Origin of the sequence: Pseudoxanthobacter sp. M-2, assembly GCF_046156265.1 — a bacterium.
Lineage (GTDB): Bacteria > Pseudomonadota > Alphaproteobacteria > Rhizobiales > Segnochrobactraceae > CAMDHY01.
The window spans coordinates 55,781-112,384 of the sequence record NZ_JAWDIR010000004.1 but is presented as its reverse complement, the minus strand read 5'-3'; the positions used below and the strand labels follow the sequence as shown (position 1 = coordinate 112,384).

At 70.0% G+C, this 56,604-nt stretch carries 50 protein-coding genes, 1 tRNA gene and 1 pseudogene (2 of these 52 only partly in view); 32 read left to right on the top strand and 20 right to left on the bottom strand.

Annotation, left to right across the window (positions count from 1 at the left end; genetic code table 11):
• The 3 genes from RUR49_RS03205 to dprA form a co-directional block, all read left to right on the top strand.
• Positions 1–613, top strand: the end of a protein-coding gene (locus tag RUR49_RS03205; protein WP_409144841.1) for a dihydroorotase. The gene continues 719 nt to the left of window position 1, outside the view; the window shows 613 of its 1,332 coding nt (coding positions 720–1,332); its start codon lies off the left edge, out of view; its stop codon occupies positions 611–613.
• 76 nt (positions 614–689) lie between these two features.
• On the top strand, positions 690–1,295 hold the full coding sequence (gene plsY / locus RUR49_RS03200) for a glycerol-3-phosphate 1-O-acyltransferase PlsY (RefSeq protein ID WP_409144840.1): 606 nt from the start codon (positions 690–692) through the stop codon (positions 1,293–1,295).
• Positions 1,296–1,305: 10 nt separating this feature from the next.
• Complete coding sequence (dprA, locus tag RUR49_RS03195) at positions 1,306–2,442, top strand: DNA-processing protein DprA (RefSeq protein ID WP_409144839.1); 1,137 nt, start codon at positions 1,306–1,308, stop codon at positions 2,440–2,442.
• 22 nt (positions 2,443–2,464) lie between these two features.
• Here the strand turns inward: dprA and RUR49_RS03190 are convergent, their stop codons facing one another.
• Positions 2,465–2,644, bottom strand: a complete 180-nt coding sequence (locus RUR49_RS03190) for a hypothetical protein (protein WP_409144838.1) — start codon at positions 2,642–2,644, stop codon at positions 2,465–2,467.
• A gap of 214 nt (positions 2,645–2,858) precedes the next feature.
• Between RUR49_RS03190 and topA the strand changes: the two genes are divergently transcribed.
• The 7 genes from topA (at position 2,859) to RUR49_RS03155 (ending at position 12,153) form a co-directional block, all read left to right on the top strand.
• Complete coding sequence (gene topA, locus RUR49_RS03185) at positions 2,859–5,543, top strand: type I DNA topoisomerase (protein ID WP_409144837.1); 2,685 nt, start codon at positions 2,859–2,861, stop codon at positions 5,541–5,543.
• A gap of 32 nt (positions 5,544–5,575) precedes the next feature.
• Positions 5,576–7,855: a ribonuclease R gene (rnr, locus tag RUR49_RS03180; RefSeq protein WP_409144836.1), complete on the top strand. Its 2,280-nt coding sequence runs from the start codon at positions 5,576–5,578 to the stop codon at positions 7,853–7,855.
• The gene (locus RUR49_RS03175) at positions 7,852–8,316 is read left to right on the top strand and encodes a DUF983 domain-containing protein (RefSeq protein WP_409144835.1); all 465 of its coding nucleotides are present in this window, start codon (positions 7,852–7,854) and stop codon (positions 8,314–8,316) included. Before rnr ends, RUR49_RS03175 begins: the two co-directional genes overlap by 4 nt.
• Positions 8,313–9,050: an NUDIX domain-containing protein gene (locus tag RUR49_RS03170; protein WP_409144834.1), complete on the top strand. Its 738-nt coding sequence runs from the start codon at positions 8,313–8,315 to the stop codon at positions 9,048–9,050. Before RUR49_RS03175 ends, RUR49_RS03170 begins: the two co-directional genes overlap by 4 nt.
• A 111-nt stretch (positions 9,051–9,161) precedes the next feature.
• The gene (locus RUR49_RS03165; protein WP_409144833.1) at positions 9,162–11,177 is read left to right on the top strand and encodes an acetyl-CoA carboxylase biotin carboxylase subunit; all 2,016 of its coding nucleotides are present in this window, start codon (positions 9,162–9,164) and stop codon (positions 11,175–11,177) included.
• 45 nt (positions 11,178–11,222) lie between these two features.
• The gene (locus tag RUR49_RS03160; protein WP_409144832.1) at positions 11,223–11,858 is read left to right on the top strand and encodes a 2-hydroxychromene-2-carboxylate isomerase; all 636 of its coding nucleotides are present in this window, start codon (positions 11,223–11,225) and stop codon (positions 11,856–11,858) included.
• 16 nt (positions 11,859–11,874) lie between these two features.
• Positions 11,875–12,153, top strand: coding sequence for an acylphosphatase (locus RUR49_RS03155; RefSeq protein ID WP_409144831.1), 279 nt, complete (start codon positions 11,875–11,877; stop codon positions 12,151–12,153).
• A gap of 75 nt (positions 12,154–12,228) precedes the next feature.
• Here RUR49_RS03155 and lipB read toward each other — a convergent pair whose 3' ends face one another.
• Positions 12,229–13,002: a lipoyl(octanoyl) transferase LipB gene (gene lipB, locus RUR49_RS03150; RefSeq protein ID WP_409144830.1), complete on the bottom strand. Its 774-nt coding sequence runs from the start codon at positions 13,000–13,002 to the stop codon at positions 12,229–12,231.
• 219 nt (positions 13,003–13,221) lie between these two features.
• On the opposite strand from lipB, the gene RUR49_RS03145 reads away from it, so the two are divergent.
• A tRNA-Leu gene (locus RUR49_RS03145) sits at positions 13,222–13,306 on the top strand.
• A gap of 117 nt (positions 13,307–13,423) precedes the next feature.
• Positions 13,424–13,720 carry a TM2 domain-containing protein gene (locus RUR49_RS03140; RefSeq protein WP_409144829.1) on the top strand — a complete coding sequence of 99 codons (297 nt, stop codon included), beginning with the start codon at positions 13,424–13,426 and terminating at the stop codon, positions 13,718–13,720.
• Between the two features lie 22 nt (positions 13,721–13,742).
• Here RUR49_RS03140 and RUR49_RS03135 read toward each other — a convergent pair whose 3' ends face one another.
• Positions 13,743–14,789 (bottom strand): alginate O-acetyltransferase AlgX-related protein, encoded by a 1,047-nt coding sequence (locus RUR49_RS03135; protein ID WP_409144828.1) that lies wholly within the window; start codon positions 14,787–14,789, stop codon positions 13,743–13,745.
• A 161-nt stretch (positions 14,790–14,950) separates the two neighbouring features.
• On the opposite strand from RUR49_RS03135, the gene RUR49_RS03130 reads away from it, so the two are divergent.
• Together RUR49_RS03130 and mgtE are read left to right on the top strand one after the other, a co-directional pair.
• Positions 14,951–15,919 (top strand): hypothetical protein, encoded by a 969-nt coding sequence (locus tag RUR49_RS03130; RefSeq protein WP_409144827.1) that lies wholly within the window; start codon positions 14,951–14,953, stop codon positions 15,917–15,919.
• Positions 15,920–16,001: 82 nt separating this feature from the next.
• Positions 16,002–17,408, top strand: coding sequence for a magnesium transporter (gene mgtE / locus RUR49_RS03125; protein ID WP_409144826.1), 1,407 nt, complete (start codon positions 16,002–16,004; stop codon positions 17,406–17,408).
• A gap of 4 nt (positions 17,409–17,412) precedes the next feature.
• Here the strand turns inward: mgtE and RUR49_RS03120 are convergent, their stop codons facing one another.
• The 4 genes from RUR49_RS03120 to RUR49_RS03105 form a co-directional block, all read right to left on the bottom strand.
• Positions 17,413–17,850, bottom strand: coding sequence for an acyl-CoA thioesterase (locus tag RUR49_RS03120; protein ID WP_409144825.1), 438 nt, complete (start codon positions 17,848–17,850; stop codon positions 17,413–17,415).
• Entirely contained in the window at positions 17,847–18,296 is a 450-nt protein-coding gene (locus RUR49_RS03115) for a DNA polymerase III subunit chi (protein ID WP_409144824.1), read from the bottom strand. The genes RUR49_RS03120 and RUR49_RS03115 overlap by 4 nt, the downstream gene beginning before the upstream one ends.
• Positions 18,297–18,316: 20 nt before the next feature.
• Positions 18,317–20,128 (bottom strand): NHL repeat-containing protein, encoded by a 1,812-nt coding sequence (locus RUR49_RS03110; RefSeq protein WP_409144823.1) that lies wholly within the window; start codon positions 20,126–20,128, stop codon positions 18,317–18,319.
• 88 nt (positions 20,129–20,216) lie between these two features.
• Entirely contained in the window at positions 20,217–21,713 is a 1,497-nt protein-coding gene (locus RUR49_RS03105) for a leucyl aminopeptidase (protein ID WP_409144822.1), read from the bottom strand.
• Positions 21,714–21,953: 240 nt separating this feature from the next.
• Between RUR49_RS03105 and lptF the strand changes: the two genes are divergently transcribed.
• The 5 genes from lptF (at position 21,954) to rsmA (ending at position 28,653) form a co-directional block, all read left to right on the top strand.
• Positions 21,954–23,135, top strand: a complete 1,182-nt coding sequence (gene lptF / locus RUR49_RS03100; RefSeq protein WP_409144821.1) for an LPS export ABC transporter permease LptF — start codon at positions 21,954–21,956, stop codon at positions 23,133–23,135.
• A gap of 2 nt (positions 23,136–23,137) precedes the next feature.
• Positions 23,138–24,229, top strand: coding sequence for an LPS export ABC transporter permease LptG (gene lptG, locus RUR49_RS03095; RefSeq protein ID WP_409144873.1), 1,092 nt, complete (start codon positions 23,138–23,140; stop codon positions 24,227–24,229).
• Positions 24,226–26,697: an LPS-assembly protein LptD gene (locus tag RUR49_RS03090; RefSeq protein WP_409144820.1), complete on the top strand. Its 2,472-nt coding sequence runs from the start codon at positions 24,226–24,228 to the stop codon at positions 26,695–26,697. Before lptG ends, RUR49_RS03090 begins: the two co-directional genes overlap by 4 nt.
• A gap of 99 nt (positions 26,698–26,796) precedes the next feature.
• The gene (locus tag RUR49_RS03085; RefSeq protein ID WP_409144819.1) at positions 26,797–27,720 is read left to right on the top strand and encodes a SurA N-terminal domain-containing protein; all 924 of its coding nucleotides are present in this window, start codon (positions 26,797–26,799) and stop codon (positions 27,718–27,720) included.
• Between the two features lie 66 nt (positions 27,721–27,786).
• Entirely contained in the window at positions 27,787–28,653 is an 867-nt protein-coding gene (rsmA, locus tag RUR49_RS03080; protein ID WP_409144818.1) for a 16S rRNA (adenine(1518)-N(6)/adenine(1519)-N(6))-dimethyltransferase RsmA, read from the top strand.
• 21 nt (positions 28,654–28,674) lie between these two features.
• Here the strand turns inward: rsmA and gmk are convergent, their stop codons facing one another.
• From gmk to fabD, 7 genes are all read right to left on the bottom strand, one after another.
• On the bottom strand, positions 28,675–29,292 hold the full coding sequence (gene gmk, locus RUR49_RS03075; RefSeq protein ID WP_409144872.1) for a guanylate kinase: 618 nt from the start codon (positions 29,290–29,292) through the stop codon (positions 28,675–28,677).
• Between the two features lie 82 nt (positions 29,293–29,374).
• Positions 29,375–30,274, bottom strand: a complete 900-nt coding sequence (locus RUR49_RS03070; protein ID WP_409144817.1) for a YicC/YloC family endoribonuclease — start codon at positions 30,272–30,274, stop codon at positions 29,375–29,377.
• 70 nt (positions 30,275–30,344) lie between these two features.
• Positions 30,345–31,493, bottom strand: a complete 1,149-nt coding sequence (gene mltG, locus RUR49_RS03065) for an endolytic transglycosylase MltG (RefSeq protein WP_409144816.1) — start codon at positions 31,491–31,493, stop codon at positions 30,345–30,347.
• Between the two features lie 143 nt (positions 31,494–31,636).
• Positions 31,637–32,899 (bottom strand): beta-ketoacyl-ACP synthase II, encoded by a 1,263-nt coding sequence (fabF, locus tag RUR49_RS03060; RefSeq protein ID WP_409144815.1) that lies wholly within the window; start codon positions 32,897–32,899, stop codon positions 31,637–31,639.
• 80 nt (positions 32,900–32,979) lie between these two features.
• Positions 32,980–33,216, bottom strand: coding sequence for an acyl carrier protein (locus tag RUR49_RS03055; RefSeq protein WP_409144814.1), 237 nt, complete (start codon positions 33,214–33,216; stop codon positions 32,980–32,982).
• 249 nt (positions 33,217–33,465) lie between these two features.
• Positions 33,466–34,203, bottom strand: a complete 738-nt coding sequence (gene fabG / locus RUR49_RS03050) for a 3-oxoacyl-[acyl-carrier-protein] reductase (protein WP_409144813.1) — start codon at positions 34,201–34,203, stop codon at positions 33,466–33,468.
• A gap of 13 nt (positions 34,204–34,216) precedes the next feature.
• Positions 34,217–35,161, bottom strand: coding sequence for an ACP S-malonyltransferase (gene fabD, locus RUR49_RS03045; RefSeq protein ID WP_409144812.1), 945 nt, complete (start codon positions 35,159–35,161; stop codon positions 34,217–34,219).
• 426 nt (positions 35,162–35,587) lie between these two features.
• Here fabD and rpsF point away from each other — a divergent pair, with 426 nt between their 5' ends.
• The 10 genes and pseudogenes from rpsF to RUR49_RS02995 all read left to right on the top strand — a co-directional run bounded on the left by rpsF (position 35,588) and on the right by RUR49_RS02995 (position 45,836).
• Positions 35,588–36,043: a 30S ribosomal protein S6 gene (gene rpsF / locus RUR49_RS03040; RefSeq protein WP_409144811.1), complete on the top strand. Its 456-nt coding sequence runs from the start codon at positions 35,588–35,590 to the stop codon at positions 36,041–36,043.
• A gap of 6 nt (positions 36,044–36,049) precedes the next feature.
• Positions 36,050–36,301 (top strand): 30S ribosomal protein S18, encoded by a 252-nt coding sequence (gene rpsR / locus RUR49_RS03035; RefSeq protein WP_409144810.1) that lies wholly within the window; start codon positions 36,050–36,052, stop codon positions 36,299–36,301.
• A gap of 125 nt (positions 36,302–36,426) precedes the next feature.
• Entirely contained in the window at positions 36,427–36,996 is a 570-nt protein-coding gene (gene rplI, locus RUR49_RS03030; RefSeq protein ID WP_409144809.1) for a 50S ribosomal protein L9, read from the top strand.
• Positions 36,997–37,173: 177 nt separating this feature from the next.
• Complete coding sequence (locus tag RUR49_RS03025) at positions 37,174–38,430, top strand: class I SAM-dependent methyltransferase (RefSeq protein WP_409144808.1); 1,257 nt, start codon at positions 37,174–37,176, stop codon at positions 38,428–38,430.
• Between the two features lie 163 nt (positions 38,431–38,593).
• Entirely contained in the window at positions 38,594–40,072 is a 1,479-nt protein-coding gene (locus RUR49_RS03020) for a replicative DNA helicase (RefSeq protein ID WP_409144807.1), read from the top strand.
• Complete coding sequence (gene alr, locus RUR49_RS03015; RefSeq protein WP_409144806.1) at positions 40,069–41,265, top strand: alanine racemase; 1,197 nt, start codon at positions 40,069–40,071, stop codon at positions 41,263–41,265. The genes RUR49_RS03020 and alr overlap by 4 nt, the downstream gene beginning before the upstream one ends.
• Positions 41,265–42,707 (top strand): DNA repair protein RadA, encoded by a 1,443-nt coding sequence (gene radA / locus RUR49_RS03010; RefSeq protein WP_409144805.1) that lies wholly within the window; start codon positions 41,265–41,267, stop codon positions 42,705–42,707. Before alr ends, radA begins: the two co-directional genes overlap by 1 nt.
• A gap of 48 nt (positions 42,708–42,755) precedes the next feature.
• A pseudogene (locus RUR49_RS03005) lies at positions 42,756–43,340 on the top strand (CvpA family protein); the annotation flags it as partial.
• A 181-nt stretch (positions 43,341–43,521) separates the two neighbouring features.
• A complete protein-coding gene (gene purF, locus RUR49_RS03000; RefSeq protein WP_409144804.1) occupies positions 43,522–45,060 on the top strand; it encodes an amidophosphoribosyltransferase in 1,539 nt (512 codons plus the stop codon).
• Between the two features lie 23 nt (positions 45,061–45,083).
• The gene (locus RUR49_RS02995; protein WP_409144803.1) at positions 45,084–45,836 is read left to right on the top strand and encodes an SDR family NAD(P)-dependent oxidoreductase; all 753 of its coding nucleotides are present in this window, start codon (positions 45,084–45,086) and stop codon (positions 45,834–45,836) included.
• Position 45,837: 1 nt separating this feature from the next.
• Here RUR49_RS02995 and der read toward each other — a convergent pair whose 3' ends face one another.
• The 4 genes from der to RUR49_RS02975 form a co-directional block, all read right to left on the bottom strand.
• A complete protein-coding gene (gene der / locus RUR49_RS02990; RefSeq protein ID WP_409144802.1) occupies positions 45,838–47,232 on the bottom strand; it encodes a ribosome biogenesis GTPase Der in 1,395 nt (464 codons plus the stop codon).
• Positions 47,233–47,248: 16 nt separating this feature from the next.
• On the bottom strand, positions 47,249–48,634 hold the full coding sequence (locus tag RUR49_RS02985; RefSeq protein WP_409144801.1) for a PQQ-binding-like beta-propeller repeat protein: 1,386 nt from the start codon (positions 48,632–48,634) through the stop codon (positions 47,249–47,251).
• Positions 48,631–49,314, bottom strand: coding sequence for a tetratricopeptide repeat protein (locus tag RUR49_RS02980; protein ID WP_409144800.1), 684 nt, complete (start codon positions 49,312–49,314; stop codon positions 48,631–48,633). Before RUR49_RS02980 ends, RUR49_RS02985 begins: the two co-directional genes overlap by 4 nt.
• Positions 49,315–49,461: 147 nt before the next feature.
• Positions 49,462–50,034, bottom strand: coding sequence for an NnrU family protein (locus RUR49_RS02975; RefSeq protein WP_409144799.1), 573 nt, complete (start codon positions 50,032–50,034; stop codon positions 49,462–49,464).
• Between the two features lie 245 nt (positions 50,035–50,279).
• Here RUR49_RS02975 and RUR49_RS02970 point away from each other — a divergent pair, with 245 nt between their 5' ends.
• Together RUR49_RS02970 and RUR49_RS02965 are read left to right on the top strand one after the other, a co-directional pair.
• A complete protein-coding gene (locus RUR49_RS02970; RefSeq protein ID WP_409144798.1) occupies positions 50,280–50,714 on the top strand; it encodes a L,D-transpeptidase in 435 nt (144 codons plus the stop codon).
• Positions 50,715–50,836: 122 nt separating this feature from the next.
• On the top strand, positions 50,837–51,283 hold the full coding sequence (locus tag RUR49_RS02965; RefSeq protein ID WP_409144797.1) for a hypothetical protein: 447 nt from the start codon (positions 50,837–50,839) through the stop codon (positions 51,281–51,283).
• A 39-nt stretch (positions 51,284–51,322) separates the two neighbouring features.
• Here RUR49_RS02965 and araD read toward each other — a convergent pair whose 3' ends face one another.
• Positions 51,323–53,065, bottom strand: a complete 1,743-nt coding sequence (araD, locus tag RUR49_RS02960; RefSeq protein ID WP_409144796.1) for an L-arabinonate dehydratase — start codon at positions 53,063–53,065, stop codon at positions 51,323–51,325.
• Positions 53,066–53,493: 428 nt separating this feature from the next.
• Between araD and RUR49_RS02955 the strand changes: the two genes are divergently transcribed.
• Positions 53,494–56,277: a cation-transporting P-type ATPase gene (locus RUR49_RS02955; protein WP_409144795.1), complete on the top strand. Its 2,784-nt coding sequence runs from the start codon at positions 53,494–53,496 to the stop codon at positions 56,275–56,277.
• On the opposite strand, the gene RUR49_RS02950 is transcribed toward RUR49_RS02955, so the two are convergent.
• Positions 56,239–56,604 carry the 3' end of a LysR family transcriptional regulator gene (locus RUR49_RS02950; protein WP_409144794.1) on the bottom strand. 546 nt of this gene lie beyond the right edge of the window, so the window shows 366 of its 912 coding nt (coding positions 547–912); its start codon lies beyond the right edge, outside the window; its stop codon occupies positions 56,239–56,241. The genes RUR49_RS02955 and RUR49_RS02950 overlap by 39 nt on opposite strands.

The following is a 56,604-nucleotide window of genomic DNA, read 5'->3' as shown; positions in this document are numbered from 1 at the left end:
GACCGGCGGGCGCTACCACGCGGCCCAGGTGAGCTGTGCGGAATCGGTCGCCGTGCTGCGCGCCGCCAAGGCGCGCGGCCTCGACGTGACGGCCGGCGTGGCGGCGACGCATCTGACGCTGAACGAGCTCGACATCGGCGCCTACCGCACCTTCTTCAAGCTGTCGCCGCCGCTGCGCTCCGAGGACGACCGCCGCGCCATGGTGGAGGCGGTCGCCGAGGGCATCGTCGACATCGTCGTCTCCAGCCACGACCCGCAGGACGTCGAGACCAAGCGCCACCCCTTCGCCGACGCCGCCGACGGCGCGATCGGCCTCGAGACGCTGCTGGCGGCCGGGCTGAGGCTCGTCCACGCCGGCGATCTCGGTCTGCTGCGCCTCGTCGAGGCGATGTCGACGGCACCCGCCCGCCGTCTGCGGCTGGAGGCCGGCACGCTCGCGCCGGGCGCCCCGGCCGATCTCGCGGTGGTCGACCTCGGCGCACCGTGGATCGTGCGCGAGGCCGACATCATCTCGCGCGCCAAGAACACGCCCTACGAGGGCGCCCGCTTCCAGGGCCGCGTCGTCCGGACCGTGGTTGCGGGCCGGACCGTGCACACCTACGCTCACGGCTGACCGCGCTCACGGCTGAACGCCCGCGAGCGGTCGAACCATCCCGGCAGGCCGTCCGGCGGAGACAGGAGATCAAGCCTTGCCGCCTGCAGAATGGTCGCTCGCCGCGCCGCTCGTCGCGCTCGCCCTCGGCTACCTGCTCGGCTCGATCCCGTTCGGGCTGATCCTGACGCGCCTCGCCGGGCTCGGCGACATCCGCGAAATCGGCTCCGGGAACATCGGCGCGACCAACGTGCTGCGCACCGGCAACAAGGCGGTGGCGGCGGCGACACTCGCCGGCGACATGCTGAAGGGGACGGCGGCGGTGCTGCTCGCCGACCAGTTCGACATGCCGGCGATGGTCGCCGGCGTCGGCGCCTTCCTCGGCCATCTGTGGCCGGTTTGGCTCGGCTTCCGTGGCGGCAAGGGTGTCGCCACCTATCTCGGCGTCCTGCTCGGCCTCGCCTGGCCGTTCGCGCTGGCGTTCGCCGGCATCTGGATCGTCGTTGCCTTCCTGTCGCGCTATTCCTCGCTGTCGGCGCTGGTGGCGAGCGCGGCGATCCCGGTGCTCCTCGGGCTGCTCGGGCGTTCGGATCTCGCCGGTGTGTTCGGCCTGCTCGGGGTGCTGCTCTGGTTCCGCCACGCCGCCAACCTCAGGCGGCTGATGGCGGGCACCGAGGGGCGCATCGGCGGCGACAAGAGCTGAGGCAACGGCCATGAGCGACGGTGCGATCCGGACCCGGCTCACCGACGCTCAACGCACCGCCTGGCTGCGGCTGATCCGCACCGACAATGTCGGGCCGGTGACGTTCCGCTCCCTCCTAAACCACTACGGATCGGCGGAGGCGGCGCTGGAGGCCCTGCCCGAGCTCGCGCGGCGCGGCGGCGGGGCACGGCTGCGCGTCGTCGGTGCCGCCGAGGCCGAGGACGAGATCGCGGCGACGCGGCGGATCGGCGGCGACGTGGTGGCGCTCGGCGAAGCCGGCTACCCGCGCGAGTTGCGCACCATCGAGGCGCCACCGCCGATGATCTCGGTGCTAGCGCGCACGGACGTTCTCACGCGCGCAGCGGTTGCCGTGGTCGGCTCGCGCAACGCCTCCGCCGCGGGCCGGACGATGGCGGAGCGCATCGCCCGCGGCCTCGGCGAGCACGGGCTCGTCATCGCTTCCGGCCTCGCCCGCGGGATCGACGCGGCCGCCCACGCCGCCTCGCTCACGACCGGCACCGTCGCCGTGCTGGCCGGTGGGCTCGACCACATCTATCCGCCGGAGCACGGCCCGCTGCTCGAGCGCATCGTCGACGAAGGCGGTGCGGCGATCAGCGAGATGAAGCTCGGCTGGTCACCGCGGGCGCAGGACTTTCCGCGCCGCAACCGGCTGATCTCCGGCATGAGTGTCGCCGTGGTGATCATCGAGGCGGCGCGACGCTCGGGGTCGCTGCACACCGCCCGCTTCGGCGCCGAGCAGGGCCGCGAGGTACTGGCGGTGCCCGGCTCGCCGCTGGATCCGCGCGCGGAAGGGTGCAACCACCTGATCCGCGAGGGGGCGACGCTGATCACCTGCACCGACGACGTGCTGGCGGCGATCCGGCCCCTGCTCGACCGGCTGCCGGACAGCCAGACGCCGCTCGAGGAGCCGCGCGGCGACGACGAGGGCTCGGCGGGCGATCCCGGCGAAAGCGGACGGGCGGCGGTGCTGACCGCGCTTGGACCGACGCCGGTGGCGGTCGACCTGATCATCCGCCATTCCGGCCAGCCGGCCGCCGCGGTGATGATCGTGCTGGTCGAGCTCGAACTCGCCGGCCGGCTGGAGCGCCATCCGGGTGGCCTCGTCTCGCTGCTGCCGGGGCGCTAGGGCGCCCCCCCCCGCTAGAAAGTCAGCGGCGAACCGCGACGCGGGCGTCGGCGGCGCGGGCGCTTGCCTCCTCCCTGGCGATGTCGAGGAGATAGGCGAGCATCTCGAGCCGGCTCGCCCGTGCCAGCAGGGCGAGCTCGGCCACCATCCTCTCGATGTAGGTCGCAATCTCGGTCGTGGTCGGCTCGTGGGTTTCGGACATCACAACCGCGCACCGCAGTCGAATGACGCGCACCAGGCGCGAACACGTTGACGATACTACAGATAGCGCGAATGATGCAACACAACCATACCGAGCGCCCTCTGCTTGCATTCCTCGCCGGCGGGGCCATTTGACAGGGCCCCGCCGATCCCCGATGGTCCGCGCGGCCCGCTCCTCCGAGCCCCCTTCCGCCTTCCGACCGACATAGGATCCGATGCGCGTCGTCATCGTGGAATCGCCCGCCAAGGCGCAGACGATCAATAAATATCTCGGTAGCGACTACCGGGTGCTGGCGTCCTATGGCCACGTCCGCGACCTCCCCGCCAAGGACGGCTCCGTCGACCCGACGGACGACTTCGCCATGCAGTGGGAAGTCGATGCGAAGGCGCAGAAGCGCCTCTCCGAGATCGCCAAGGCGGTGAAGGAGTCGGACGGGGTCATCCTCGCCACCGACCCCGATCGCGAGGGCGAGGCGATCTCCTGGCACGTCCTGCAGGTGCTGAAGGAGAAGCGCGCGCTGAAGGACCAGCCGGTCGAGCGCGTCGTCTTCAACGCCATCACCAAGTCGTCGGTGCTGGAGGCGATGCGCCACCCGCGCCAGATCGACGGGCCGCTCGTCGACGCCTACCTCGCCCGCCGCGCGCTCGACTACCTCGTCGGCTTCACGCTCTCGCCGGTGCTCTGGCGCAAGCTGCCCGGGGCCCGCTCGGCCGGCCGCGTGCAGTCGGTATCGCTGCGGCTGGTCTGCGACCGCGAGGCGGAGATCGAGGCGTTCGTCACCGAGGAATACTGGTCGATCATCGCCCAGCTCGATACGCCGCGCGGCGACGCCTTCGAGGCGCGCCTGACGGCGCTCAACGGCAAGAAGCTCGGCAAGCTGACGATCGGCAACCGCGGCGACGCGGACGCGGCGAAGGCGCTGCTGGAGGCGGCCACCTTCACCATCGCCTCGGTGGAGTCGAAGCCGCAGAAGCGCAACCCGCCGCCCCCCTTCACCACCTCGACGCTGCAGCAGGAGGCCTCGCGCAAGCTCGGCCTGCCGCCGGCCCGCACCATGCAGATCGCCCAGCGGCTCTACGAGGGCATCGACATCGGCGGCGAGACCGTCGGTCTCATCACCTATATGCGAACCGACGGCGTCGACATGGCGCCGGAGGCGGTCCAGCAGATCCGCAAGGCCATCCAGGAAAACCACGGCGGCCGCTATCTGCCCGACGCGCCGCGCCGCTACACCACGAAGCAGAAGAACGCCCAGGAGGCGCACGAGGCGATCCGCCCCACCGACGCCGCCCGTCATCCGAGCAAGGTCGCCCGCATGCTCGATGCCGAGCAGGCCCGCCTCTACGAGCTGATCTGGAAGCGCGCCGTCGCCTCGCAGATGGAATCGGCCGACTTCGAGCGCACCACCGTCGAGATCGTCGCCGAGGACGGCCCCCGCGGCGCCGAGCTGCGCGCCACCGGCACCGTCGTGCGGTTTGACGGCTTCCTGACGCTCTACCAGGAGGGGCGCGACGACGAGGAGGACGAGGAGGCCCGCCGTCTGCCGCCGATGAGCACCGGCGAGCGCCCGAGCCGCCGCGGCATCGTTGCCAACCAGCACTTCACCGAGCCGCCGCCCCGCTACACCGAGGCGACGCTCATCAAGAAGATGGAAGAGCTCGGCATCGGCCGGCCGTCGACCTATTCGGCGACCCTGACGGTGCTGCGCGACCGCGAATACGTCCGCCTCGACAAGAAGCGCCTGCACCCCGAGGACAAGGGCCGCCTCGTCACGGCGTTCCTCGAGTCCTTCTTCGATCGCTACGTCGAGTACGACTTCACGGCGAGCCTCGAGGAAAAGCTCGACAAGATCTCCAACGGCGACCTCGACTGGCGCGACGTGCTGCGCGACTTCTGGCGCGACTTCTCCGGCGCCGTCGAGGGCATCAAGGAGTTGCGCGTCTCCGAGGTGCTGACGGCGCTCGACGGGATGCTCGGCGACCACATCTTCCCGCCGAAGGCCGACGGCGGCGATCCGCGCGTCTGCCCGACGTGCGCGAGCGGACGGCTGTCGCTGAAGCTCGGCAAGTTCGGCGCCTTCGTCGGCTGCTCCAACTACCCCGAGTGCCGCTACACCCGCCAGCTCGCCCAGGCCGGCGACGGCGAGGGCAGCGCGGAGGCGAGCGGACCGCGTGAGCTCGGCACCGATCCGGCGAGCGGCCAGATGGTGACGCTGCGCGTCGGTCGCTTCGGCCCCTACATCCAGCTCGGCGACGGCGAGAAGCCGAAGCGCTCGAGCCTGCCGAAGGGCTGGGACGCCGCGACGCTCGACTTCGAGCGGGCGCTGGCGCTGCTGTCGCTGCCGCGCGAGATCGGCACCCACCCGGAATCCGGCAAGCCGATCACGGCCGGCCTCGGACGCTTCGGGCCGTTCGTGCAGCATGACGGCAAGTATGCAAACCTGCCGACGATCGAGGAGGTCTTCGAGGTCGGCATCAACCGCGCGGTGTCGCTGATCGCCGAGAAGGCCGCCGGTGGCGGGCGCGGGCGCGCCGGATCGACGCCGGGCCGCTCGCTCGGCGACCACCCGACGCTCGGCGGCCCTGTGACGGTGCGCGAGGGCCGCTATGGTCCCTACGTCAACCACGGCAAGGTCAATGCGACCCTGCCGAAGGGGACGGATCCCGCGACGCTCGCCATGGACGCTGCGGTGGTGCTGCTGGCGGAACGTGCCGCCAAGGATGGCGTTTCGACCAAGCCGGCGCGCGCGGCACGCACGAAGACTGCGGCGAAGCCGAAGGCCGCCGCCAAGCCGAAGGCCGCCGCGGCGGCTGGGAAGGCCCCCGCCAAGGCGAAAGCCCCGGCGAAGGCGAAGGCGCCCGCGAAATCGAAGACCGCCGGAGCGAAAGCCACCGGCTGACGCCACCCCAGAGAAGAGGACGCCCGGCTCCCTTGGCTCCATCCGACAGAGACGGCCGCAGGTCCGGCGAGTTCCCGAGCCGCGAGCAGATCCTCGCCTTCCTGGCGGAGCATCCGGGCGAGGCCGGCAAGCGCGAGATCGCCCGTGCCTTCGGCATCAAGGGCAGCGCGCGCATTCCGCTGAAGCGCATCCTGAAGGAGATCGAGGCTGAGGGCCTTGTCGTCCGGCGCGGAAAGCGGCTCGGCACGCCCGGCGCCCTGCCCCCGGTGGCGGTGCTGCTGGTCACCGGTCGCGATGCCGACGGAGAGCTCGTCGGCGAGCCCGTGAACTGGGAGCCGGAGGACGGCCCCGCCCCGCAGATCCCGATCATGCCGGAGCGCCACCGCTCGCCGGGGCCGACGCCCGGCGTCGGCGACAAGGTGCTGGCGCGCATCGCCGACGGTCCGCCCGGGACTGAGACGGGGCGCGTCGGCCGCGTCATCAAGGTGATCGCCCGCAAGCCGACCGCGGTGCTCGGCGTCGTCCGCCGTGTTGCCGGCGTGCCGGGCGGTCGCATCCTGCCGGTCGACAAGAAGCAGCGCACCGAGCTGATGGCCGACGACGAGGCGCTCGGCGACGCCGAGGACGGCGATCTCGTCGAGGTTTCGGTGCAGAAGGCCGGTCGATACGGCCTGCCGCAGGCCCGCGTCGCCGAACGCATCGGCTCGATCAAGTCCGAGCGGGCGGTATCGCTGATCGCCATCCACGCCCACGGCATCCCGCACCGCTTCCCCGAGGCCGTGCTGGAGGAAGCGGAGGCGGCGAAGCCCGCCCGCCTGACCGGGCGCGAGGACTGGCGCAAGCTGCCGCTCGTCACCATCGACCCGCCCGACGCCAAGGACCACGACGACGCCGTCCACGCCGAGCCGGACGCCGACCCGGACAATTCCGGCGGCTTCATCGCCACCGTCGCCATCGCCGACGTCGCCTACTACGTCAGGACCGGCTCGGCCCTCGACCGCGAGGGGCTCCTGCGCGGCAACTCGGTCTACTTCCCCGACCGCGTCGTGCCGATGCTGCCGGAGCGCATCTCCAACGACCTCTGCTCGCTGAAGGAGGGCGTCGACCGCCCAGCGCTCGCAGTGCGCATGGTGTTCGACGGCAGTGGCCGCCAGATCCGCCACACCTTCCATCGCGTGATGATGCGATCCGCCGCCAAGCTCTCCTACCAGCAGGCGCAGGCGGCGATCGACGGGCAGCTGGACGACCAGACGCTGCCGCTGCTGGAGCCGGTGCTGCGGCCGTTGTGGGAGGCGTACGCCTGCCTGAAGCGTGGCCGCGACGCCCGCGAGCCGCTCGACCTCGATTTGCCCGAGCGCAAGATCGTGCTGACCCCGGAGGGCCGGGTCGACCGCGTGATCGTGCCGGAGCGCCTCGATGCCCACAAGCTGATCGAGGAGTTCATGATCCAGGCGAACGTCGCCGCGGCGACCGAGCTCGAGAAGCACAAGACGCCGCTGCTCTACCGCATCCACGACAACCCGTCGGTGGAGAAGCTCGAGGGCCTGCGCGAGTTCCTGCAGACGCTCGACATCTCGCTGCCGCGAACCGGCAACATGCGGCCGTCGCAGTTCAACAAGATCCTCGCCCGCGTCGCCGGCACCGGCAACGCGCACCTCGTCAACGAGGTGGTGCTGCGCAGCCAGGCGCAGGCGGAGTACTCGCCGGCCAACATCGGCCACTTCGGCCTCAATCTGCGCCGCTACGCCCATTTCACCTCGCCGATCCGCCGCTATGCCGACCTCGTCGTCCACCGCGCGCTGATCCGGGCCCTCGGGCTCGGCAAGGACGGCATGCCGGAGGGCTTCGAGGCGCGGCTCGAGGCGATCGGCAGCGACATCTCGGCGACCGAGCGGCGCGCCATGGCGGCCGAGCGAGACACCGTCGACCGGCTGATCGCGCTCTGGCTCGCCGACCGCGTCGGCGCGCGCTTCACCGGGCGCATCTCCGGCGTCACCAAAGCGGGGCTGTTCATCGCGCTCGACGAGACCGGCGCCGACGGCTTCATCCCGGCGGCGACGCTCGGCCAAGACTACTTCCACTACGACGAGGCGGCGCGTGCCCTCATCGGCCGGGCGACCGGCGAGACGCACCGGCTCGGCGACGCGGTGGACGTGCGGCTCGTCGAAGCAGCCCCGTTTGCGGGGGCGCTACGGTTTGAACTGCTGAGCGAGGGTCGCTATCTGAAGGGAGCGGGCAAACGTCCGCCTTCGGCGCGCGGCGCTTCCCGCGGGAAGTCGCGTCCCGAGCGAGGACGAAAGACACGCAAATGACCACTCCGACTTCCCTCGATACCGCCACGACGTGGCCGGCCCCGTCGTCGAAGCCGCACCGCCCGCTGATGCCGGCGATGCTGCGCGGCGCGCGCGGGCGCTGCCCGGCGTGCGGCGAGCGTGCGCTGTTCGACGGCTACCTGACCGTCAAGCATTCGTGCTCGGCCTGCGGCGAGGAGTTTCACCACCACCGCGCCGACGATGCGCCGCCCTACTTCACCATCCTGATCGTCGGCCACATCATCGTCAGCCTGGTGCTGGCGGTCGAAGTCGCCTTCGTGCCGCCGATGTGGCTGCACGTGGCCCTCTGGGTGCCGCTGACGATCGCCTCGTCGCTGGTGCTGCTGCGCCCGATCAAGGGCGCCATCGTCGGGCTGCAGTGGGCCTTCTACATGCACGGCTTCGACCCCGACGCCGAGCCGGAAGACGCCGTCATGCTGCCGGTCGGTCACCCGCGTTGAACGACCTCGTCGACCGGCTGAACGCGACGGAACGGCGCCTGACGGCGCCGTATCGTCGTCCGGTCGACGCCGCGACCCTGCTGGTCCTGGACAAGACGGCCGGCGGCCCGATCCGCGTGATGATGGGCCGGCGCAGCATGCGCCACGTCTTCATGCCGGGCCACTACGTCTTCCCCGGCGGCCGGGTCGATCCGGGCGACTCGCGCGTCCGCCTCGGCGACGACTACGAACCCATGGTGCTCACGCGCCTGACGACCGCGATGCGGGCGCCGAAGTCCGCCGCCCGCGCCCGTGCTTTCGCGGTGGCCGCCATCCGCGAGGCCTATGAGGAGGTCGGGCTGTTCATCGCCCGTCCTGCCCCGCGCGGTCTCAAGGGCGAGGACTGGGCGGCGTTTTCCGCCCGCGGCCTCGTGCCGGTGCTCTCGCCGATCCGCTTCGTCGCCCGCGCAATCACGCCGCCCGGCCGGCCCCGCCGCTTCGACACCCGCTTCCTCGCCGTCTGGGCCGACGCCATCGCCGACCGCCTGCCCGAGGGCACCGGTCCCTCCGGCGAGCTCGAGGACGTGCAGTGGGTGGCGCTCGACGCCGTCTCGGAGCTCAACGTCGCCAGCATCCAGCAGGTGGTGATCGAGGAGCTTTCGCACCGACTGGCGGCGGACCCAGGCTTGCGTGAGGACCGGCCGGTGCCGTTCTATCGTTGGCTGGGCAAGGAATTCGTGCGCGAGGAAGTCTGAGCGAGCGTCGCCCGGCGGGGCCGACCAAGGTCGGCGCTTCACCGCGGGCTGCTCTCTGCTAAGGAAGGCCTGAAGCCGCCCGTCAGCGGCGCTGAGAACACGGGTGGGGGGATGTTTTCCAAGCTTCTGATCGCCAATCGCGGTGAGATCGCCTGCCGCGTCATCAAGACCTGCCGGAAGATGGGCATCGCCACGGTGGCGGTCTATTCCGACGCGGATCGCAATGCCCTGCACGTCGAGATGGCGGACGAGGCGGTGCACATCGGCCCGCCGCCGGCGACCGAATCCTACCTGCTGATCGACAAGATCGTCTCCGCCTGCAAGGCGACGGGCGCCGAGGCGGTGCATCCGGGCTACGGGTTCCTGTCGGAGCGCGCCGCCTTCCCGAAGGCGCTCGAGGCGGCCGGCATCGTCTTCGTCGGGCCGAACCCGCACGCCATCGAGGCGATGGGCGACAAGATCGAATCAAAGAAGGCGGCCGCCGCGGCGCGCGTCTCCACCGTTCCGGGCCACCTCGGCATCATCGAGGACATCGAGCGCGCGGTGGCGATCGCCGCGGAGATCGGCTTCCCGGTGATGATCAAGGCCTCCGCCGGCGGCGGCGGCAAGGGCATGCGCATCGCGTTCTCGCCCGACGAGGTGCGCGACGGCTTCGCCCGCGCCAAGGCGGAAGCCGCAGCCTCCTTCGGCGACGACCGGGTGTTCATCGAGAAGTTCATCACCAACCCGCGCCACATCGAGATCCAGGTGCTGGGCGACAAGCACGGCAACGTCGTCTACCTCGGCGAGCGCGAGTGCTCGATCCAGCGGCGCAACCAGAAGGTCGTCGAGGAGGCACCCTCGCCGCTGCTGGACGCGGCGACCCGCAAGGCGATGGGCGAGCAGGCGGTGGCGCTGGCGAAGGCCGTCGGCTACGATTCGGCCGGCACCGTCGAGTTCGTCGCCGGGCAGGATAAGTCGTTTTATTTCCTGGAGATGAACACGCGTCTTCAGGTGGAACATCCGGTCACCGAGCTCGTCACAGGCATCGATCTCGTCGAACAGATGATCCGTGTGGCGGCGGGGGAAAAGCTGCCATTCGCCCAGGACGACGTCCGCCTCGACGGCTGGGCGATCGAGACGCGGCTCTATGCCGAGGACCCGTTCCGCAACTTCTTGCCCTCGATCGGGCGGCTGACGCGCTACCGGCCGCCGCACGAGGACCTCGTCGACGGGGCGACGGTGCGGGTCGATACCGGCGTCGTCGAGGGCTCCGAGATCTCGATGTTCTACGACCCGATGGTGGCGAAGCTCGTGACGCACGCGCCGACCCGCCTCGAGGCGATCGACGCCATGACCGACGCGCTCGACGCCTTCATCGTCGACGGCATCTCCCACAACGTGCCCTTCCTCGCCGCGCTGATGGCGCATCCGCGCTGGCGCGAGGGCGCGCTGTCGACCGGCTTCATCGCCGAGGAGTACCCGGAGGGCTTCACCGGCGCGGCGATCGACGACACGACACAGGCGGTTCTCGCCTCGGCCGCCCTGACGATCGAGCTCGTCCGCCGCGAGCGCCTCGACCATCTCGGCGGGCGGCTGAAGCCGCACATGGGCGTCTTCCGCGAGAACTGGGTGGTGGAGCTCGCCGGCGAGCCGCTCGAGGTCGTGCTCACCGCCGGCTACCCGACCGTGCCGATCGAGCTCGACGTGCTGCTGCCGGGCGCCGAGCGGTCGGTGACGGTGACGTCCGAGTGGCGGCCGGGCGAGCCCTTGTGGACCGGCACCGTCGGCGGGCGGCAGGCGAGTGTGCAGGTGCGGCCGGCGCGCGGCGGGCTGTCGCTGTCGTGGCGCGGCGTCACCGTCTTCGCCCGCGTGATGACGCCGCGCACGGCGGCGCTTGCGGCGCTGATGCCGGAGAAGAAGGCCGCCGACACCTCGCGCTTCCTGCTCTGCCCGATGCCCGGCCTCGTCGTCGCGATCGAGGTGGCGGAGGGCCACGAGGTGAAGGCGGGCGACGTGCTCGCCATCGTCGAGGCGATGAAGATGCAGAACGTGCTGCGCGCCGAGCGCGACTGCACCGTCAAGGCGGTGAAGGCGAAGCCCGGCGACAGCCTCGCCGTCGACGCGGTGATCCTCGAGTTCGAATGATCGTGACGTTCGACTGACCCCGGAGTGCGAAGAAGGAGCGGGCGGATGAGCGACGCATCGCAGGCGGTGTCGGCGGGGGCCGCGGCGCCGGTCGAGTTCTGGTTCGACTTCTCCTCGCCCTACGCCTTCTTCGCCGCCCGCGAGATCGACGCGGTGGCCGCCCGCCACGGGCGCACGGTGACGTGGCGGCCGTTCCTGCTCGGCGTCGCCTTCCGCACGACGCGGATGGCACCACTCACCGAGCAGCCGATGCGCGGCGACTACGGCCGGCGCGACTGGGACCGGCTGGCGCGGCTGAAGGGCATCCCGTTCCGCTTTCCGACCGTGTTCCCGGTGAGCGGCGTCGCCGCGACGCGGATGTTCTACGCGATCGAGCGCGCCCATCCGGCCGCCGCCCGCGGCTTTGCGCTCGCGGCCTTCGATGCGGTGTTCTTGCATGACCGCGACGTCAGCGCGCCCGCGGTCGCTGCTGAAGCCGGGGCGGCCGTGGGCCTTGATCCCGAGGCGCTCGTCGCGGCCGCCGCCGATCCCGAGGTGAAGGAACTCACGCGCACCCGCGTCGACGAGGCGATGGCGCGCGGCATCTTCGGGGCGCCGTTCTTCATCGCTGACGGCGAGCCGTTCTGGGGCTGGGACCGGCTGCCGATGCTGGACGAGTGGCTCGCCCGCGGCGGCTGGTGAGAACAGGGCCAAGGCGATGGCCGAGTTGCACCTCCACCTCCTGATCCACGGCCGCGTGCAGGGCGTCGGCTACCGCGCGTTCCTGCAGGCCGAGGCACAGCGGCGCGGTCTCTCCGGCTGGACGCGCAACCTCAGCTCCGGCGAGGTCGAGGCGGTCGTCGCCGGACCGGCGGAGGCGGTCGAGGCGCTGATCGGGGCGTGCCGGAAGGGACCGCTCGGCAGCCGCGTCGATGGGATCGTCCGCAGCGATGCCGCAGCACCGCGGCCGACGGGGCCGTTCAAGGTCCTGCGATAGGCGGGGTGAGGCGAAGCCCCGGCGCCGACGCAGAGGTGACCTGAGCGCCCCAGCGGCGAACGGCGCCGCCTCGGGTCAGGCGCCGAGGCGGTCCTCGCTGGCCCCCACCGTCGGCCCGAACACTGTCTCGAACTCCGCCCGCAGCATCGAATCGACCTCCGGCATCGACACCGTCCGGCCGAGATCGACGAGGCTCGTCACGCCGTGGCGGCGGACGCCGCAGGGGACGATGCCGCTGAAGTGCTCGAGGTCGGGATCGACGTTGAGCGCGATGCCGTGGAAGCTCACCCACTTGCGCAGGCGGATGCCGATGGCGGCGATCTTGTCCTCGGCGTCGAGACCGCGATCGGGTCGCTGCACCCAGACGCCGACGCGGTCGGTCCGGGTCTCGCCGCGCACGTTGAAGCGACCGAGGGTGCCGATCAGCCAGGCCTCGAGCGCCGAGACGAGGCCGCGCACGTCGCGCTGGCGACGGGTCAGGTCGAGCATCACGTAGGCCACCCGCTGGCCGGGGCCGTGATAGGTGAACTGCCCTCCCCGGCCGGTCCGGAACACCGGGAACCGCTCGGGCGTCAGCAGGTCCTCGTCGCGGGCGCTGGTGCCGGCGGTGTAGAGCGGCGGGTGCTCGACCAGCCAGACCCGCTCGGCGGCGCGACCTTCGGCGATCGCCGCGGCCCGCGATTCCATCTCGGCGAGCGCCGCCTCGTAAGGAACAAGCCCGTCGGCGATCACCCACTCCACCGGCGCGGCGCCGCCATCGGTGCGCAGGAAGCGCACTGGCTGAATGGTCGCGGCGGGCGGCAGCACGGCCGCAGGGGCGTCGGTGGTGGACATGTCGATGCTGGACATGGGGTTAGTGACCACGCCCTGAAACGCCCCGCAAGGGGCCGGGCCTCGGCCCCGCTGCGGACCCGAGGTTCGGCGGCGACGGATCAGCGGATCGCGGCGCGCGGCAGCGGCTGGAACAGCTGCCGGCAGATAGTCGTGCAGGATCGTCCGCCGGCGCGCCATAAGCCTTGAATGCCCCGAAGCGATTTGTTACACGCTGCCGGCCGGCGATACCCGGATGCGGTGGTGGCGGAATTGGTAGACGCGCAGCGTTGAGGTCGCTGTGGGGCAACCCGTGGAAGTTCGAGTCTTCTTCACCGCACCAAAAGCAAAAGCCCGCTTCGGCGGGCTTTTTCTTTGCGCCCGTGCGCGTGTGGCGGGCGCTCCGGTTTCGACCTAGCTTCGGACGGCGGGGCCTATCGGCCGGCAGGGGGATGGAACGATGGGACTCAACGTGCAGGACCGCACTCTGATCGAGATGCGGGTCAGCAACGACGGCCCGAGCCAGGTCGTCGCCTACCTGATGTGGTTCTTCCTCGGGCTCTTGTCGGCGCATCGCTTCTATCTGCGTCGCCCGGGATCGGCGATCCTGCAGATCCTGACCTTCTTCATCGTCATCGGCTTCTTCTGGCTGCTGATCGACGCCTTCCTCATTCCCGGAATGGTGCGAGAGCGTCAGGACGAGATCCGTCGCCGCCTGACGATGGAAGCTCTGGCGAACCAAGGCGGAAACGCCTGACGGCTGGTCCCGAGCGGCCTCGTCAGTCGCCGGCGAGCGCCTTCTTCAGGGCCGAGCGGACGATGCGGACGGGCTTGCCGTCGTCGACGTCGGGCCGCTCGTAGGGCGGAAACTCCCAGACGATCACCTTCGGCGGCGCGTCCCGGAAGGTGTCCGAGCGCAGATAGGCCGCCATCGAACCCTCGAAGCCGCCCCCCTCCTCCGAGGCATTGAGGACGCGCGTCGACAGCGCCTGCTGGAGGAAGCCGGAGAAGTTCGGGTCGTCGTCGCCGCGGTGGCTGAAGCTGGTGCCGACGAGGACCACCTGCGGCGCCCGCTCGTCGAACAGGCCCGCCTCCGCGTCCGCCTCGGTGGTGCGGTAGAACGTCTCCTGCTCTGGCGGGACCTTGACGTCGCAGAGCTTCTCCAACGCCTCGCCGAGCTTCTCGTCGGCATCGCCGACGTCCCGGGGCTCCGTCGTGAAGGCGGCGCGGTCGAGCGTGGCTGCGAGCGGGAGCCCGGTGATCGTCTCAGCCGCCGCCTCGGCGGCGATGCGGGCTCCGTCCGACGACCAGTGAATGTCGCGGCGCAGGTAGAACGGCTCGCCGGCGCCGAGGTGTGCGCGGGCGCGGCCCAGCACGTCAGCGACGAGGACGCCGTCGGACCGCAGGTCGTCGAGCATCGCCGCGTAGCCCGCCTCGGCGGCGACGACGTCGTAGTCCAGCGCCTCGGCCTCGGCTTCGATCAGACGCGAGCGGTCGGCGACGGGGCGCGGCGGCGGCACGACGAGGACGACCTCTGTGCCTCGCTCGCGCAAGGCGGCGATCACCTTGAGAAGTTCCTTCTTCGGCCCGCTCTTCAGGGGGCCGTAGTCGCGCATGTCGATGCGGCTGCGGAACAGGAAGCCGTCAGAACCGGGGACGAGCAGCGCCAGGCTCTTGCTGCGATAAGCCGAGAGATCGCGCGCCTTCGCGCACACGAGCTCCGTCATGTCGGGCTGCGGCTCGGCGGCCGATAACGCGGGGGTGGCGACGAGGCACGCCAGGCCGAGCGTCGCGAGGCCGGGACAGAGGCGGCGCGGTCCAGTCATCAGAGCTCCCCGAGGCGGCTGCGAGCCGACGGCCCTGCCTAGACGCGGCCGGCGTCGAAAGCATGGCCGCGCCGTCGGTGACGCCAGCGGTTTTCAGGTGCTTCGGGCCGGGGCATCATCCGCGTGGCGACAGCCCGACCGGGGAAGGAAAAACCGTGCGCGTGACGGCGACAGGCGAACAGAAGACCGCGATCCTGGGCATCCTGAAGGGGATCGCGACCACCCACGGTGCGGGCAAGGCGACCGACGTCGATCGGACCACCATCGCCGCGGCGGCGACGATCATGCTGGACGCGCCGCAGCCCGCCTACGACACCCTGCGGCCCCCCACATCCGCGGACGCCACCGCCGTCCTGCCCCCCGGGTCAGAGGTCGCGAACGAGGCGGTGCGTCTCGCCACGGTGATGGCGCTGGTCGACGGCGTGCTCGATCCACAGAAGCTCGAGGCGGTGGTGGGCCTCGCCGCTGCCCTCGACATCCACGAGGACTATGTCGCCGATCTCGCCGATGCCGCGCACGGTCATCTGCAGGAGGCAATGGCGCACATGGTGCGCGAGAACATGGAGAGCGTGACCGGCAAGCCCTGGACGGGCGACACCACGAACGACGTGGGTGCCTGGGCGCTGCCCTATCGCGGCGATGATGCCGATCCGGCGCTCGCGGCGCGGTTCCTGGCGCTCGAGCACCTGCCGGAGACGACGTTCGGCCATCACTTCTTCACCCACTTCCGGGAGAACGGCTACGACTTCCCGGGTGAGCCGAACGGGCTCAACGCCGAATTCAGCGTGCCCCACGATTCGGCCCACGTGCTGGCGGGCTACGACACGAGGCCGGCCGGCGAGATCCTGACCTCGACCTTCACGGCCTCGATGCATCCGCGCAACGCCATGGCCGCGCACGTGCTGCCGGTGATCTTCAGCTGGCATCTCAACATCAAGTTCAATGATGTTGCGAAATCAGCGATCGGCGGCCTGCATCCGGCGCCGTTCTTCGACGCCTGGCAGCGGGGGTCGGCGATCAACGTCGACCTGTTCGCCCCGGACTGGGACTTCTGGGCGGCGGCGCCGGTCGATCTCGAAGCGTTGCGCCGCCGCTACGCGATCCCGCCCATCGGCGCGCCCTTGACCTGAAGCGCCGAGGCGAACGCGGGGGCGGTATCGCCAACGGCCATTAGCCTCTATGCAGGCGCACCGGCGCCCGCGGAAGCCTCCCATGTCCGAACACGACGCCCCCCTTCTTGAGCCCGAGACGGACCTGCCGGTGCGAGACGCCGACGGCGGGCTCGATCCGCGATTCGTCGCCGCCGTCGAGGATGCGATCGAGGCCTCCGACGTCGAGCGGCTGCGCGAGCTTGCCGGCGACCTGCATGAGGCCGACCTCGGCGAGCTCCTCGGCGTGCTGTCGCCTGACGAGCAGCCGCAGCTCGTCCGCCTGCTCGGCGACGATTTCGACTTCACCGCCCTCACAGAGATCGACGAGACGGTGCGCGTGCGCCTGCTCGAGGCGCTGTCGCCACGGGTTGTCGCCGACGGTGTGCGCGATCTCGATTCGGACGATGCCGTCTATCTGCTCGAAGACCTCGACGAGGACGACAAGCAGGCCATTCTCGAGCAGATGTCGGTGCCGGAGCGGCTCCGGCTCGTCCGCGCCCTCGACTATCCGGAGGAATCCGCCGGACGGCGGATGCAGACCGACTTCGTCGCGGTGCCGCCGTTCTGGACGGTCGGCCAGACGATCGACTTCCTGCGCGTCGACGACGACCTGCCGGAGACCTTCTACGAGATCTTCGTCGTCGAGCCGACCTTCCGCCTCATCGGCACGGTGCCGCTCGACCGGCTCCTGAAGGCGAAGCGGCCGACGAAGATCTCCGAGGTGATGCACGAGGAGCAGCAGATCGTCCGCGCCACCGACGACCAGGAGGACGTGGCGCGGCTGTTCAAGCGCTACAACCTCGTGTCGGTGGCGGTGGTCGACGAGGCACAGCGTCTGGTCGGCATGCTCACCGTCGACGACATTGTCGACGTCATCGAGGAGGAGGCGGAGGAAGACATCCGCGCCATGGCCGGCGTCGGCGACGAGGAGCTGTCCGATACCGTTGCCTACACCGCCCGCAGCCGCCTGCCCTGGCTCGTCATCAACACCGCGACGGCGTTCCTGGCGGCCTCCGTCATCGGCATCTTCGACGGCACCATCGAGCAGATGGTGGCGCTCGCCGTGCTGATGCCGATCGTCGCCTCGATGGGCGGAAATGCCGGCACGCAGGCGATGACGGTCACCGTGCGCGCGCTCGCCACCCGCGAGATCAGCCGCCGCAACGCCGGCCGCATCATCCGCCGCGAGCTCCTCGTCGGCCTCCTCAACGGCGTGGTCCTGGCGGCCCTCGTCGGCGGCGTCGCCGGCGCGTGGTTCCTCAACTGGGAGCTCGGCTGCGTCATCGCCGCCGCCCTCATCGGCAACCTGGTCGTCGCCGGCCTGTTCGGCGTGCTGATTCCCCTCACACTGAACGCCCGCAAGATCGACCCGGCCGTCGCCTCCGGCGTGTTTCTCACGACGGTGACCGACGTCGTCGGCTTCTCGCTCTTCCTCGGGATCGCGGCGTGGTGGTTCGGCCTCTGGTGAGGGCTCAGGCGTGGATGGCCTCGAGCGCGGCGCGCAGCGCATCCGGCAGCGGCACCGGTCGACGCGAGGCGCGATCGACGTAGACGTGCACGAAGTGGCCGTCGGCGGCCGCCGCGTCTTCGCCGCCCTGCCGGAAGACGCCGACCTCGTAGCGCACCGAGGAGGTGCCGATACGGGCGACACGGATGCCGACCTCGAGGATGTCCGGGAAGGCGAGCGGCGCGTGGTAGCGGCACTGCGTCTCAACCACGAGGCCGATGACGGCGCCCTTCTCGATGTCGAGGGCGCCGGCTTCGATGAGGTAGCGGTTCACTGCCGTGTCGAAGAACGAATAGTAGACGACGTTGTTGACGTGGCCGTAGACGTCGTTGTCCTCCCAACGCGTCTGGATGGTAGCGAAGCGCCGGAATCCGGTGCGATCCGGGCGGCTCGGACGGCTCACGCCGCCTTCTCCCACCGGCCGGAGGACGACTGCTTCCAGTAGGTGACGGCGTGGCCGGCGTCCTTCGCCTGCTTCCAGCGCAGCCGCGCCTCCGCCCGCGCCTCCTCGTCCTCGCCATCGAAGAGATAGACGACGCGATCGAAGGGCGTGAAGTCGCCGGGCTCGGCGCGGTCGACCAGGAACCGCACCGTGGCGGCGTTCGGCGTGTCTTGCCCGTCCGTCAGGAACACCGGCTGCAGGTCGCCCGGACCGTCTCGAGCCGTGCCATGCGGCAGGAAGGCGTCGTCGGCATAGGTCCACAGGTGCGAATCGAGCGCGTCGCGGCGCTCGACCGAGCCCGCCTGCACGACCGTGCGCCAGCCCCGCTCGAGACACTTCTCGAGCAGGGCCGGCAGCACGCGCTCCAGTGGCTGCCGGTCGAGATGGTAGAACAGCACCTCGGTCACGGCGGTCTCCAGGTGTCGGCTCAGGGCTTCTGCGGCGGGCCGAGCAGCGGCGTCTTCACCGGCGCCGCGGCGCCGATGAGGGCGACGAGCCCGTCGCCGCCCGCGATCGGGTCGAGCGTCTTCCAGTTGTTGGCGACCCACAGGTTGCCCGACGGATCGACCGAGACGCCGGTGAGGTGCTGGAACGCCTCGCTCCGGTAGCCGCCCTTCGGCGAGATGATGTCGCCCATCTTCGATCCCGGCGGGCAGGTCGCGGTGTTGCGGCCGCAGATGAGGTTCAGTCGCTTCAGCAGAAAGCTCGCGACCCAGACATTCTCGTTGCCGTCGAGGGCGAGGCCCCAGGCGCCGTCGAGGCTCGACACCGAGATCGGCTTGTCGAAGACGAAGTCGCCCTTCCGGTTGAGCACCCAGACGCCGTCGCGCAGGAAGTCGGCGACCCAGACGTTGCCGCCGCGGTCGACGGCGATGCCCTTCGGCGAGGATTTGTTGCCGAACTTGAAGGGCGAGGCGCCGAGGGCCGCGCCGTTCGGGCTTATCTTGGAGACGCTGCCCTGCTTGCCGGCGTTGGCGATCCACAGGTTGCCGTCGGGATCGACGGCGATGGCGAACGGCTTCTCGATGCCACCGGCGCTTACCACCTTCGTCTTGGTGCGGTCGCCGCCCTTGAAGCGGACGACGTGGTCTTCCTTGTTGCTCGAGGCCCAGACGTTGCCCTCGAAGTCGACGGTGACGCCCTGCGTGCCGTCGAGCTTGTCGGTGGCGAAGGCGGTCTTCGACAGCGGCTTGCCGAGGCGGTTGAACAGCGACATCGAGCCGCCGGCGTAGTTGCCGACCCAGACCTTGCTGTCGCCCGCCACCGCGATGCCCCAGCCCGAACCGTCGACGCCGCCGCCGACGATCGGGCTGCCGAACATCGGCCGGCCGATCGGGTCGAGGACGGTCAGTTGCTTGCCCGCCGTGGTGTCGGGCGGCATGAAGTTGTTGGTGACCCAGACGTTGGCGTCAGCGTCGAAGGCCATCGCGCCCGGCCCGTCGAAGCCGCCGGCGGTGAACTTGAGCGCGATCGTCCAGGCGACCGGGGCCTGCGTCAGGAAGGGCTTGTAGGGCGTCCTGGCGGGCAGGAGCGCGAAGACGTCGGCCGCAGCGGCGCCGGGTGAGAGCGCGATCGCCTGCGCCGCCGCCAGCGTATCCGTCGGCAGGTCTGCCCCCGGCTGCTGCGCGGCCGCGAAGAGGGCGTCGCAGTCGGCGGCGTCGCGGACGCAGCCGGAGAGGATGTCCGCCAGCGAGTTGAGCGTCGCGAGCGCCTCGGTCTTCGACCCGTTCGGCGCCAGCGCGATGGTGGCGGCCGGCTTTCCCTCCGACGTGACGAGGTTGAAGAACATCGCCCCGGCATTCGGCAGGCCCGGAGCCGGACCGGAGAGCTTTTTGCCGTCGAGGAACTGCGCGAACACGTATGCGGTCGCGACCGTCGAGAGTTCGTTGACCTCGAGGAAGCGCGGCGGGCCGGCAACGACGCTCGCGAGCCGGATGGCGCCGTTGTTGGCCGCGCCGCCCGTCGAGCCGCCGTCCGCGACGATATAGACGACAGCCGGCGCGCCGGGCGATTCGTACTGCAGGCGGAAGTTGCCCACCGCGTTGGTGGAGCCGGAGGCGAGCAGCGTCGGCGAGCCCTTGCCGGCCGAATAGAGCTTCACGTTGGAACTGGTGATCGGCACGGCGCCGGAGGCGACGCGGCCGAACAGTGTCACCTTCGCCGCCGAGGCGGGTTCCGCCGCCAGCTGAGTGGCGAACGCCGCCGTGGCGGCGAATGCCGCAATCTTCCAGACCTGCATGAACCCGACCCCCAGTCGATTCCGTCGCCGCCCCGGCGAGTATAGTCCGGCGGGGCGGCGACGCGAAAGCAAGCCGGCCGCTCCGGTTCTAGCCCTCGTAGTGGTCGGCGACGAGGCGGTCGAGAAGGCGCACGCCGAACCCGGAGCTCCACGAGCGGTTGATCTCCGTCTGCGGCGAGCCCATCGCGGTACCGGCGATGTCGAGGTGCGCCCATGGCGTCTCTCCGACGAAGCGCTTCAGGAACTGCGCCGCGGTGATCGACCCGCCATAGCGGCCGCCGGTGTTCTTGATGTCGGCCACCTTCGATTCGATCAGCTTGTCGTAGTCGGGCCCGAGCGGCATGCGCCAGACGAGCTCGCCCGTCGCCTGCCCTGCCGCCGAAAGCTGCGCCGACAGCGCATCGTCGTTGGAGAAGAGGCCGGCGTGGTGGTTGCCGAGCGCCACGATGATGGCGCCCGTCAGGGTCGCGAGGTCGACGACGAAGCGCGGCTCGAAGCGCTCGATCGCGTAGTGAAGCGCGTCGGCGAGAACGAGCCGGCCCTCGGCGTCGGTGTTGATGATCTCGATCGTCGTGCCGTTGCGGGCGGCGACGATGTCGCCCGGCCGCTGGGCGTTGCCGTCCGGCATGTTCTCGACGAGGCCGAGGATGCCGACGGCATTCACCTTCGCCTTGCGGCCGGCGAGCGCCGCCATGACACCGACGACGGCGGCGGCACCGGCCATGTCGCCCTTCATGTCCTCCATACCGGCGGCCGGCTTGATCGAGATGCCGCCGGTGTCGAAGACGACGCCCTTGCCGACGAACATCACCGGCTTGGCGCCCTCGTCGCCACCGTTCCACTTGAGGATGACGAGGCGCGGCGGCCGCGGCGAGCCCTGGGCGACGCCAAGCAACGCCCGCATGCCGAGCGCCGCGAGCTCCGGCTCGCCGAGCACCTCGACGCCGACGCCGAGATCGACCAGTTGCAGGGCGCGCTCGGCGAACTCGACGGGGCCGAGCACATTCGGCGGCTCGTTGACGAGGTCGCGGGCGAGCTTGACGCCGTCGGCGATCGCCTTGCGCGCCGCCCACGCCTCCTTCGCCCTGGCGTCGTCGCCGACCATCACGGTCAGCGCGATGTCCTTGGTGGCATCGTCGTCGTCGGCCTTCTTCGACTTGTAGCGGTCGAAGGAATAGGAGCGCAGCATCATGCCGAGGGCGACGTCGGCGGCCTGCTCGGGCGCGACGGCGCCTTGCGGCAGCTCCAGCACGATGGTGGCGGCGTCGGACTTGCCTTCGGCGACCCGGCCCATCACCGCACCGCCGAGACGCACCCAGTCGCTCTCCTTCAGCTCGCCCGCCGCACCGAGGCCGACGAGCGACAGGCGGTCGAGGTCGAGCCCGGTCGGGGTGACGAGATCGAGGCCGCTGAACAGCTTGCCCTTGAAGCGGGCGGCGGCGACGGCCCGGCGGATGATGCCTTCGCCCGCCTTGTCGAGCGCATCGCCTGCCGTTCCGAGTGCGCCGTCGGCCCCGGTCACGAGAACCGCGGACCTTGTCGCCGGCGTCGCCGGTGCAGTGAAGTCGAAATTGAGCGACGTCATCGAGACTCCTTGGGATACGGGAGGCGCGGCGCAGGCGCCTCCGGCGCTCGCGAGAGGATGGCGCGCCGGCACGGCCACAGCAAGGCCGGCAGGGCGCGGCAGATACCCTCCATTAACCAAGACGCGACATCCGCGCCACGCCGGGCCGCCGATCGACTCCCGCAAGCGCCCTCAGCCGTCCGACTGCGTTGCCACGGCCCGAGGGGAAGGAGTATCTCTCGTCGGCCCAAGGATGGTCTGATGGGATTGATCGAGCGCTACATCTTCCGGCGCGCCCTGGTGGCCTTCCTGGCGACGCTCACGGTTCTGACCGGCGTCGTCTGGGTGACCCAGGCGCTACGCCAGCTGGACCTCGTGACGGCGAAGGGCCAGGCGATCGGCGCGTTCCTCGCCATCACCGGGCTCGCGCTGCCCTTTCTCCTGTTGCTGATCGCGCCGTTCGCGGTGGTCATCGCGGCGATCGTCACGCTTGCGACGCTGAACGCCGACAGCGAGCTCGTGGTCATGCAGGCCTCCGGCGCGTCGCGCTGGCGGACGCTGAAGCCGATTCTGGCGATCGGTATCGCCGTCGGCGCCCTCGCCGCCTTCCTCACCTTCTGGGCGGCTCCGGCCGGTCTCAAGCAGGTGCGCGAGGCGCTGACGCAGGTGCGCATCGACCTCGTCGCCTCGATCATCCGGCCCGGCCGCTTCATCGAGATCGACGACGGCCTGACCTTCCACATCCGCGACCGCGGCGCCGATGGCGGCATCAGCGGCATCGTGCTCGACGACGAGCGCGACCCGGACCGGTCGATGACCTACCTCGCGAACGGCGGCCACATCGTCGAGGCACTCGACCGGACGCTGCTCGTCATGTCGAACGGCACCATCCAGCGGCGCATCCGCAAGGACGGCAGCCTGTCGATCGTCCGCTTCGACGCCTACGCCTTCGACCTCTCGAACCTGATGCCGGAGGAGAGCGCGCCGGTGTACCGGCCGAGCGAGCGCACGATCTTCGAGCTCGTCGCACTCGACGAGGCCGACGCCTACGTGCAGCAGAACCGCGGCCGCTTCCGCGCCGAGCTGCACGACCGCCTGTCGCAGCCGCTCTATCCTGTCGCCTTCGCGCTGCTGGTCTTCCTGTTCCTCGGCGAGCCGCGCACGTCGCGGCAGGGCCGTTCGATGGCGATCCTCGGCGCGATCGCGGCGGTGGTGCTGGCGCGCCTGGCGGGCTTCGGGGCCGGCACGCTCGCAGTCCGTTTCCCGGTGGCGGCAGTCGGCGTCTACGCGGTTCCGCTGGTGGCCATCGCCGGCTCGCTCGCCATCCTCCTGTCGGACCGCCGGGTGGCGCTGCCGGCCCCCCTCGCCCGCCTCGCCGATGCCTGCGGTGATCTCGTCGACGGCCTCGTCCGGCGGCTGCCGCGCCTGCCGAAGGGGGCGTGACGATGGTCGGCCGCACCCTGTCCGGCTATCTCGCGGGCCGCTTCACCCGCTGGATCCTCGGCGTGCTCGCACTCGGCGCGTTGCTGATCTTCGTGGTCGATTTCTTCGAGCTCGTGCGGCGCGCCGGTGAACGAGACGGCTTCTCCGTCGGGCGCGCCCTGGCGATGTCACTGTTGCGAACGCCGTCGCTGTCGGAGCGGCTGTGGCCCTTCGCCGCCCTCTTCGGCTCGATCGGCGCCTTCGTCGGGCTGGCGCGGCGCTCGGAACTCGTGGTGATCCGCTCCGCCGGCGTCTCGGTCTGGCAGTTCCTGGTGCCACCCGTCGCCGTCGCGGTCGTGCTGGGGATCGCCGTGACGACGATGCTCAATCCCGCCGGGGCGTGGCTGCGACAGAAGGCGGACGAGCTCGGCGTCGTCCTGCTGGGACGCGAGCAGGTGCTGGTCACCCAGACGGCGAAGGATCTTTGGCTGCGTCAGCGCGGCGTCGACGGCGACACCATCATCCACGCCCGCCAGATCCGCGAGGAAGGCGTCGAGCTCTACGGCGTCACCATCTTCTCGTTCGACACCGACGGCGGGTTCGCAGAGCGCATCGAGGCCGAATCGGCGCGGCTCGAGCCGGACCACTGGCGGCTCGCCAATGCCACCGTCTATGCGATCGACGCGGAGCCGAACCAGCACGAGAGCTTCCTCGTCGCGACCGACCTGCAGCCGGCGGAGATCCTGGAGACCCTCGGCCAGGCCGACGCGGTCTCGTTCTGGCGGCTGCCGACGCTGATCGACCGGGCGGCCCGCGCCGGGCTGTCGGTCTATCCCTACCGGCTGCAGTTCCAGTCGCTGATCGCCCTGCCGCTGCTGCTCGGCGCGATGGTGCTGATCGCCGCGACGGTCTCTCTGCGAGGGGCTCGTTTCGGCGGAACCGGCCGCCTCGTCGCAAGTGGCGTGGCCGCCGGCTTCGTGCTTTATGTCGCCACGGAGGTCGCGCGCGATCTCGGGGGAGTCGGCCTGGTTCCCCCAACCATTTCCGCTTGGTCTCCCGGGGTCGTCGCGGCGCTCCTCGGCGCGACTATCCTGCTCAATCTGGAGGACGGATGAGTCGGCCCCGGGCCGCAGGGTCGCTTGGTCGCCACCAGTCTGGCAGCACGGTCGCCGCGAGCGCCGTTGCCGCAACGGCAGTGCTGTGCCTGACGCTCGGCGGCGCGGCGGACCTCGCGGCGCAGACGCCCGAGCCGGCCACCACCACCGTTCAGAAGACGCAGAAGCCGAAGGCCGCCGGCAAGACCGAGTCGCCGGCGATGCGCGATGCGTCGGGCGCCCTCGGCTTCGATCCGGACCCGAACGCCCGCATGCTTCTGCAGGCCGACGAGCTCGTCTACGACACCCAGATCGACACCGTCTCCGCCGTCGGCAACGTCGAGATCTACTATCAGGGCTATACCCTGATCGCCGGCCGGGTCACCCTGGATCGCAAGACCAACCGGCTGCGCGCCGAAGACGGTGTGCAACTGACCGAGCCGGACGGTGCTGTCGTGACCGCGGTCGCGATGGATCTCACCGACGACTTCCGCAACGGCTTCGTCACGTCACTGCGGGTCGACACCATCGAACGCACGCGCTTCGCCGCCGAGAGCGCCACCCGCACGGATGGCGAAACGATCATCTTCGAGAAGGGCGTCTATTCCGCCTGCGCTTCCTGCCTCGTCGACCCGACGAAGAAGCCGCTCTGGCAGATCAAGGCCCGCCGCATCATCCACAAGAAAGACGAGCAGACGGTCTATTACGAGGACCCCTACCTGGAGTTCCTCGGCGTCCCGGTCGCCTGGCTGCCGTGGATGTCGCATCCCGATCCGACGGTGCGCCGCAAGTCGGGCTTCCTGGCGCCGTCGACGATCTATTCCGAGCAGCTCGGCCTCGGCGTCGCGATCCCCTATTTCTGGGCGCTTGCCCCCAACTACGACTTCACCGCCATCGTGACGCCGCTCTCCCGCCAGGGCGCCCTGGTCTCCGGGGAGTGGCGGCAGCGGTTCGTCACCGGCAGCTACATGGTGCGCGGCACCGGCATCTATCAGGCGGACCCGAACGCCTTCCGGAACACGGACGGCGATCGCGACTTCCGCGGCTCGATCGAAACCGAAGGCAAGTTCTGGCTCAACCCGCGCTGGAGCTGGGGCTGGGACCTCACGTGGACCACCGACCCGACCTTCGTGAAGGACTACCGTCGCCAGGGCAGCGGCCAGGACGAGGCCGTCTCGACGCTGTTCCTGAACGGCCTCGGCGACCGCAACTACTTCGACCTGCGCGGCTACGCCTTCCGCGTCTACCAGCAGAACACGCTGCTGGTGGATCCCGGCTATGCGCCGCCGCCGCCCTTCTCGGCTCCCGGTCTCGAGCAGCAGGAGAAGCAGCCGATCGTCCACCCGGTGCTGGACTATCGCGGCATCGCCGAGAACCCGGTCGCCGGCGGCGAGTTCGCCTGGACGACCAACCTCACCTCGCTCTCGCGCACCACGACCGACGCCTTCCTGGCACCGGGCAACGTCACGCGCTTCCGCGGTGTCGAGGGCACGTTCACACGCGCCACCGCGGACGTGTCCTGGCGCAAGCAGTACATCGACCCGATCGGCCAAGTGATCACGCCGTTCGCAGGCCTGCGCGGCGATGCGTTCTTCCTCGCCTCCGCCGACAATGCCGTTAAGCCGCTCCGGGACGAGGACTTCGTCGGCCGCGCTATGCCGATGGTCGGCATCGAATACCGCTATCCGTGGATGTTCGCGGCCAACTGGGGCACGCAGGTGATCGAGCCGGTCGCCCAGGTGATCGCCCGCCCAGACGAGACCTCCATCGGCGAGTTGCCGAACGAGGACGCGCAGAGCATCGTCTTCGACGACACCTCGCTGTTCGAGTGGGACAAGTTCACCGGCTTCGACCGTGTCGAAGGTGGCACGCGCGCCAATGTCGGCCTCGTCTACACGCTGCAGGGGAACTCCGGCGGCTCCATTTCGGCGCTGTTCGGCAAGTCGTTCCAGCTCGCCGGTCGCAACTCGTTCTCCACCGCCGATATCCTCAACTCGACCGCCTCCTCCGGCCTTCAGACGGACGCGTCGGACTACGTCGCCCGGCTCTCCGCCGATTCGCAGGCGGGCCTGCGCGTCGGCACCCGCGCCCGCTTCGACAACAACGACTTCGCCCTGAAGCGCGCGGAAGTCGCCGCGACCGGCGTGACGGGACCGCTCACCGCGCAGGTCGTCTACGCCTATCTCGGTCGTCAGCCGGGTCTCGGCATCCGCGACGACCGGCAAGAGGTGCAGAGTTCGGCCGCCCTGCGCGTCCTGCGCGATTGGCGCGTGTTCGGAACCATCCGCTACGATCTCGAACAGGACAACGTCGTCGCCAACGGCTATGGCCTCGCCTTCGACGACGACAGCTTCTCGTTGTCGCTCGCCTATGCCGAGGACCGTTCGGGGGCGACGGGTCTCGCCGTCGATCGGACGGTGTTCCTGCGCTTCGGTTTCCGCACCATCGGCGACCTCGATCTCTCGAGCGGCATCTCGCCCGACGATTGACCGGCCTGCCACCCGGGTCATCCTTTCGCCATATCGGCGCTGCAGCGAGTCGGATGGAAAGCGTCCGGACCGTTCGGCGCAAGGGGCCCGGAAAACGACATGAAAATCGCCAGGACACTCCTCGCCATCGGCCTGTGCCTCGCCATCGGCGGCGGCGTCGCGCAGGCGCAGACCTCGATCAAGGTCGTCGTCGGCAACCAGCCGATCACGAACTACGAGATCGCCCAGCGGGCGAAGTTCATCCAGCTGACGCAGCGCGTGCCGAACGCAACGAAGATGGCCACCGAAGAGCTGATCGACGAGAAGCTGCAGCTCGCGGAGGCGCGCAAGCGTGGCATCACCGTATCGGAAGGCGAGGTCAACGACGCCTATGCCGGCATCGCCTCCCGACTGAAGATGTCGCCGGACCAGCTGACGAAGGGCCTGCGCTCTGGCGGCGTCGACGCGAAGACCTTCAAGGACCGGCTGCGCGCGCAGATCGCCTGGGGGAAGGTCATCCGGGAGAAGTTCCGGGCGACGGTCGCGGTGACCGAGCAGGATGTGATCGCCGCCCTGCAGAGCAAGGTGGAGCCCGGCAAGGCAGGGGAGAAGGCGACGACGACGGAGTACGAGCTGTCGCAGGTGATCTTCGTCGTGCCTGCGAGTGCTTCCGCCGCGGTTGCGGCGCAGAAGCAGAAGGAGGCGGAGCAGTTGCGCGGTCGCTTCGCGTCATGCGCCGAAGGACTCGCCTTCGCCAAGGGCCTGCAGGGCGTCGTGATCAAGCCACTCGGCCGCCGCATGCAGTCCGATCTGTCCGACGAGAACGTCAAGATGCTCGACGAGCTGGCGGTGGGGCGCCTGACGCCGCCGCAGCGCACGGAGAACGGCGTCGAGATGGTCGCCCTCTGCAACAAGCGGGTCCTGCAGAGCGATGCTGCCGCGCGCGCGGCCATCGAGGGCGAGTTGCTCGACGAGCAGGGCAGCCTGATGTCGCGCCGTTACCTGCGCGACCTGAAGCGCAACGCCGTCATCGAGTACAAGTGACGCATCGGGTACAAGTGACGCCGGCGGGCGGCGCGGCCCGCTGACGGGATCGGGGCGACGGGGCGGATGGCGATCGACGAGCTACCGCCGCTGCGCGAGGTCATTCGCGCGCACGACCTGTCCGCCCGCAAGTCGCTTGGGCAGAACTTCCTCCTCGACCTGAACCTCACCGCCCGGATCGCGCGGTCAGCGGGCTCTCTCGACGACGTGACGGTCGTCGAGGTGGGACCCGGACCGGGGGGGCTGACGCGGGCCCTGCTCGCCTGCGGCGCCCGGCGGGTGGTGGCGATCGAGCGCGACCAGCGCTGCCTCGGCGCGCTCGCCGAGATCGCTGCCCACTATCCCGGCCGCCTCGAGATCGTCGAGGCAGATGCCCTGGCGGTGGACGATGCCGCTCTCGCGGGCGGCCCGGCGCGGATCGTCGCCAACCTGCCCTACAACATCGGCACGGCGCTGCTCGTCCGCTGGATCGAGACCGAGCCGTGGCCACCGTGGTGGCGTTCGCTGACGCTGATGTTTCAGAAGGAAGTGGCGCAGCGGATCGTCGCCTCGGTCGGCGATCCCGCCTATGGACGCCTCGCGGTACTCGCCGGCTGGCGCTGCCGCGCCCGCATCCTGTTCGACATCTCCCCGCGCGCCTTCACGCCGCCGCCGAGCGTGACCTCCTCCGTCGTGCACCTCGAGCCGATCGAGACGCCCCTGCCCTGCCGCGGCGCGGCGCTGTCGCGGGTGACGGCGGCCGGCTTCGGCCAGCGGCGCAAGATGCTGCGCCAGAGCCTGAAGAGCCTCGGCGTCGACACGCCCGCCCTGATCGAACACGCCGGCCTTAACCCCACAGCGCGGGCGGAGGAGATCGACGTGACAGGCTTCGTGGCACTCGCACGCGGGCTCGATGCGATGACGGTGCCCGGGTCGAGAATCTCAGCAAGCTGAACGGGGCAGACGGACTCCGGCCTAAAGCCCCGCCTGCAGCGTCGCGATGAAGTCGGCCAACCCCGTCAGACGCTCGCGGCGCAGGCGCTCGGCGACGACGATGGCTTTCAGCCCGCCATAGGCGCGCTGCAAATCGTCGTTGACGATGACGTAGTCGTACTCGCCCCAACGCTCGAGCTCGGTGCTCGCGTTCGTCAGGCGATTGGCGATGACCTCCGGCGCGTCTTCCGCCCGCCGCTCCAGACGCTGCCGCAGCTCCGCGGCAGACGGCGGAAGCACGAAGATCGAGACGACGTCCTGAGGCACCGCCTCGCGGATCTGGCGCGCCCCTTGCCAGTCGATGTCGAACAGCACGTCGAGGCCGCTCTCCAGGGCCTGATCCACCGTATCCTTCGGCGTGCCGTAGAAGTTGCCGTGCACCTGCGCCCACTCGAGCAGTTCGCCGCGGTCGCGCATCTGCTCGAACTGGCGAGCAGTCAGGAACCGGTAGTCGACGCCGTCGATCTCGCTGCCGCGGCGCGCACGCGTCGTCACCGAGACGGACAGGGTCAGCCGGCCGTCCTCCTCACGGTCGCGCAGGAGGTTGCGCGCGAGCGTCGACTTGCCGGCGCCGGAAGGCGACGACAGCACGAGCATCATGCCGCGACGGGCGATCGAGGGCGCGGGGGTCGTCAACGCTTCCTCCAGGGGGCAGACGGGGCGCCGGACGAGCCGGCGTCCCTCATTCGAGGTTCTGGACCTGTTCGCGGAACTGCTCGATCGTCGCCTTCAGCTCGAGGCCGATGCGCGTTAGCTCGGGATCGTTCGACTTCGAGCACAGCGTGTTGGCCTCGCGCCCGAACTCCTGGGCGAGGAAGTCGAGCCGCCGCCCAACCGGGCCGGCCTCGGCGAGGAGGGCGTGCGCCTGGCCAACGTGGGCGAGAAGACGGTCGATCTCCTCCTGCACGTCGGCGCGCGAGGCGATGAGGGCGGCCTCCTGGTGGAGACGCTCGGGATCGAGGGCGGGTGCGGCGTCGAGGATGCGGCGCAGTTGTTCCGTCAGGCGGGCGCGGATCGCGTCCGGGCGCCGGCCCTCCGTCGCCGCCGCCGCTGTCGCCAAGTCCTCGAGGCGCGCGAGCTGCGCCCCGACGACTGCCGCCACGGCCCTGCCTTCCGCCTGGCGCGCCCCGACGAGGGCAGCGACCGCCTCGTCGAGCCCGGCCAGCACGTCCCGTCGCAACGCGCGATCGTCGTCTTCGCTTCGTGTCGCGTCAATCGGCTCGAGGACCCCCCGCAGCGCCAGCAGCCCGTCGGCCGAGACCGTCGCCGACGGCACCCGCGCCCGCACGCGCTCGGCCGCGTCGATGACGGCAGCGAGTGCCGCCTCATTGAGACGGAAGCCTCCGGCGGACACCGTTTCCACCGTCAGCGTGCCACCGATGTTGCCGCGCGCGAACGCCTTGGCGATACGGCCGCGTGCTTCCCCCTCGACGTCGTCGAAGCCCGGCGGCAGGCGCAGCCGCAGTTCGAGCCCGCGCCCGTTCACCGAGCGCAGCTCCCACACCCACTGGCCGGTGGCGGACGCTCCGGAGGCGCGCGCGAAGCCGGTCATGCTGGAGACGGTCTTGCCGGAGCCAGTCATGGCGCACACCCCCCGCACCCGCATCCCGAAGCGGCCCCGAACCGACCCTCGCGCGGACTGCGCCGGCGCATCAGTTGGCCGGAGCGGCCGGCTGGGCGTCGCGGCGCTGCTGCTCGATCTCCCGCCAGCGGGCGACGTTGCGGTTGTGCTCGTCGAGCGTCACCGCGAAGACGTGTCCGCCCGTTCCGTCGGCGACGAAATAGAGGTCGTCCGTGCGAGACGGGTTCGCCACCGCCTCGAGCGATTCGCGGCCGGGATTGGCGATCGGCCCCGGCGGCAGACCGTCGATCTGGTAGGTGTTGTAGGGGTTCGGCCGCTGCAGGTCCGATCGCAGGATGGTGCGGGGCCGCAGCCACGCCGTGCCGCCGTAGATCCCGTAGAGGATGGTCGGATCGGACTGCAGCCGCATGCGCTTGTTCAGCCGGTTGATGAAGACGCCGGCGACGCGCGTGCGCTCATCCGCCTTGCCCGTTTCCTTCTCGACGATCGAGGCGAGGACGACGAGTTCCTCCGGCGACTTGATCGGGATCTCCGGGTTGCGACGCGCCCAGATGTCCTCGAGTGCCTGTTCCTGCGCGCGCTGCATGCGGTCGAGCATCTGCTGGCGCGTCGTGCCGCGGGTGAACTTGTAGGTCTCCGGCAGCAGCGCGCCCTCGGGCGGGATCGTCGCGATGGAACCCGAAAGGATGGGATCCTGGTTCAGCCGCTCGACGATCTGGGCGCTCGTCAGGCCTTCCGCGACGGTGAAGGAGTGCTGCACCGAGCGGCCGGCGATGATCGTCTCCATCACCTCGCTCATGCTCATGTGGGCGCGGAAGAGATACTCGCCCGCCTTGAGCTGGTCTTCCGTGCCGTAGAGCTTCGAGACGCCGAGGAAGACCCACGGATCGCTGATCACGCCGTGCGAGGCGAGCGTTTCGGCAATGGCATTGAGGCCGGAGCCGGGGGAGATGATGACAGCCCGATCCTCGCCCAGCGGGCCGGGCTCGGTGTACTCGACGCTACCCCAGTAGGCGAGGGCGCCGACGCCGAGGACGGCGAACACGGCCATCGTCAGCACGAAGTTCATGACGATGACGAGCGGGTTGCGGGCGGCCCGGGAGCGCGTCGGCGGCGGCGGCGCCTGCTCCGGATGGAGCGCTTCGCGCGGACTGCGCGGCGTCGGTCGCGGCGGCCGCGGCCCCCGCGGTGGCGGCGTCGTGTAGTCGTCCTCACTCATGACGGCGCAGCTTCCTCCGGCTCCCGACCGTGGACAGGTCCGCCGCCCTGCGGCCGACCGGGCTGCCCTTCGGCGGCCCCTCACTGGTGCCGCCGTCGATCGACATCATTATGGCACGCGGACCGACGAGCCGGCCTTACGCATCAGGTCTCGTACTGCCGGAATACCAGGGAGGCGTTCGTGCCGCCGAACCCGAAGGAGTTCGAGAGGACCGTCCGCACCCGCTGCTTCTTCGCGCGATGGGGAACGAGATCGATCGGGGTCTCGACCGACGGGTTGTCGAGATTGATCGTCGGGGGCACGATCTGGTCGCGGATCGCGAGCACCGAGAAGATCGCCTCGACCGACCCGGCGGCCCCGAGGAGATGACCCGTCGCCGACTTCGTCGACGACATCGACAGCGTCGCGGCGGCGTTGCCGACGACGCGCTCGACGGCGGCGAGTTCGATGGTGTCGGCCATCGTCGAGGTGCCGTGCGCGTTGATGTAGTCGAGGTCGCCGGCCGAGACGCCGGCCCGCTTCATCGCCGCCGTCATGCAGCGGAAGGCGCCGTCACCATCTTCGGAGGGAGCGGTGATGTGGTAGGCGTCGCCGGACATGCCGTAGCCGATCACCTCGGCATAGATGCGGGCGCCGCGCGCCAGCGCATGGTCGAGCGACTCGAGCACCACGATGCCCGCCCCCTCGCCCATGACGAAGCCGTCGCGATCGCGGTCGTAGGGGCGCGAGGCCTCGGTCGGCCGGTCGTTGAAGCCGGTCGACAAGGCCCGTGCGGCGCTGAAGCCGGCGATCGCCAGCCGCCCGATGGGCGATTCGGTGCCACCGGCCACCATCACGTCGGCGTCGTCGAGCGCGATCAGGCGCGCGGCGTCGCCGATGGCGTGGGCTCCGGTCGAGCAGGCCGTCACGACGGCATGGTTCGGCCCCTTCAGCCCGTGCCGGATCGACACGTAGCCGGAGGCGAGGTTGATCAGCCGGCCCGGGATGAAGAAGGGGGAGATGCGGCGCGGCCCGCGGTCGCGCAGCGTGATGGAGGCGTCCTCGATGCCGATCAGGCCGCCGATGCCGGACCCGACCAGCACACCGGTGCGGATCTGGTCCTCGTAGCGGGTCGGCTTCCAGTCGGCGTCTTCGAGAGCCTGCTGGGCAGCGGCGACGGCGTAGACGATGAACTCGTCGACCTTCCGCTGCTCCTTCGGCTCCATCCAGTCATCCGCCCTGTAGGTGCCGTTCGTGCCGTCACCCCGAGGGATCTGGCACGCCACCTGGCACGGCAGGTCGGAGACGTCGAAGCTCTCGATACGCGAGGCTCCGCTCTCGCCGGCAATGAGACGCGACCATGTCGCGTCCACGCCGCAGCCAAGCGGCGTGATCATTCCGAGACCGGTTATGACCACTCGTCGCATCGATCAGGACGCCGTTCGCTTCAAAGGAATGGCTCGTGCAGGCGACCCGAGGGCCGCCGGCGCGCGCTCCAGACGCCGTATCAGTTGGCGTTCTTCTCGAGGAACTTCACCGCGTCGCCGACGGTGAGGATCGTCTCGGCGGCGTCGTCGGGGATCTCAACGCCGAACTCTTCCTCGAAAGCCATCACGAGCTCGACGGTGTCAAGGCTGTCCGCTCCGAGATCGTCGATGAAGCTCGCATTCTCGGTCACCTTCTCGGCGTCGACGCCGAGGTGCTCGATCACGATCTTCTTCACCCGCTCAGCGATGTCGCTCATGCTCAGTCCTCGATTGGTTTCGTTCGGTTCACACAGGAGTCCGTTGGCGTCCGGATCTCGCTCGTTCACGTGGGAAGATTTGGGAGACCCCAGAGCTCCGTCGGATCACCCACGCATGGCGACAGGCCAGCATCGGGCGTTCCGGGATCGGAAGCCGCGCTCGGCCGGGGCTAGGTAACACACTTTCCAAGCCATTGCCAGCGCACCTCCAGACCCGCCAAGGGTCGGTTTCCGCACGGAAAACTCCGTTCAGACCATGGCCATGCCACCGTTCACATGGAGGGTCTGACCGGTGACATAGGCCGCCTCGTCGCTGGCGAGATAGACGCAGGCCGCCGCGACGTCGTCGGGGGTGCCGAGGCGCCCGGCAGGCACCGCCGACAGGATCGATTCGCGCTGCTTCTCATCCAGCACGTCAGTCATGGCGGTGGCGATGAAGCCCGGCGCGACGGTGTTGACCGTGATGTTGCGGCTCGCGACTTCCTTGGCCAGCGCCTTGGTCATGCCGATCATGCCGGCCTTCGCAGCGGCGTAGTTGCCCTGGCCGGCATTGCCGGTGACCCCGACGACGGACGTGATCGCGATGATACGGCCGTGGCGACGGCGCATCATGCCGCGCAGCGCCGCCCGGGCGAGGTGGAAGCCGGCCGTGAGGTTCACCTCGAGGACGGCGTCCCACTCCTCGTCCTTCATCCGCATGAACAGGTTGTCGCGGGTGATGCCGGCGTTGTTCACCAGGATGTCCACCTGGCCCATCGCGGCGTCCGCAGCCGGGAACAGAGCCGCCACCTCGGCGCGATCGGCGAGATTGGCCGGCAATACGTGGACGCGCTCACTGAGGCGCTCGGCGAGGGCCTCGAGCTTCTCGCGCCGCGTGCCGGAAACGGCGACGACGGCGCCGCGGGCGTGCAGGGCCGCGGCGATCGCCTCGCCGATGCCGCCACTCGCGCCGGTGACGAGGGCACGGCGACCCGTCAGATCGAACATGTCAGCCACTCCGTCAGCCGGCGAGACGTTCGCCGAACGCCTCGACATCGGCGGGTGTGCCCACGGCGAAGGCCCGCGCATCCCTGGCGATCCGCTTCGCGAGACCCGTCAGCACCGTTCCGGCGCCGATCTCCACGAAGCAGTCGACACCGCCGGCCGCCAGCGCCGCGACGCTCTCGCGCCACCGCACGGTCCCGGTCACCTGCTCCACGAGAAGCCGGCGGATCTCGGCGGGGTCGCTGACGGGAGACGCGGTGACGTTGGCGTAGAGCGGCACCACCGGTGCCCGCACGGTCGCCGACGCCAGCGCCTCGGCCATGACCTCGGCCGCCGGCGCCATCAGCGAGCAATGGAAGGGCGCGCTGACGGCGAGAAGCACGGCCCGCTTGGCGCCGCGGGTCTTGGCGAGGGCGACGGCGCGCTCCACCGCGGCCTTCGAACCGGAGAGCACGACCTGCCCCGGCGCGTTGTCGTTGGCGACGTCGCACACCTCGTCTTCGGCCGCCTCCGCCGCCACCGCAGCGGCGACTTCGAGATCGACGCCGAGGAGGGCGGCCATGGCGCCTTCTCCCGCGGCGACGGCGCTCTGCATTGCGAGACCGCGCGCACGCAGCAGCCGCGCGGCGTCGGTGACGGAGAGGCTGCCGGCCGCGACCAGCGCGGAATATTCACCCAGCGAATGGCCGGCGACGAAGCTCGCCATGGCCTTCACATCGACACCCGTCTCCTCGAGCGCCCGCAGCGCCGCGATCGACGTCGCCATCAGCGCCGGCTGGGCGTTGGCGGTGAGGGTAAGTGCGTCCTCAGGTCCCTCGAAGATCACCGTCGAGAGAGACTCGCCGAGCGCCTCGTCCACTTCCTCGAAGACCCGGCGTGCCGCGGCGTAGCTCTCGGCGAGCGCGCGACCCATGCCGACGCTCTGGCTGCCCTGGCCGGGAAACGTGAAGGCGGTTGTCATGGCGATCTGATCGGGTCCTGATCTTCGCGAGAACGGGCGGCTCAGGGGCGCCCAACGGGGACGCCTACCGGGGCCGTCCGGCGGCGCGACAAAGGCGCCTCGGTTCCGGGAAGTCAAGTCCGACCCGCCATCGCCCACCCCGTGCGCCGCCCGTGCGGCAAACTGGTGACGTCTGATTCGCCCGCACGCCTTGCATCCGCCGCAAGTCCGGTTAAAAGCACGCTCGATGCACTGGCTCCGGCCGGGGGCTGAACGGACGGCTGTCGCCGATCGGACTTGTTCCGGCGGCGCGGCGGCGGGTGGCGCGATCACCCATCGTCCCGTGTCTCCGCTCGCGAAGACGACGCAACTCGACGCCTTTCCCAATGGAGGCTTCGACGAGGCTCCGCGCCGGCCGTGCACGTGAACGAGGAAAGGCGGCAATCCATGCCACTCTACGAACATGTGTTCATGGCTCGACAGGACGTGTCGAGCCAGCAGGTCGATGCGCTGGTCGAGCAGTTCAAGGGCGTCATCGAGCAGAACGGCGGCCAGATCGCCAAGGTCGAGAACTGGGGCGTGAAGCCCCTCGCCTACCGCATCAAGAAGAACCGCAAGGCGCACTACGCCCTGATGAACATCGACGCCCCCCCGGCCGCCGTGGCCGAGATGGAGCGCCAGATGCGCATCAACGAGGACGTGCTGCGCTATCTGACGATCCGCGTGGAAGAGCACGAGGAAGCGCAGTCGGTGATGCTGCAGAAGCGCGACCGTGACGACCGCCGTCGCCGCGACCGCGACGACTTCGGTGGCGGCCGTGATTTCGGCGGTGGCCGTGATCGCGATCGCGACCGTGGTGAGCGCCGTCCGCGGCGCGACGACGACGCCGCCGGGCAGGAGTAAAGCGTCATGGCCGTTGATATCGCACAGCTTCCCACCCGCCGCCCGTTCTTCCGCCGCCGCAAGACGTGCCCGTTCTCCGGCGCCAATGCGCCGAAGATCGACTACAAGGACGTCAAGCTGCTGCAGCGCTACATTTCCGAGCGCGGCAAGATCGTCCCCTCGCGCATCACCGCGGTGTCGCAGAAGAAGCAGCGCGAGCTCGCCAAGGCGATCAAGCGCTCCCGCTTCCTCGGCCTGCTGCCCTACGTCATCCGTTGAGATCGCGGCGCCGGGCGGGTGATCCGTCCGGCGCATCCGCGATTTCGGCCTGGGGCCGGAGCCCGACCGTGGCGTCCGGTCTCTAACCGTCCGAACCGGGCGGGACAGTCCACAGGAGAAAACCCATGCAAGTCATCCTGCTCGAGCGGATTCCGAAGCTCGGCCAGATGGGCGACACCGTGCGCGTGCGCGACGGCTTCGCCCGCAACTTCCTGCTGCCGAAGGGCAAGGCGCTGCGCGCCACCGCCTCGAACAAGGAGCGCTTCGAGCACGAGCGCGTCCACCTCGAGGCGCGCAACCTCGAGCGCAAGAGCGAGGCCCAGGCCGTCGGCGAGAAGCTCGAGGGCAAGTCCTTCACCGCCATCCGCCAGGCCGGCGAGACGGGCCAGCTCTACGGCTCCGTGACGACCCGCGACATCGCCGACGCCATCGAGGCGGACGGTTTCTCGGTCAACCGCACGCAGGTCGACCTGCAGCAGCCGATCAAGTCGATCGGCCTGCACACGGTCCGCATCGTGCTCCACCCGGAAGTCGTCGTCTCGGTGACGCTGAATGTCGCCCGCTCGGCCGACGAGGCGGAGCGCCAGGCGCGCGGTGAGAGCCTCAACCAGCGCGACCGCGACTCGGGCTTCGAGTTCGAGCCGGAAGAGGATGAGGGCGAGGGTGACGATCGCGGCGAGAGCGCCGAGGCCTGATTCGTCGCCGGGCGGGTCCGTCCCGCTCCGTCACACGCCTGAAGCAATCGAGGACGCGGCGATCGACGCCGCGTCCTTTTCGCGTTTGCACGCACCCACTTGAGTGGTGCGCCTCGCGCGAATACCATCCGGGTCCGTACCGAGGTTTGCGCCTTGTCCCGCGCTCGGGGGCCGGAAATGATTCGTGTGCTGGAAGCCATCCTGTCGCGGGCGGTGACGCACGGGGCGCTCGAGATCGTCGGTTCCGACGGCCGATTGCGTCGTTTCGGCGACGGCATGGGAAACCCGGTGCGGGCGCGCTTCGTCGACGCGGCAACCGAGCGTGCCATCGTTCTCGACCCCGAACTGAAGTTCGGCGAAGCCTTCATGGACGGCAAGATGATCGTCGAGCAGGGATCGATCTACGATCTCCTCGACGTCCTGCTCGGCAACCTGCGGGGCGATTCGCAGCCGACCTGGCCGGCGAAGCTGCGTGGCATGTGGCGGGTGGCGACGCGCCGCCTGCGCCAGCACAACACCGAAAAGCGCGCGCGCCGCAACGTCGCCCACCACTATGACCTCGACGGCGCCCTCTACCGGCTCTTCCTCGATGCCGACCGGCAGTATTCCTGCGCGTACTTCGAGCAGCCGAACGACGACATCGAGAGCGCGCAGCTCGCCAAGAAGCGCCACCTCGCCGCCAAGCTGATGATCTCGCCGGGCCAGAGGGTTCTCGACATCGGCTGCGGCTGGGGCGGCCTCGGCCTCTATCTCGCCGACGTCTGCGAGGCCGACGTCACCGGTGTGACGCTGTCGGAGGAGCAGTACGGCGTCGCCAATGCGCGCGCCGCCGAGCGCGGCCTGTCCGATCGCGCCCGCTTCGAGCTGCGCGACTACCGATCCCTCGAGGGCCCTTTCGACCGCATCGTCTCGGTCGGCATGTTCGAGCACGTCGGCGTCGGCCATTTCGACGAGTACTTCGCCAAGGCGAAGCAACTCCTGAAGCCCGACGGCATCATGGTGCTGCACTCGATCGGCCGATTCGACGGGCCGGGCGACACCAACTCCTGGATCCAGAAGTACATCTTCCCCGGCGGCTACATCCCGGCGCTGTCGGAGGTGGTGCCGGTGATCGAGCGCCAGCGGCTGATCACCACCGACATCGAGATCCTCCGCCTGCACTATGCCGAGACGCTGAGGGCGTGGCGCGAGCGCTTCCTGGCACGGCGCGAGGAGGCGAAGGCGCTCTATGACGAGCGCTTCTGCCGGATGTGGGAGTTCTATCTGGCGGCGTCCGAGACGGCCTTCCGCCACCAGGACATGATGAACTTCCAGATCCAGTTTGCCCGCCACCAGCACGCCGTGCCGCTGACGCGCGACTACATCTTCCAGGAGGAGGAGCGGCTGCGGGAGCGCGAACAGGCCCGCACGTCGCTGCGTCTTGCCGGCGAATGAGCGGGAGCGGCCCTGGCGCCCGCGTCAAGGGGCGACGAATCGCCTAACCTCGGAAGTGGCGGCCACGGGAGTTTAGCGGGGACAACCGGTCCGCGGGGCTGGCCGCTCCCGACCGCGTCACGGTAACTCGGTCGGCCGCCGTTCCGAGGACGCCCGAACCGCCATGGAAGCCACCGCCCGCAAGCTCGACACCGCCGCCTTCAACCGGCTGCCGCCGCACAACGTCGAGCTCGAGCGCCAGCTGCTCGGCGCCATCCTGATGAACAACGAGACCTTCTACCGGGTCTCCGACTTCCTCGAGGCGAGCCACTTCTTTTTCGAGGCGCACCGCCGGATTTTCGAGAAGACGTCGCAGCTGGTGCGGGCCGGCAAGAACGCCTCCCCCATCACCCTGAAGACCTTCTTCGCCGCCGACGAGCAGATCGCCGACCTCTCGGTGACGCAGTACCTGCTGCGCATGGCCGCCGACGCCACGACGATCATCAACGCCGAGGACCACGGCCGGACGATCTTCGACCTCGCGCTGCGGCGCTCGCTGATCCGCATCGGCGAGGACATGGTCAACATTGCCTTCGATTCGCCGATCGAAGCGCCGCCGAAGGTGCAGATCGAGGACGCCGAGCGGCGCCTCTACGAGCTCGCGGAGACGGGCCGCTACGAAGGCGGCTTCCAGGCCTTCTCGGATGCGCTGGCGACCGCCATCGACATGGCGGCGGCGGCCTACCAGCGCTCGGGCGGCCTCTCGGGCCTCGCCACCGGCCTCGACGACATGGACCGCCTGATGGGCGGCCTGCAGCGCTCCGACCTCGTCATCCTCGCCGGCCGGCCGGCGATGGGCAAGACGGCGCTCGCCACCAACATCGCCTACAATGTCGCCCGCAACTACCGGCCCGGAGCCTCGCCCGACGGCAGCCCGCACGCCGAGGACGGCGGCATCGTCGGCTTCTTCTCGCTCGAAATGTCGGCCGAGCAGCTCGCCACCCGCATCATCGCCGAGCAGGCGGGCGTCTCCTCGTCGCTGATCCGCCGCGGCTCGATCGACGCCGAGCAGTTCGACCGCATCGCCGCGGTGGCGCAGGAGATCCAGTCGCTGCCGCTCTACATCGACCAGACCGGCGGCATCTCGATCGGCCAGCTCGCCGCCCGTGCCCGCCGCCTGAAGCGCCAGCGCGGGCTCGACCTCCTGATCGTCGACTACCTGCAGCTCCTGCAGGGCTCCGGCAAACGCGGCGAGAACCGCGTCCAGGAGATCACCGAGATCACCACCGGCCTGAAGGCGCTGGCCAAGGAGCTCGACCTGCCGATCCTGGCGCTCTCGCAGCTGTCGCGGCAGGTCGAATCGCGCGAGGACAAGCGGCCGCAGCTCTCCGATCTGCGCGAATCCGGCTCGATCGAGCAGGACGCCGACGTCGTCATGTTCGTCTACCGAGAGGAATACTACCTGAAGAGCCGCAAGCCCAAGGAAGGCTCCGAGGAGTTCTTCAAGTGGCAGGCGGAGATGGAGACGGTCGCCGGCGTCGCCGAGGTCATCGTCGGCAAGCAGCGTCACGGGCCGACGGGCACGGTTCCGCTGCAATTCGATGCCGAGGTGACGCGCTTCTCGAATCTTGCGCGCGAGTACCACCTCCCGGACAGGGAATGAGGATGCCGAAGGCGGCGATGCATCGACCGGTCGACCCGTCCTCCCTCACTGCACCGGTGCGCCCGGTCCCCCTCGACGAGACCGACCACCTGGCGGGCGGGCGCCTGACGATCGACCTTGCGGCCCTCGCCGCGAACTGGCGCAGCCTCGCCGCCCGCTCCGGCCCCAGCGAATGCGCCGGCATCGTCAAGGGCGACGGCTATGGCATCGGGCTGGAGGCGGCGACGGGAACGCTCGCCGACGCCGGCTGCCGCACCTTCTTCGCCGCCACCATCGCCGAGGGCCTCAGGGCGAAGGCGGTCGTGCCGGAAGCCGCAGTCTATGTGCTGAACGGCTTCCCGCCCGGCGCCGCAGCGCTGGTCGCGGACGCCGGACTGCGTCCGGTCCTCGGCAGCCTCGAGGAGGTCGAGGACTGGGCCGCCCTCGGGCGCTCCCGCGGCCGGCCGCTGCCGGCGGCGCTGCACGTCGACACCGGCATGAACCGCCTGGGTCTCGCCCGTGACGTTGCGACGTCTGTGGCCGCCGACCCGGAGCTTCGACGCCATCTCGGCCTGACGCTGCTGATGAGCCATCTCGCCTGTGCCGACACGCCGGACCACCCGCTGAACGCCCGCCAGTTCGAGGCCTTCCAGGCGGCGCGGGCCCTGTTTCCGGGCGTGCCCGCCTCGCTGGCGAACTCCGCCGCGACGCTGGCGCTGCCCGCCACCCACTTCGACCTCGTGCGCCCCGGCATCGCCGTCTACGGCGGCCAGGCGGTGTCGAAGCGCGACAATCCGATGCGGCCGGTGGCGGTGCTCGAGGGCCGCATCATCAAGATCCGCGAAGCCGGAGCGGGCGAATCTGTCGGCTACGGCGCGGCGGAGACCCTCTCCCGCCCGAGCCGGCTCGCCGTCGTCGGCATCGGCTACGCCGACGGCTTTCCGCGCGCCGCCGGCTCGAGCGACGCCACCGGTGGTGCCGCCGGCTGGCTCGCCGGCCACCGCGTGCCCCTCGTCGGCCGGGTCTCGATGGACCTCCTCGTCTACGACGTCACCGACGTGCCGCCGGGGGCCGCGCGCCGCGGCGACTGGATCGAGCTGTTCGGCGACCACGTGCCCGTCGACGACGTCGCGGCGCGCGCCGGCACCATCGGCTACGAGGTGCTCACTCATCTCGGCAGCCGCTTCTCCCGCGACTATGTCGGCCAGGCCTGATGGCGCGCGCGCGCAGCCAGTTCGTCTGCCAGTCGTGCGGCAACATCACCAACCGCTGGAACGGCCGCTGCGAGGCGTGCGGAGAGTGGAACTCGATCGTCGAGGAGGCGGCGAGCGGGCCGACGCCAGCGGCGCGCCCAGGCCGGGTGGTGCCGCTCGGCAGCCTCGAGGGTGAAGGCGCGGCAGCGCCGCGCACGGCCTCCGGCATCGCCGAGCTCGACCGGGTCACCGGCGGCGGCTTCGTGCGCGGCTCGGCGATCCTGCTCGGCGGCGACCCCGGCATCGGCAAGTCGACGCTGCTGCTGCAAGCGGCCGCCGCCATCGCCGCGCGGGGCGGCCGGGTCGTCTACATCACCGGCGAGGAGGCAGCCGACCAGGTTCGCCTCAGGGCGCAGCGCCTTGGCCTCGCCGGCAGCGCCGTCGGCCTCGCCGCCGAGACCTCGGTCGAGGACATCCTGGCGACCCTGACCGCCGCGCCGCCGCCGGCCCTGATCGTCATCGATTCGATCCAGACGGCCTGGACCGCGTCGATCGAGTCCGCGCCCGGCACCGTCAGCCAGGTCCGCGCCTCCTCGCACGCCCTCATCCGCTACGCCAAGCAGTCCGGCGCCGCCCTCGTGCTCGTTGGCCACGTCACCAAGGACGGCCAGATCGCCGGCCCCCGCGTCGTCGAGCACATGGTCGATGCCGTGATGGGCTTCGAGGGCGACGGCAGCGGCCCCTTCCGCATCCTGCGCACGACGAAGAACCGCTTCGGCCCGACCGACGAGATCGGCGTCTTCGAGATGACCGGGGCCGGCCTCAAGGAGGTGCTGAACCCGTCGGAGCTCTTTCTCGGCGACCGCGACCGTTCGAGCCCCGGCACGGCGGTGTTCGCCGGCATCGAGGGCACGCGGCCGCTACTCGTCGAGATCCAGGCCCTGGTCGCCCCCTCGCCGCTCGCCAACCCGCGCCGCGCCACCGTCGGCTGGGATGGCAACCGGCTGTCGATGATCCTCGCCGTTCTGGAGGCCCGCTGCGGCATCCGCTTCGGCGTCAACGACGTCTACCTCAACGTCGCCGGCGGCCTCAGGATCGTCGAGCCGGCGGCCGACCTCGCGGTCGCCGCGGCGCTGCTGTCGTCCCTGAGCGGGGTTGCCCTGCCTGCCGATTGCGTCTATTTCGGCGAAGTCAGCCTGACGGGGGGCATCCGCCCCGTCGGGCACGTCTCGACGCGTCTCAAGGAAGCGGAAAAGCTCGGCTTCCGGCAGGCCGTCTTGCCGGAAGCATCGATCGGGGACGAGGTCCGGGAGCGCCGGATCGCGGTCACCGGATTGCGGACGCTGCTTGATCTTGTCGGCCGAGTCGCGGCTTCATCGATCGACGATGGTGAACTCTCCCCTCCCACCAGAGCCGGCGTCCAGCGTGTCGGCGCGCCTCAGCGGAGCGGGAATGCGCGGTGATGAAACGAGGCGTCGTGGTCGTGCCACGCGAGTGAGGTTGTCCGAAAAATGTCGGTGACGCTGCTCGACGGGCTCGTTCTCGTCGTCATCCTGATCTCGGCTTTCCTGGCCATGCTGCGCGGCTTCGTCCGCGAGGTGCTGTCGATCGCCTCGTGGGTCGCCGCCGCCGCCGCGGCCTACTTCTTCTACGACGACCTGCTGCCACTCGTGCGGCAGTACGTCAGCAACGAGTACGTGTCGCTCGGCATCGCCATCGGCGGCATCTTCTTCGTCACGCTGATCATCGTCAGCATCATCACGATGAAGATCTCCGACTTCGTCATCGACTCCAAGATCGGCATCCTCGACCGGACGCTGGGCTTCGTCTTCGGGGCGGCGCGCGGCCTGCTCCTGATCGTCGTGGCGATGCTGTTCTTCAACTTCCTCGTGCCGCCGGTGCAGCAGCCCGCCTGGGTGGCGCAGGCGCGCTCGAAGCCGATGCTCGACAATCTCGGCACGCAACTTGTCGCAGCCCTGCCCGACGCCCCTGACCGATCGATCCTGGATCGCTATATACCCGGCGGAAACCGGACGCCGCCGGCCGCGACGCCGCCGGCCGGTTCGGCGCCCGCACCGACCGACGGTGCCCCCGCCCCCATCGACGGGGCTCCGGCCGGAACACCGCCGACGACCGAACAGCAGTCCGATGCGAGCTACGGCTCGGGAGCCCGGCAGGGGCTCAACCAGTTGATTCAATCGAGCGGCAGCAACGGCCAATAGTCGGGTCCGGCGACTGGTCTTTTGTCGCGAACCGCAGAGTGGTTCGAGCGAGACGATGAACGACGGTTCCGCCCCGGCCGGCAAAGCGCCGAGCCACTCGCGAGGGTCCGCCCCCGGCGGCTCTTCCGTCACCGAGGCCAGCTTCGGCGGCCACGCCTTCGACGACGACCATCTCCACGAGGAGTGTGGCGTCTTCGGCGTGTTCGGCCATGACCAGGCCGCAGCATTGGTGGCGCTCGGGCTGCACGCCCTGCAGCACCGCGGCCAGGAAGCCGCGGGCATCGTCTCCTTCGACGGCCACCAGTTCGTCCCCGAGCGCTATATCGGCCTCGTCGGTGACAACTTCACGAAGCCGTCGGTGATGGAGCGCCTGAAGGGCGACCGTGCCATCGGCCACACCCGCTACGCCACCACCGGCGGCCAGATCCTGCGCAACGTGCAGCCGCTGTTCGCGGAGTTCGCCGGCGGCGGCTTCTCGGTCGCCCACAACGGCAACCTGACGAACGCCATGACGCTGCAGCGCCGGCTGCAGAACCGCGGCTCGATCTTCCAGTCGACCTCCGACACCGAGACGATCATCCACCTGATCGCCACCAGCGAGCCCGGCCCGTTGGTCGAGCGCTTCATCACGGCACTGCGCCAGCTCGAAGGCGCCTATGCGCTGGTGGCGCTGTCGGAGAAGAAGATGATCGGCTGCCGCGACCCGCTCGGCGTGCGGCCGCTCCTGCTCGGCCGCCTCGACGACGCCTTCGTGCTGGCGTCCGAGACCTGCGCCCTCGACATCATCGGCGCCACCTTCATCCGCGACGTCGAGCCCGGCGAGATGGTGGTGATCACCGAGACCGGCATCGAGAGCCTGTTCCCCTTCCAGCGCCTGAAGTCGCGCTTCTGCGTCTTCGAGTACGTCTACTTCGCGCGGCCGGACTCGAACGTCGAGGGCCGCAACGTCTACGACGTCCGCAAGCGCATCGGTGCCGAGCTTGCCCGGGAGTCCCCGGCAGACGTCGACCTCGTCGTGCCGGTGCCGGATTCCGGAACGCCGGCGGCCATCGGCTTCTCGCAGGAGGCCGGGCTGCCGTTCGAGCTCGGCATCATCCGCAACCACTATGTCGGGCGGACCTTCATCGAGCCGTCGGACGCCATCCGCCACATGGGCGTCAAGCTGAAGCACAGCCCCAACCGTGCCCTGATCGAGGGGCGGCGGATCGTGCTCATCGACGATTCGATCGTGCGCGGCACCACCTCTCTGAAGATCGTCGAGATGATGCGGGAAGCCGGCGCGGCGGAGGTGCACATGCGCATCGCCTCGCCGCCGACGACCGATTCCTGCTTCTACGGCGTCGACACGCCGGAGAAGTCGAAGCTGATCGCCTCCCGCATGTCGGTCGAGGAGATGGCCCGCTTCATCAAGGTCGACAGCCTCGCCTTCCTGTCGATCGACGGCCTCTACCGCGCCGTCGGCGAGCGGGGACGCGATCCGCGGCAGCCGCAGTTCTGCGACGCCTGCTTCACGGGCGACTACCCGACCCGCCTCACCGACCGCCAGGAAAAGGAAACCGTGCGGCAGCTCTCGCTGCTCGCCGAGGTTTCCTGACCCGACAGCAACGGACACGCCGGATGGATCCTCGCTTCGAGGGGCGCATCGCCCTCGTCACCGGTGCCTCGCGCGGCATCGGCCGTGCCCTGGCGCTCGCGCTGGGGGCCGCCGGCGCCCACGTCATCGCGCTGTCGCGCACGGCCGGGGCGCTGGAGGAACTCGACGACGAGATCCGTGCCGCCGGCGGCGCGGCGGCGACGCTGGTGCCCGTCGACCTCAAGGACATGCCCGCCCTCGACCGCCTCGGCCTCTCGATCCACGAGCGCTGGGGACGTCTCGACATCCTCGTCGGCAATGCCGGCGTGCTCGGCCCGCTGTCGCCAATCGGCCACATCGATCCGAAGGTGTTCGACGAGGTGATGGCGGTGAACGTCACCGCCAACTGGCGGCTGATCCGCTCGCTGGACCCGCTGCTGCGCCAGTCGGAGGCGGGCCGGGCGGTGTTCCTGTCGTCCACGGCTTCGCAGCGCAGCCGGCCCTACTGGGGCCTCTACGCGACCTCGAAGCTCGCCCTCGAGATGATCGTGCGCACCTACGCCGCCGAGACCGCGCACACGCCGATCAAGGCGAACCTCGTCAATCCGGGCGCCATGCGCACGAAGATGCGCGCCCAGGCGATGCCCGGCGAGGACCCCGCGACGCTGCCGCCGCCGGAAGACGTGGCGGCGCCGATCCTCGACCTGCTGGCGCCGGAGTGCACCGTCTCCGGCGTCCTCTACGACCATCCGAGCCGGTCGCTGAAGGCGTTCCAGCCCCCTGCCACGCTCGCCTGACCTAGTCCTTGTCGGCGAAGGGGTTGTCGCCCTTGCGCAGCGAGAAGCGGATCGGCACGCCCGGCAGCTCGAAGCGCTCGCGCAGGCCATTCACCAGGTAGCGCATGTAGGCGTCCGGCAGCGCCTCCGGCCGCGAGCAGAACACCACGAAGTGCGGCGGCCGGCTCTTCACCTGCGTCATGTAGCGCAGCTTGATGCGCCGCCCCGACACCGCCGGCGGCGGGTGATGCTCGATGACGGTGCCGAGCCAGCGGTTGAGCCGGCCCGTCGAGATGCGCCGGCTCCAGCTGTCGCGCGCCGCGAACGCCGCCTGCATCATCTTGTCGAGGCCGGTGCCGATCAGACCCGAGACCGGCACGATGGTGACGCCGCGAAGCTGCGGCAGCAGCCGGTCGGACATCTCGCGCAGCGCCCGCAGCGTCGCGTTGCGGTCCTCGACGAGATCCCACTTGTCGGCCACGACGATGATCGCCCGCCCCTCGCGCTCGACAAGGTCGGCGATCTGCAAGTCCTGCTTCTCGAAGGGCTGCGTCGCATCGAGCGTCAGCACGACAACCTCGGCGAAGCGGATCGAGCGCAGCGTCTCGCCGACGGAGAGGCGCTCGAGCTTGCCCTCGACCTTCGCCTTGCGGCGCAGGCCGGCGGTGTCGACGAGGTCGACCCGGCGGTCGCGCCAGGTCCACGGCACGGTGATCGCGTCGCGGGTGATGCCGGCCTCGGGACCGGTCAAGAGGCGCTCCTCGCCGAGCAGCGCGTTGATCAGCGTCGACTTGCCGGCGTTGGGACGGCCGACGATGGCGAGCTTCAGGGGCCGCGTGTCGATCGTCGGCGTATCGTCCTCGCCGTCGTCGTCGGGCTCCTCCACGACCGCCGCAGCGTCGTCCTCGAGGTCCGGCTCCTCCGGCGGCTCGAAGCGCGCCAGCACGGTGTGCAGGTCCGCCATGCCCTCGCCGTGCTCGGCCGAGACCTGCACGGGGTCGCCGAGGCCGAGCGAATAGGCCTCCAGCGCGCCGGATTCGCCAGCGCGGCCTTCGGACTTGTTGGCGACGAGGATGACCGGGCGATCGGTACGGCGCACGAGCTCGGCAAAATGCTCGTCGAGCGGCGTCACGCCGGCGCGGGCGTCGATGACGAACAGTACGACGTCCGCCTCGCGGATCGCGGCTTCCGTCTGCGCGCGCATCCGGCCGGCGAGGCTCTCGGCGTCGACGTCGTCGAGGCCGGCGGTGTCGATGGCGACGAACCGCATGCCCGACAGTCGGGCGTTGCCCTCGCGCCGGTCGCGCGTCACGCCCGGCGTGTCGTCGACGAGCGCGATCTTGCGCCCGACCAGACGGTTGAAGAGGGTCGACTTGCCGACATTCGGCCGGCCGACGATGGCGACCCTGAGCTGCATTCGCGTTTCCCCCGCGTCAGCGATACGCGGAGATCGTGCCATTCTCCGACACGGTGATCATCAGCCCGGAGGCCGCGATCGGCGAAATGTAGGCGGGCTCGCCGATCGACCGCGTGCTGGTGATCTGGCCGGACGAGGCATCGACCGAGGCGAGCTTGGAATCGCTGGAGACGAACCAAAGCGATCCGCCCGCCAGCACCGGCCCCGCCCAGTTCGTCCGCTCCTTGCGCGTCCTGACGATCGGCAGCTGCGTCGACCACAGCGGCGCGCCGGTGTTGCGGTCGAGCGCCACCACCCGGTCGTCGAGGTCGACCAGGAACAGCGCATTGCCGGACACGATCGGCGTGTGGGCGCTGCCGACGTCCTGCTCCCACTTGCGGGCGCCGGTGGAGAGGTCGATGGCAATGGTGCGGCCTGCAACGCCGGAGGCGAAGACGACGCCGCCGCTCACCACCGGGCTCGCCGACAGGTCGTTGATGGAGGACAGCGCCATCGTGCGCGTCGCCCGCGTCACCGCATCCGACCACTTCGGCTCGCCGGTGGTGGCGTTGAAGGCGATCACCTCACCGGACGTATAGGGCACGACCACCGTGTCGCCGACGACGGCCGGCGAGGCGTTGGCGAGGAGGCCGGCGGTCTCGGGAATGCCGCGATAGGACCAGAGCTCGGCACCATCGGACTGGTTGACCGCGAAGACGACGTTCGTCTGGGTGACGACGAACACCTTGCCGTTCGCGGCGGTGGGCGCGCCGCGGGCGGGCGCCTCGAGCTCCTTCGTCCACACCTGCGAGCCCGAGCCGGCGTCGAGCGCCGTCAGCGCGCCGTAGGCGGTGCCGACATAGACGCGGCCCTGGTCGTAGGAGACGCCGCCGCCGGTGGCGATGCCGCGCTCGCCCTCGGGCCGCAACGTCACCGTCCAGCCACGTCCACCACCCGAGAGAGACAGCGAGGTGACGACGGCACCAGGAGAATAGACGTAGAGGCGTCCACCGGCCGCGACCGGGCGGGCCGAGATGCGCAGCCCTTTGCCACCAGCGAAGTTGCCGAGGCCAGAGCCACCACCACCGCCGACGGAGGTGCTCCAGACCCGGGCCGCGCTGCCGTCATAAGCGATGTTGCCGGGGTCGTTGGCGGCGTTGCCGCCGGGCTGCGACCAGTCGGCATAGGCCTGGGCCGGCCCGATCGAGGCTGCACGCGAGCCGCCTTCCGGCTGCACCAGCGCCGCGGAGCCTTCGTCGTTGAAGACGGCGGTGCGAGTGCCGGGAAGGATCTTGTCCTTCTCCGCGAAGGGATTGAACGTATAGACGGCGTCCGACACGGTCTCGCAGCCAGTGACCACACCGGCACACAGCGCGACGGCGACGATGCGCGCGAGGGCGCCGGCGAACGGGGAAGCACTCAAGAGGGATCTCCACCGCTTGCGGCGGCCGGCGGCTTTGCGCTCTGGATCAGCGACAGCATCAACTGGGCGCGGTTCTGGAACTCGCCCGTCGCCGCCCGGTCGTCCGCGATCTGTCGGAAATAGCCTTCGGCCGCGGCAAGATCACCGGCCGAGTAGGCGGCGAGACCGGCGACTTCACGCGCCGCCTGCCGCCACGGCCCCTCTCCCACTGCCAGAGCCGCGACGCGCTCGTCGACGGCGGCACGGTCGCCGTCATCGAGGGCGAGATAGCCGGCCCGCACTCGGGCGAGGTTGCGATAGAGCGTCGGCACGGCGCTGTCGGCGGCGATGGCGTCGAAGGCCGCGATGCCGGCGGCGCGATCATCCGCCTGGGCAAACTCGCTGGCCGCACGGAAGCGGGCGAGCAGCTTGTAGCCCGCCGGCCCGCTCTCGGCGAGGCTCGCCAGCGCGGTCGCCGCGCCGGCATGGTCTTCCTGCTGGGCGAGTTCGAGGGCTGAGAAGAACAGATCGCCGGACTCGTTCGCCTGCGACTGCTGCCAGTGGAGATAGCCGCGCCAGCCGGCGGTGCCCGCGATGATCAGCACCGCGATCGCAATCACGACGATGCCGAAGCGCTCCCAGAGCTTCTTCATCTGCTCGCGCTTATAGTCGCGCTCGGCCTCGTGGAAGATATCCGACATTCGATCCCGTCTCGACGAAGCTGGCCGCACACGACGCACGCCCCTGCCCCGTCGCCCGAAGGGACGGCGCAGAACGGCGCGAAGTGTCGTCGGCTTACAGGGTTCGGGTCACCGAGCCAAGCGGCACGGCAACGGCCGGCGCACGACTCAGACGACCGGCACCCCGATCAGCCACGCGTGCAGCTTCGCCACGAAGGCGGCATAAAGAAGGAGCCCGGCGCCGAGCGCGATGAAATCGTTGCGGATGGGGCCCCGCGGCACCGCCACGCGCGCCGCCGCTTCCCGCCGCTTCAGCGAGATTCGATCGATCACGCCCCACGCGAGAAAGCTCGCGAACAGAAGCACCGAGGCCACGTCGCCGTTGGCGAGCAGGTGCGCGAACGCCCACAGCTTCACCGCCGTAATCAACGGATGGCGGACGGCGGCGCTGATGCGGCCGGGCAGATAGGCCGCCACCGCCAGCACGAACACCGGCACCATCAGGAGCAGCGTGACGTGCCGCAGCCAGGTCGGCGGATCGTAGAGGATCGCCGGCCCCTCCGCCCGCGCCAGCCCGTAGCCCCAGATCACGAGGACGAGCCCGACGAGGGCCACGGCGGAGTATGCGAGCTTGTAGGTGTTGACGCCGAAGCGGGCGACCAGCCGGTCGTGCAACGCCGGTGCCGTCGGCAGCAGGTGGCTGCCGAGAAAGATGACGAGCCCGAGCACGAGGACGAGCATGCGGACATCTCCGGATCGCGAATGCGATGCGGCGCACCTTAACCATTCCGGCGCCGGCGGCGAGGCGTCCAACGGTCGCGCCGTCGCCGGGCCTGCCGTCCGCCCCCCCGCACGCATCACCAATTGTTGACCGCTCGCAAGGGTTTGGCGCCCGCAGCGGTCCTCACGGCAATGGCAACGCGCCGCCACCACGACTAAGCTCCTGAGCAAGAACCGATTACGGGGGAAACGCGGGAGGGGGAGCGATGCTCAGACTGGCCGTCTCGACGCTGCTGACGCTGGCGATCGGATGCTTCATCGCCGCGTCATCCGCCTCGGCAGGGAGCGTGGTGGCACGCATCGACCTTTCGGAACAGCGGATGTACGTCTCGATCGCCGGTAAGCCCGCCTATTCCTGGCCGGTGTCGACGGCACGGCGTGGCTATGTCACGCCCACCGGCAGCTATCGCCCGACCCGGCTGCATCGGCGCTGGTACTCCCGCAAGTACAACAACTCCCCGATGCCGCACTCGATCTTCTTCCGCGGCGGCTACGCCATCCACGGCACCAATGCCCTGAAGTCGCTGGGTCGCCCCGCTTCGCACGGCTGCGTGCGGCTCGCGCCCGGCAACGCCGCGACGCTGTTTCAGCTCGTGTCGTCCTACGGCCCCCGCAACACCCGGATCGTCATCACCCGGTGATCGTCCGGGGGCATCGGTCGGCCCGGTTTACCTCGTCGTCCGAACGGCAGCCTCCGGAGGTTGCGTGCGGTGCGGGGACCACGTATCGGACGATGGCGAGGTCGGGGAGGAGGCGTGAGTCGGTGCGGATCGGAGCGGCTGTCCCGACCCTGATGTTCGCGCTGGCGCTGCCGATCGCGTCAGTCGAGGCAGCGCAGTCGTGCGAGGCCCGCTCCGCCGACGGCACATGGCTGCTCGTCATCAATGCCGCCAAGGCGCCGATCTACTGCGAGGTCCGCATCGCAAAGGGCTGGATCGACCGCCAGTCCTGCCAGGCGGACTCACTGACCGCCCCGCAGATCAGCATCGAGGGCCCGCTGTTTCCGCAGGAAGGCAGCTGTCGCGCCAGTGGCAGCCTGTCGATCGAGGATCCGCCCGGCAGCGGGGTGAAGACGCTGTTCAACGTCGACGGCCTGTTCGCCGGCGAACAGCGCCCTGCCCGTGTCGATCGCCTGCTCGGCCGCCTCGTGCTGGCCGACGGCGAGAAGCGCGGCACGTTCTTCGCCTTCCAGGGGCTGCGGACCGACTGAGCCCCGCCCCCTCTCCTCACCGCGACCCGCGCGACGCCCTCAGTAGATGTCCGGCTCGCCGGCGGCAGCACCGAAGTCGCGCTCCAGGAAGTCGAAGTCACAGCCCTTGTCTGCCTGCGTGACGTGGCGGGAGAACATCCAGCCCCAGCCGCGCTCGAAGCGGGGCGTTGGCGGCGCCCAGGCGGCCCGCCGGCGCGCCAGCTCGTCCTCGGCGACCAGCATGTCGAGACGGCGCGCCGCCAGATCGAGGCGGACGATGTCGCCCGTCCGCAGAAGCGCCAGCGGGCCGCCGACATAGGCCTCCGGCGCGACGTGCAGCACACACGCCCCGTAGGACGTGCCGGACATGCGCGCGTCCGAGAGGCGAAGCATGTCGCGGTGGCCCTGCTTGATGAGGGCCTTTGGGATCGGCAGCATCCCCCACTCCGGGAAGCCCGGACCGCCGAGAGGGCCGGCGTTGCGCAGCACGAGCACGTGGTCGGGGGTGACGTCGAGCGCCTCGTCGTCGATCGCCGCCTTCATCGCCGGATAGCTGTCGAAGACGAGCGCCGGCCCCTCGTGGCGGTAGAAGCGCGGATCGCACGCCGCCGGCTTCATCACCGACCCGTCCGGGCACAGGTTCCCGCGCAGCACGGCGAGCGAGCCTTCGCGGTAGACGGGGTTCGACAGCGGCCGGATGACGTCGGCGTTGAAGACGCGGGCACCCTCGAGGTTCTCGCCGACCGAACGTCCGGTGACCGTCAGGGCCGAGACATCGAGCAACTCGCGGATCTCCGCCATCAGCGCCCTGAGCCCGCCGGCGTAGTAGAAATCCTCCATCAGGTAGTCCTTGCCGGCCGGCCGGACGTTGGCGATCAGCGGCGTGACTCGGCCGAGGGCGTCGAGATCGTCGAGCGTCAGGGGCACGCCGGCCCGCCGCGCCATGGCGATGAGGTGCACCACGGCGTTCGTCGAGCACCCCGTCGCCATCGCGACGATCGCCGCATTGCGGACCGCCGCGGCGGTGACGATGCGGCCGGGCGTCAGGGCCTCGCCGACCATCTCGACGATGCGCCGCCCGCACGCCGCCGCCATGCGCTGGTGGTTCGCATCGACGGCGGGGATCGACGAGGCGCCCGGCAGCGACAGCCCGAGCGCCTCGGCGATCGCCGTCATGGTGGAGGCGGTCCCCATCGTCATGCAGACGCCGGCGGAGCGGGCGATGCCGCCCTGGATGCCGGTCCACTCCGCATCGGAGACGTTTCCGGCGCGCCGCTCGTCCCAGTATTTCCAGGCGTCGGAGCCGGAGCCGAGCGGCTTGCCGGCGTAGTTGCCGCGCAGCATCGGCCCGGCCGGCAGGAAGATCATCGGGACGCCGGCGCTGAGCGCGCCCATCACCAGCCCGGGCGTGGTCTTGTCGCAGCCTCCCATCAGCACGACGCCATCGAAGGGATGGGAGCGGATCATCTCCTCCGTCTCCATCGCCAGCATGTTGCGGTAGAGCATCGAGGTCGGCTTGGTGAAGCTCTCGTCGACCGACAGCGCCGGCATCTCGAGCGGAAAGCCACCGGCCTGCAGCACGCCGCGCTTCACATCCTGCGCGCGCTCACGGAAGTGGCCGTGGCAGGAGTTGAGTTCGGACCAGGTGTTGAGGATCCCGATCACCGGCCGGCCGAGGAAGTCCTCCTCGGCATAGCCGAGTTGCATCAGGCGCGAGCGGTGGCCGAAGCTGCGCAGATCGTCCGGCGCGAACCAGCGCGCGGACCGCAGCGGACGGGTGGGACCCTCGTGATCGTCGGCCATCGGCGCTCCCCCTGGAGGCGAATCCTCTAGGCCCGTTGCAGACGTCCCGCAATCGACAGGTGGTGCCGCAGACGACGTGCGCCGCAGACAGCCTGCAACGCCGATGCCAAAAATACCGCCGGCTCCGACAGAATATCGCCAGCGCCTGTTTCGTCGAGACTGGAACACGTACCATCCGCCGCGCCATGTTCCCGATCGCACATCCGAAAAGCCCGGACCTTCCGTCGCGATGGGCCGACATCGTCGCATGGATACTGATAGGGTGGAGTCGGAGGACGCCGGCACCCGTCGAACGTCACTTTTACGGCGCGACCAGTCGGCGTTGATGTCGATCAATCATCGTCGGCGGCCATCACGTTAGCTTCCGCGCCGGGGCGGCACTGCTCGCCGGCGGCCCGCCCAGATCAATCGCAGGGAGACGCGACGCCATGCGCCATGCCACCTCCGCAGCGGTTCCGACGGATGGATCGCCCGAGGCAGAAGTCCCCCCCTGGCACGCGATGGCGTCGCAACAGGCGCTGGAAACGCTGCATTCGCGGGTCGAAGGCCTGTCGGACGGCGAGGCCTCTCGCCGAATCGAGCAATATGGCCGCAATCTCCTGCCGCAAGGTCCGCGTCGGTCCGCCCTCGTCCGCTTCCTGCTGCAGTTCCACAATCTCCTGATCTACGTGCTGCTGGCCGCCGCCGCCCTCGCCGCCGCCATCGGCCACCCGACCGACGCGCTGGTGGTCCTCGCTGTGGTGATCCTCAACGCGATCATCGGCTTCGTTCAGGAGGGACGCGCCGAGAAGGCGCTCGAGGCGATCCGCGGCATGATCGACCCGCACGCCTCCGTCGTCCGCGACGGACGGCGCCTGACGATCGGCGCCGATGCCGTCGTGCCGGGAGACATCGTCCTGCTGGAGGCAGGCGACCGCGTGCCGGCGGACGTGCGCCTCGTCCGCGCGCGCAACCTGCGGATCGACGAGGCGATCCTCACCGGCGAATCAGTCCCCGTCGACAAGCATACGGCAGCGGTTGCAGAGGTCGCGTCCCTGGGTGACCGCCTGTCGATGGCATTCTCCGGCACCTTCGTCACCGCCGGTCAGGCGACTGGCGTGGTGGTGTCGACGGGCGCCGAGACCGAACTCGGGCGGATCAGCGCCCTGATCGGCGCGGTGGAGCAACTCGCCACACCACTGGTCCGGCAGATGGACCAGTTCGCCCGCCAGATCACCGTGGCGGTCCTGGCGATTTCGGCCCTGGTGTTCGCCTACGCCGTGTTCGTGCAGACCTACGGGCTGGACGATGCCTTCATGGCCGTGGTCGGTCTCGCCGTGGCGGCCATCCCGGAAGGCCTTCCGGCGGTCATGACGATCGCGCTCGCCGTCGGCGTGCAGCGCATGGCCCGCCGCAACGCCATCATCCGTCGGCTGCCGGCCGTCGAGACACTGGGTTCGGTCTCGGTGATCTGCTCCGACAAGACCGGGACCCTCACCCGCAACGAGATGATGGTGGGTCGGGTCGTCACCGCCGACCGCGCCATCGAGATCGACGGCACCGGCTACGCCCCTCACGGCGCCTTCCACACCGCGGGCGAGCGCCTCGATCCGGCCTCCGACTCCGTGCTGGAGGAACTGACGCTGGCGAGCCTGCTCTGCAACGATGCCCAGTTGCGCGACAGCGGCGACGCGAGCACGGGCCCCTGGATCGTCGATGGCGACCCGATGGAGGGCGCGCTGGTGTCGCTGGCGGTGAAGGCGGGCCACGACGCTGTAGCGGCGCGCGGCAGTTTCGTCCGGCTCGACGAGATCCCCTTCGATTCCCGCCACCGCTACATGGCGACGCTGCATCGACGCGACGGCCGGGCGCCGGTCGCCTATGTGAAGGGCGCGCCGGAGCGCGTGCTCGCCATGTGTGCGTCCGTGGCGGCGCTCGACGGCGAACAGCCCATCGAGGCGTCCGCGTGGCACCGCCGGGTCGAGGCGCTGGCGAAGGACGGCCAGCGCGTCATTGCCGTCGCCCGCCGCAGCCTTTCCCCGGATGCCCGCGCTCTCCAGACAGCGGACGTGGACGGTGGCCTGACGCTGCTCGGCCTCGTCGGACTGATCGACCCGCCGCGCCCCGAAGCGATCGCCGCCATCGCCGAATGCAAGGCCGCCGGGATCCGGGTGAAGATGATCACCGGCGACCACGCCGCCACGGCCCGCGCCATCGCCATCCAGCTGGGCCTCGCCACAGACCCCAAGGCGGTAACTGGCCAAGACCTCGACGCTGCGGACGGCGACGGCTTCCACCACCTCGCCCAGCAGGCGGTGGTGTTCGCCCGCACCAGCCCCGAGCACAAGCTGCGACTGGTGGAGTCGCTGCAGCGTGACGGCTCCGTCATCGCCATGACGGGCGACGGCGTCAACGACGCCCCGGCCCTGAAGCGCGCCGATGTCGGCGTCGCCATGGGCGGCAAGGGCACGGAGGCCGCCAAGGAAGCGAGCGAGATGGTGCTCGCCGACGACAATTTCGCCTCGATCGTCGCCGCCGTCCGCGAGGGCCGCACCGTCTACGACAACCTCACCAAGGTGATCGCCTGGACGCTGCCGACCAATGGCGGCGAGGCCTTCACCATCATCCTCGCCATCCTGTTCGGCCTGACCCTGCCGGTGACGCCGGTGCAGATCCTGTGGATCAACATGGTCACGGCCGTCGCGCTCGGGCTGACGCTCGCCTTCGAGCCGACCGAGCCGGGGGCGATGCGCCGCCCGGCCCGCCCCTCCGGAACCGCGATCCTCTCGGGCCGGCTGCTGTGGCGGATCCTCTTCGTCTCGGGGCTGATGGTCGTCGGCACCTTCGGCATCTTCGTCTGGGCGCTGTCGCGCGAGCTGCCGCTGGAGACGGCCCGCACGATGGCGGTGAATGCGATCGTGGTGATGGAGATCTTTTACCTCTTCAGCGTCCGCTACGTGCACGGGACGTCGCTCACCTGGACCGGCGTGCTCGGAACCCGCGCCGTCCTGATCGGGGTCGGCATCGTCATCGTCGCGCAGTTCGCCTTCACCTATCTGCCGCCGTTTCAGGCCGTCTTCGGCAGCCGCCCGATCTCGCTCGCAGATGGCCTCGCCATCATCGGCGTCGGCGTGGTGATGCTGGTGATCGTCGAGGTCGAGAAGGGATTCGCGCACTGGCTGGCGGAGCGCCGGTCAGCCCGCCTCCGATCGCGCTCCGCCGCGGCGCTGTAGATGATCGATGAGGGCCCGCAGCTTCGGCGCGACGTTCCTGCGGCTCGGATAGTAGAGGTAGAAGCCGGGAAAGGTCGGCAGGTAGTCCTCGAGGATCCGCTCCAGTTCGCCCCGGTCGAGCGCCGGGCGGAAGCTCTCCTCCATGCCGAAGGTGATGCCCGCGCCGGCCGTCGCGAGCTTGATCATCAGTGCCATGTCGTTGGTGGTGAAGCGCGGCGCGACATCGACGCTGAAGTCCCGGCCGTTCTCGGCGAACTCCCAGCGATAGGGCGCCCCCTTCGGCGTCGGCCGCCAGCCGATGCAGGCGTGCCTGGCGAGCTCCGCCGG

Coding starts and splice junctions, on each gene's coding strand:
- dprA (WP_409144839.1), top strand. CDS start 1,306: ATGAGCGACGGTGCGATCCGGACCCGGCTCACCGACGCTCAACGCACC.
- RUR49_RS03190 (WP_409144838.1), bottom strand. CDS start 2,644: ATGTCCGAAACCCACGAGCCGACCACGACCGAGATTGCGACCTACATC.
- topA (WP_409144837.1), top strand. CDS start 2,859: ATGCGCGTCGTCATCGTGGAATCGCCCGCCAAGGCGCAGACGATCAAT.
- RUR49_RS03175 (WP_409144835.1), top strand. CDS start 7,852: ATGACCACTCCGACTTCCCTCGATACCGCCACGACGTGGCCGGCCCCG.
- RUR49_RS03165 (WP_409144833.1), top strand. CDS start 9,162: ATGTTTTCCAAGCTTCTGATCGCCAATCGCGGTGAGATCGCCTGCCGC.
- RUR49_RS03160 (WP_409144832.1), top strand. CDS start 11,223: ATGAGCGACGCATCGCAGGCGGTGTCGGCGGGGGCCGCGGCGCCGGTC.
- RUR49_RS03155 (WP_409144831.1), top strand. CDS start 11,875: ATGGCCGAGTTGCACCTCCACCTCCTGATCCACGGCCGCGTGCAGGGC.
- lipB (WP_409144830.1), bottom strand. CDS start 13,002: ATGTCCAGCATCGACATGTCCACCACCGACGCCCCTGCGGCCGTGCTG.
- RUR49_RS03140 (WP_409144829.1), top strand. CDS start 13,424: ATGGGACTCAACGTGCAGGACCGCACTCTGATCGAGATGCGGGTCAGC.
- RUR49_RS03135 (WP_409144828.1), bottom strand. CDS start 14,789: ATGACTGGACCGCGCCGCCTCTGTCCCGGCCTCGCGACGCTCGGCCTG.
- mgtE (WP_409144826.1), top strand. CDS start 16,002: ATGTCCGAACACGACGCCCCCCTTCTTGAGCCCGAGACGGACCTGCCG.
- RUR49_RS03110 (WP_409144823.1), bottom strand. CDS start 20,128: ATGCAGGTCTGGAAGATTGCGGCATTCGCCGCCACGGCGGCGTTCGCC.
- RUR49_RS03105 (WP_409144822.1), bottom strand. CDS start 21,713: ATGACGTCGCTCAATTTCGACTTCACTGCACCGGCGACGCCGGCGACA.
- lptF (WP_409144821.1), top strand. CDS start 21,954: ATGGGATTGATCGAGCGCTACATCTTCCGGCGCGCCCTGGTGGCCTTC.
- lptG (WP_409144873.1), top strand. CDS start 23,138: ATGGTCGGCCGCACCCTGTCCGGCTATCTCGCGGGCCGCTTCACCCGC.
- RUR49_RS03090 (WP_409144820.1), top strand. CDS start 24,226: ATGAGTCGGCCCCGGGCCGCAGGGTCGCTTGGTCGCCACCAGTCTGGC.
- RUR49_RS03085 (WP_409144819.1), top strand. CDS start 26,797: ATGAAAATCGCCAGGACACTCCTCGCCATCGGCCTGTGCCTCGCCATC.
- rsmA (WP_409144818.1), top strand. CDS start 27,787: ATGGCGATCGACGAGCTACCGCCGCTGCGCGAGGTCATTCGCGCGCAC.
- gmk (WP_409144872.1), bottom strand. CDS start 29,292: ATGATGCTCGTGCTGTCGTCGCCTTCCGGCGCCGGCAAGTCGACGCTC.
- RUR49_RS03070 (WP_409144817.1), bottom strand. CDS start 30,274: ATGACTGGCTCCGGCAAGACCGTCTCCAGCATGACCGGCTTCGCGCGC.
- mltG (WP_409144816.1), bottom strand. CDS start 31,493: ATGAGTGAGGACGACTACACGACGCCGCCACCGCGGGGGCCGCGGCCG.
- fabF (WP_409144815.1), bottom strand. CDS start 32,899: ATGCGACGAGTGGTCATAACCGGTCTCGGAATGATCACGCCGCTTGGC.
- RUR49_RS03055 (WP_409144814.1), bottom strand. CDS start 33,216: ATGAGCGACATCGCTGAGCGGGTGAAGAAGATCGTGATCGAGCACCTC.
- fabG (WP_409144813.1), bottom strand. CDS start 34,203: ATGTTCGATCTGACGGGTCGCCGTGCCCTCGTCACCGGCGCGAGTGGC.
- fabD (WP_409144812.1), bottom strand. CDS start 35,161: ATGACAACCGCCTTCACGTTTCCCGGCCAGGGCAGCCAGAGCGTCGGC.
- rpsF (WP_409144811.1), top strand. CDS start 35,588: ATGCCACTCTACGAACATGTGTTCATGGCTCGACAGGACGTGTCGAGC.
- rpsR (WP_409144810.1), top strand. CDS start 36,050: ATGGCCGTTGATATCGCACAGCTTCCCACCCGCCGCCCGTTCTTCCGC.
- rplI (WP_409144809.1), top strand. CDS start 36,427: ATGCAAGTCATCCTGCTCGAGCGGATTCCGAAGCTCGGCCAGATGGGC.
- RUR49_RS03025 (WP_409144808.1), top strand. CDS start 37,174: ATGATTCGTGTGCTGGAAGCCATCCTGTCGCGGGCGGTGACGCACGGG.
- RUR49_RS03020 (WP_409144807.1), top strand. CDS start 38,594: ATGGAAGCCACCGCCCGCAAGCTCGACACCGCCGCCTTCAACCGGCTG.
- alr (WP_409144806.1), top strand. CDS start 40,069: ATGAGGATGCCGAAGGCGGCGATGCATCGACCGGTCGACCCGTCCTCC.
- radA (WP_409144805.1), top strand. CDS start 41,265: ATGGCGCGCGCGCGCAGCCAGTTCGTCTGCCAGTCGTGCGGCAACATC.
- purF (WP_409144804.1), top strand. CDS start 43,522: ATGAACGACGGTTCCGCCCCGGCCGGCAAAGCGCCGAGCCACTCGCGA.
- RUR49_RS02995 (WP_409144803.1), top strand. CDS start 45,084: ATGGATCCTCGCTTCGAGGGGCGCATCGCCCTCGTCACCGGTGCCTCG.
- der (WP_409144802.1), bottom strand. CDS start 47,232: ATGCAGCTCAGGGTCGCCATCGTCGGCCGGCCGAATGTCGGCAAGTCG.
- RUR49_RS02980 (WP_409144800.1), bottom strand. CDS start 49,314: ATGTCGGATATCTTCCACGAGGCCGAGCGCGACTATAAGCGCGAGCAG.
- RUR49_RS02975 (WP_409144799.1), bottom strand. CDS start 50,034: ATGCTCGTCCTCGTGCTCGGGCTCGTCATCTTTCTCGGCAGCCACCTG.
- RUR49_RS02970 (WP_409144798.1), top strand. CDS start 50,280: ATGCTCAGACTGGCCGTCTCGACGCTGCTGACGCTGGCGATCGGATGC.
- araD (WP_409144796.1), bottom strand. CDS start 53,065: ATGGCCGACGATCACGAGGGTCCCACCCGTCCGCTGCGGTCCGCGCGC.
- RUR49_RS02955 (WP_409144795.1), top strand. CDS start 53,494: ATGCGCCATGCCACCTCCGCAGCGGTTCCGACGGATGGATCGCCCGAG.